Genomic DNA, 57671 nt, shown 5'->3' with positions numbered 1-57671 from the left:
GTTTTCCGGCTATCATCCCCCTACTGATCGTATTGATCAAGCTCTCCCGCAATGCCATAGAAGGCCTGGAAAGGGCGGCAAGTACAAAAGAAATAATTGTATTACTCGCAATTAATGTAATCACGATCACTATTTCTTTATTGTTATTTCCGTACCTTTGGCGAGATTAAATTTTAGAATTGAAAACACATTAAATTCAATTTACCATGAGAAAAAAATGGTGGAAAATATTAGCTGTCCTGATTATCTGCGCAGTCATTATCAATGGCCTTTTGGGCCCTGTTCCCCGCCTATTTATCCTTCACGAAAGTATCCGAAACGTCTATTTCCATGTCCCGATGTGGTCTGCGATGATCGTGATGTATCTGATTTCAGTCATTTATAGTATCAAATACCTCAATACAGGAAAACAAGAATATGACCTAATGGCTATTGAAGCTGTTAATACAGGTATTACTTTTTGTTTTTTTGGTTTGGCAACAGGAATGTTATGGGCAAATATTACCTGGGGTGAACCTTGGCCAAATGACCCCAAATTAAATGGTTCGGCAATAGCGACTTTAATGTACCTGGCCTACCTTGTACTCCGCAATGCGCTCGAAGAAGAGCAGAAAAGGGCGAAAATATCTGCAGTCTACAACATTTTTGCATTTCCGATTATTATTGTGCTGCTCTATATTCTGCCAAAAATGACAGATTCTCTTCACCCCGGAAGTGGTGGTAACGCTACTTTTGGCCAGCTACAAATGAGCAACGAGCTTCGTCCAACATTTTATGCCGCAATGATCGGATGGCCAATGATCGCTTTCTGGATCTGTTCACTCCGCTATAGAGTACGTTTATTGGAAAGAAAAGAACAGGAAAGCTAAACGTAATCATCAATAAGAATAAGAGGCAGGGTATTTTTCATGTCTTTGAAGAGATCCCCAGTCAACAACGAGCTTAGGCTCAATAAAAAAGGGTTAAAATAGCAATCGCCAAAACGTTCTTCAGCATAAATTTAATACTGGATTTCATGCGGCGACAACATCGATAAAAAATAGAAGTCTGATAAAACCAAAGCGTAAATAATATTTGCAAACAATACTTTTTTATTTACGCGGGTTCTAATCAGCCATTAAAAGACAAATAAATAGCATGAAAAAAATAACATTGTCAATTGCATTATTAATCTTATCAACTTTAAGCACATTTGCACAGGATGACGTTGATATGGCAACGGGCTTACGTAGTGAGGGCAAAATCTATGTGGTTGTTCTTGTGATGTTGGTCATTTTTCTAGGTCTAGCCTTCTTTCTTTTCTTGCTCGACCGTCGTATAACGAAGTTGGAGAAAAAGAATAAATAGTCAAATATTTATCGCGCACCATGATTATCAGTCAGTTCAGAAATTACACACCAATAAATATTCTATTTTTATCCCTTGTGGGTTTTGTACTATGCCTTGGCATATTCTTACATGTACCGGATAAACTTGATTCTGTGATTTTTGAACCTGCACTTGGAAATCTACTGGGAGAAAACAATTTAATCAACCTCTCGCCAGCGACCAACGTCTTCATCACACTGATCCTGACCATTTTTCAGGCAACGATACTGAATCGGATCACAAGCCATTTCAATTTACTGGGAAAACCTAGTTTTTTGGTTGCATTGATGTATATGACGCTGGCCAGTTTATTTTTACCCTTTCTGGTTCTGTCTCCCACTCTCATCTGTAACTTTATTTCGATCTGGATGTTGAGCAAATTGCTTTCCCTCTATCGTCAGACAGATGTAAAGGCAGAAATGTTCGATCTAGGGATGATTGTCGGGATAGGAAGTCTGATCTACTTTCCTTTTTTGAGCATGTTCTTCCTACTTTGGATCGCCCTACTTATTTTTAGGCCATTCAATTGGCGCGAATGGATCACACCACTATTGGGGTTGGCTACAATCTATTTTATATTGGGAGTAATCTATTTATGGGTAGGAAAAATGGAATTATTTTACACCATATGGTTGCCATTCACCTACAAATTCCCAACGGCTATCCGTATTCAATTATTTGATTACCTGGTATTGGTTCCTGTACTCTTTACACTGATCCTCTTCTTGTTGATCCTCAAAGATAATTTTTTCAAGAGCATTGTGCATATCCGAAAATCCTTTCAGTTGTTATTTTTCATGTTATGCTTGGCTGTAGCCTCCTTTTATTGGAATAAGAAATTAACTGAGGCACACTTTTTACTCTGTGCTCCCCCGATTGCGATTTATATGGCCTACTACTTCACCTACGCCAAAAAGAAATGGTTTTTCGAGGTCGTGTATGCAATCATCGCATTAACCATAATCTACTTTCAATTTTTCTAAACATTTGTACAACAGGTGTTTAACCTTTTTTAACAAAATCGGCTTAACAAGCTCACAAAAATTGAATAGTTTTGTATGCGAATAAAAGCAAAGAACATTTAATTACACGAGTCAAAAAACTCAAAGATTTCACAAAAACTAAATAAACATTAGTTTCTCAATTTTATAGATTGACCATGCAGAAACGCTTTATAAGCTCTCTAAGAAATAAATCACTCCAACTGTTGTTAGCAGGTGGAATTTTAGCTAGTTCTACTACCGCATTTGCCCAAAAAACGACATCCGCTTCACCTTATTCTCAATTGGGGATAGGTCAGATACGTGAAGATTTATTACCTCAGTATAGAGCTATGGGGGGGATTAATACAGGTATCCGTACATTCGACGGTGTATACAATACCAACCCAAGCAATCCTGCATCTTACTCTGCAGCGCGAGTGAGTATTTTTGATGCCGGTCTATATGGCAACTACACCCAACTAAAATCAACAACTAGATCTGCAAATACCGCTGATTTTGCATTTAGTCATATCACGATGACCTTTCCGATGAAAAAATTCGGCGGTATCAGTATGGGGATATTGCCATTCTCGGATGTGGGTTACCGAACAAGTTCACAGGAAAGTATCAATTCGCAGACCTTCAACAAGGTTTTTACTGGTGAGGGAGGCCTCACAAAAGCTTATGCAGGTTGGGGGGTACGTGTTTATAAAGGATTGAGTATCGGTGCGAATATGTCTTACCTATTTGGTACATTAAATGACTATAGCCGCGTTGAATTTCCTTTATCCTCTGGAGCTTTGAATCCGCAACGTCAAAATAAACGTGAAATCCAAGGTATTATTTTTGATTACGGTTTACAATACGAACAGCCTATAGGTAAAGAATATGCCTTGACCTTTGGTTATTCGGGATCGCTAAACAACGATATAAAAGAGCGAGCAACAATCATTGATACCAGAACTCAGCCATCATCAGATCCTGACAATCAAAATATTCCAATCGATACAACTTATATGTCTGATAGAATCAGCAGACATTTGACACTTCCTTTAAAGCATAATGTGGGTATTACCCTTGCGCGAAGTGGCCGATGGTTGGTTGGTGCAGATTTCAAATATGCGGATTGGTCAAGATTCCAGGTCAGAAATGGTGAAGGCGAGTTACGCAAAAATTATGGCGTAGCAGTTGGTGGACAATTGACTCCAGACAGATCATCTCTTAACTATTTAAAACAAGTGGATTATCGTCTTGGATTCAGATACAACAAAACACAGTATTTTCAAGCCGGCGAAAACGTTAATGATATGGCTGTGACTGTAGGTGTGGGCTTACCATTAGCTAGAACGCTATATTTAGGTGCATTTTCCAAAATCAATTTATCGGCAGAATTTGGTCAAATGGGTAAAGTAGCCAATGGCTTGTTACGTGAACGTTATATCAACTTCAATATTGGCTTTACGCTAAATGACCGTTGGTTTAGAACAAATCCACTTGACTAAGATAATGGCACGCAAAGTATCTGCAGCATCCATATTACAAAATATATCGCCCCTGGTAATTCAATTTTTGCTAGGGGCGCTCTTATTGACTTCCTGTGAGCCAGACCTAAAGGAAGTCGACCGGATCGCCAACTTAAAAAAAGAAGAAGCTGTGGACATATCACGCCATGTCGATGTTATCTATAGTGATTCAACCCGGGTTAAAGCGAACCTAACCGCACCTGAAATGCGGATCAAACACGATAGTACAGAAGTCTATGAGTTTCCAAAAAGCATAAAAATTATCTTCTATGATGAGAAGCTAAAGGAAACACAACGCATTACCTCTGACTATGCAATCAGGAAAGAAAAAGAGAAAATAACCGTCTTTACCAAAAACGTCGTTGTCACCATGGCCGATGGGTCTATTATGAAAACGGAAGAAATCGTTTATGATGAAGGAGCTAAGGACCCCAATAAAACTTTTTACAACAATGTTCCTGTCCAGGCATTCTTTAAAGATCAAAGGGGAAACCTACAGGGATCATCTTTTACATCCGACAAAGACCTGCAACATGCCAATATACAGAATGCAACTGGTGTTGTTATAATCAAGGATAACAGTCTATTTCCATCCATAGGTAGATAGAGCGATTATACTTTCATTGGCCTCCCTACGATCATGTTATTTACTAGCCTAAAGATATGTACCTGCAAGTAGATCCCGTAAGCAACTCTGTCACAGATTTCTTAAAGGATATTACCGTCACCTGATCAAGACCCTCTCCAATAAAAAATAGCGTAATACAAATACTTTTCAAATTTGTTTTATTACATTCAGGAAAATATTCCGTTTTTTTTTATAAAAATTGTATCTTGCACCGCATTTTGCTATGCTATGCATAAATTAACGAAATACAAGTATTTACACAATATAAACACAATAAGCAGACTATGGGATTAATGGGCTTTTTGCGTAACAAAGCTGGTGTCATCTTGACCGCAGCCATGGCTATCGCAATTTTAGCATTTTTACTAGGCGATGTCGTTCGAGGAGGGGCTCCTTTCTGGGCTAGACATCAAAATCGTGTAGGGGAAGTCAACGGAACTGAAATTGAATATCCTGCGTTCAACCAACAGGTAGAACAAGCAGAAGAAATGTTCAAACAACAAATGGGTGGCGCTGTTACTCCTCAAATGAGAACATACGCCGTACAACAGGTTTGGAATCAATTCTTATCCAGAGAAATCTTGAGAAAAGAGATTGAAAAAATCGGTTTGACAGTAGGTAGTAAGGAATTAAATGATCTAGTACAAGGGCCAAATCCTTCAGCTCAGATCGTTCAGGCATTTACGGATCCACAAACTGGACAGTTTAATCGTGGTCAGTTGTCGACTTTTATAAGCCAAATCAACACAGCTGGCAACCAAGCCATGGCTGATCAATGGGAAGCTTTACTTGGGGGTGTTAAAGATGAACGTCTAAGCAGCAAGTATGGCGAATTGCTTTCGAACAGTGTATACGTAACTTCATTGGAAGCAAACGAAGAATACCAAGAACGTAATAAATTGGCGAACTTCAAATACATTCTTTTAGACTACGCTTCTGTAAAAGATGCTGAGGCTAAAGTGACTGACGCCGATTTCCAAGAATACTATAATGAACATAAAAGCATGTTCAAAACACAAGAGGAAACACGTGCAATCCAATACGTTACGGTAGATGCAAAACCTCTTGCAAAGGATTCATTGGCTGTAAAAGAAGCGATTGACAAGTTAAAACAAGACCTTATTGTTGCAAAGGATGATTCATTATTTGCATCTATCAATTCGGACAACAAGTATCCTTTCACCTATGTGAAAAAAGGCCAATTGAGTCCTTCTTTGGATTCAGTAGTTTTCAATGTCGCTGCAGGCACTACAGTAGGTCCATTCCTAAGCAATGGTGCTTACGAAATTGCAAAAGTGGTTTCAACTGTGGTAGGTCCCGATTCTGTAAAGGCTTCGCATATCCTATTGGATGCTACTGCTGAAGGTGGTGTTGACAAAGCTTTGGCAAAAGCTGATTCAATCAAAGGGCTGATCCAAAAAGGAGATAACTTTGCAGCTTTGGCTATTCAGTTCAGTAGTGACCCTGGAAGTAAAGCAAATGGTGGTGAGCTTGGTACTTTCACAAGAGGCCGCATGGTACCTGAATTTGAAAAAGCAGTATTTGAAGGTAAAGCCGGAGACATTAAAGTTGTAAAATCTCAGTTTGGTGTGCACATTATCAAAATTGAGAAACAAATCGGTACAGCAAAATACGCTAAGGTCGCTATCATCGATAAAGTAATCAATAGTGGCAAAGAGACTTTAAATAATGCACACAGCAAGGCAACAGCTTTCTTATCTGCTGCAACTGCTCAAAACTTCGCACAAGAGGCTAAAAAACTTGGTTTAGAAGCCAAAACTGCATCACGTGTTACTGCAATGGACAATGTACTTGATGGTACTGAAGCACCTCGCGATTTGATAAAATGGGCTTTCGAAGCTAAAAAAGGTGATATCTCAGATAAGGTATTTGAAACTGAAACTTCTTATATCCTAGCGAGTTTAGTGAATGTACAACCAAAAGGGGTACTTTCGTTGGACGCTGTGAAAAAAGATATCGAGCCTGCAGTTAAAAACATGGTTAAAGCTAAAGTCCTAAAAGAAAAATTTGGCAAAGCTTTAGCTGGAGCTTCTTCAATTGACCAAGTGGCTCAAAAAGTAGGTAAATCGGCTATTCACGTAGAGAATGTGGTATTTGCCAATCCTGTTATTCCGGGTGTAGCCTTAGAGAACGCTGTAGTAGGTACAGTCTTTGGACTTCAACCAAACAAACCTTCTAAAGCAATTGAAGGAAACACAGGTGTATATGTCGTACAGGTAAATGGTTTCACAAATCCATCAGCGATCTCTGATATCAATGGACAAAAGAAACAAATGCTTGCAGCTAAAGCACAACGTGCTTGGGGATCTATTTTCCGTGCATTACAAGACAAAGCTGAAATCATTGACAATAGAGTGAAATTCTTTTAGAAGATTTTTAAGTAAATTTGTAGCCGGACGAATTATCGTCCGGCTTTTTTTTGATAGAATAGTTATGGAAATTCAAACAAATATTGTCAATAAAGTTGCACAAAGTGGATTAGTGACAGTTGATCTGGCAGATTATCATCCAAAGACCGACAACGTCCTATATGATATCAAGGATAATTTGTTCCATGGTCTAATGTTAAGGGAAAAAGATTTCCGCGAGTTCATCAAAACACACGATTGGTCACAATATACAAATAAGCATATCGCCATAACCTGTAGCGCAGATGCTATTGTCCCAACATGGGCTTATATGCTACTGGCAAATAAGTTAGAGCCATATGCTTCGACCATTGTCTTTGGCGATTTAGATGAACTGCTACGTATACAGTATGCCGCCGCTATTGATCAAATTGACATGGAACAGTTTCGGGATCAAAGGGTAGTTGTTAAGGGCTGTGGAGATACTTATATCCCTGAATCGACATTTGTCCAATTCACGGTGAAACTCAGCAAAGTAGCGAAAAGTATTATGTATGGAGAACCTTGTTCAACGGTTCCAGTTTTTAAAAGAAGTCCTCAAGCGCCAAAAGCAGCTGACAAACAAGTATAAGCAGCGGGCTCATGTGGGTTTCATCACCTTAAAGAGACAATTTATTCTGATGAAATTAACATCTCTTTTTCAAACAATTTTCGTAAACTTACGTACATGAAACTTATATCGACATTGCTCCTTTACTTATCAGTTTTTGTAAGTACAGTTTTCGCTCAGGATTTACCCCATTTAAAAGAATCTGCATTTAAAGGTGGAGAGAAATTAAAGTATAAACTCCGCTATGGAATTATTTCAGCTGCAACGGGAACGTTGACTGTTGGCGATACGAAAGACGGATTTGGGAATCCCTCCTTTCATCTGTATGCCGCGGGTAAAACAGCAGGAGCTTTTGCCATCTATACCGTAAGAAACGAATACAACTCGTATATAAATAGCAAGACGTTTTTGCCTTACTATTATACAGAAAACATTCGTGAGGGAGGTTACAGACGGAATGACAAAGTACGTTTCAATCAGGATACACGTACGGTGAACGGAAATAAAGGAACATTTACATCCAAGGTGGATCAGACCTTTGATTTACTATCGTCCTATTATTTCGCTCGCAATCTGGACTTAACTTCGGTCAAGCCGGGTGAATCCTTTAAACTGACTTACTTTCTGAATGATGAAATAGCCACCTTGGGCATACAGTATATTGGAATCGAAAAAATAAAAACAGAATTGGGCACATTGGAATGCCTAAAATTCAGTCCCGAAATTAAACCGGGACGTATCTTTAAAAAAAATAGCAAGCTTTATCTCTGGGTAACCAATGATGGTAACCGTATTCCAGTGAAGGCCAATGTTGATATTTTAATTGGCTCTGTTACCTTAGAACTTCTGGAAGCGAGTGGACTAAAATATAAATTGGGGCAAAAAGCAAGCTACTCAAAATAATTAGAATGATTGAAGTAGGAAATGTGTTGGTACATGAAGATCTGATTAACAATGATTTTGTGTGCAACCTATCAAAATGTAAAGGAATATGCTGTATCGAGGGGGACTCGGGAGCACCTTTGTTAGAAAGTGAAAAAGCAATTCTGGAGGAAATATACCCCAAGGTAAAGCCTTATATGACGGAGAAGGGCATTGAGGCCATCGAAGAACAAGGGAAATACGTCATTGACGTAGATGGTGATCTAACCACGACATGTGTTGATGGACACAAGGAATGTGCTTATGTAACCTGGGAAAACGGCATTACCAAATGTGCAATCGAAAAGGCTTATGAACTAGGTGAAATCCACTGGCGGAAACCTGTTTCCTGTCACCTCTATCCTATCCGTACAACACATTATCCGGAATTTGACGTCCTTCATTATGACCGTTGGCATATCTGCAAAGACGCTTGTAGTTTTGGCAAAGAACTACAGGTGCCCGTATATAAATTTCTAAAGGATCCCCTGATCCGTACTTATGGAGAAGAATGGTACAAAAATCTTGAGCAAGCAGTCGATGAGTTGTAACAAAATTACTATCTTTAAGCTTTAACTTTTTTGGTGTTTCATTCCAATTCATGTCAAAATTAACAGAGATCCAACGCCCTATTATCCACGAACTTGAAGCTTTTGAAAAGAAATTCAAAGCATCGATGAAAAGCTCCGTTCCTTTGTTGGATCGTATCACGCAATATCTGATCAAGCGTAAAGGCAAACAAATGCGACCGATGTTTGTATTTTTTTCGGCGGGCATCTGCAATGGGATTAATGAATCTACCTACCGCGGTGCTGCTTTGGTTGAATTACTGCATACAGCTTCGCTTGTTCACGATGATGTCGTGGATAACTCCTACGAACGTAGAGGCTTCTTTTCAATCAATGCACTCTGGAAAAATAAGATTGCAGTACTGGTTGGTGACTTTTTACTGTCAAGGGGTTTGCTACTCTCTGTCAAACATCAGGACTACCATCTATTAAAAATTGTTTCGGAAGCGGTTGACCAGATGAGTGAAGGGGAATTACTCCAGATCGAAAAAGCGCGTAAACTGGATATTGAAGAATCCATATACTTTGAGGTCATCCGGAAAAAAACAGCATCGTTAATTGCTTCCTGCTGCGCCTGTGGATCTGCGTCATCCAATGCGGATCAAGAGACGGTAGAGAAACTGCATCAATTTGGAGAGAAAATTGGTATTGCTTTTCAGATAAAGGATGACTTATTTGATTTTGGTTTGGATGACGTGGGTAAGCCCCTGGGGAATGATATCAAAGAGAAGAAAATGACATTGCCGCTGATCCATGCCTTAAATCAGACAAGCTCCAGCGAAAAGCGGCGAATCATTAATCTGGTTCGAAACCATAATGAAGACCCCAAAAAGGTTGCTGAAGTTATCGATTTTGTACGCAACAGTGGCGGATTAGCCTATGCAACAAACAAAATGCTGGAATATCAACAAGATGCATTTCGTATCCTAGAAGATTTTCCAGATAGCGAATACAAAGAAGGATTACTTCAATTAGTAAAATATACAACAGAAAGAAAAAAATAATGAGTCACGAATTAATGTTTTTTGGAGGTTTCCTGATCTTCATTGCACTGATGCTAGCCATTGACCTTGGACTATTTTCCAAGGGCGATAAACCCGTTAGCTTAAAGACTGCCGCAATCATGAGCGCTGTATGGGTATTATTCTCATTAGGCTTCTATTGGCTGCTCCGTCAGTATGGATTTGAATTACATAATATACAAGACCTAAACCATCTGCAGGAAGTCATTACAAAACATCACCACGATATTAAAATTATCCCTGGCGATCTTGCTGCAAGTTTAGCAGTCTATAATAACAACTTAGGTTTGGAATATTTAACGGGATATGTTGTTGAGTATGCTCTCTCTGTCGATAATATTTTTGTGATGGTACTGCTCTTCACATCATTTGGGATTCCCGAAAAATACTACCATAAAGTTTTGGTATGGGGGATTCTGGGCGCTATCGTCATGCGGTTTCTGTTTATATTCCTTGGCGCAACCTTAATCGCTCAATTTGGATGGATTCTATATGTCTTTGGTGCTTTCTTGGTGTTCACAGGTGTCAAGATGTTTATCAATCGGAACCAAGAAGAAGAGGTCGATCCTCAAAACCACCCTGTTGTCAAATTTGCGTCCAAATATTTCAAGGTAACCCCAAAATTAGATGGCGGTCACTTTTTCCATATCGAGAATGGTGTAAAATACATGACACCCCTATTTTTGGTTTTGTTAGTGATTGAATTTACCGATCTAATTTTCGCAGTGGATTCTATTCCCGCAATTTTCTCGGTTACCAAAGATCCTTATGTGGTATTCTTCTCTAATATTTTCGCCATCCTTGGATTGCGCTCCATGTTCTTCCTATTGGTCAATATTATCCATAAGTTCCAATATTTAAAAGTCGGGTTAGCTTTTCTATTGGTCTTCATTGGTCTGAAGATGTTATTGCATCACTGGTTGGCAGAGGTCGGCTTTACAACGACGCATTCGCTGATTGTGATCATCGGTATACTTGCCCTAAGTATTATCGCTTCGCTACTCTTTCCAAAGCATAAAGAGATTTCCCAATAAAAATAAAAGCAAAGGGTCGTAATTTTTACGACCCTTTGCTTTTCAATATTTTAGCCTAGTTTTTACTCCTCCTTTCCTGTGTCAAAAGGACCTAAATTATAGCCCATTTTTAAGAACAATTATTTTACAGAGGAATTTGCCTTACTAAATTTTATTTATTTAATTTAGCACCACTTTAAATTAACAAAATACTAACAAATGAATTGGAATAAATCGATTGTACTAGCTGCCTCTCTTTTTGCAGCTTCATTCCAAGTACAAGCACAGGACAATTTGATCAATGCCCTAAAAGCAAATCAAAATGACAATAGCAAATCTGGATTTACATTTACAGAAGTTATCAATTTAGGTAATACTTCGATCAAGAATCAAGGTTCTTCGGGTACATGTTGGTCTTATTCAGGAAACTCTTTTCTAGAATCTGAAATGATCCGTATGGGTAAAAAACCTGTTGAGATTTCTCAGATATATACAGCACGTAATACGTACTTAGATAAAGCACGTACCTATGTACGTCTTCACGGTGGATTATCATTGGGTGAAGGTGGTCAATTTCATGATGTATTGAATTCATTCCGCAAATATGGTACAATGCCACAGTCAGCCTATACAGGCCTTCACTATGGTACTACACTCAACAACTTTGGTGAAATGACATCAATGCTTGACGCGATGCTAGGCTCGATTGTAAAAGGGAAAGGTTTAACTCCAAACTGGGAAAAAGCCTATACCGCAGCAATGGACTCTTACTTAGGTGAAGTTCCTGAAAAATTTGATTACAATGGCAAATCCTATACACCACGTACCTTTGCTGATCAGGTAATTGGTATCAATCCAGATGATTATGTTGGTATTGCTTCAGTTACTGACCACCCTTATTATAGCCAATTCGTGCTATTAATCCCAGATAACTGGTCATTTGATCGTTTCTACAATGTTCAGATGAATGATTTAACAGATATCATTGACAACGCGCTGCAAAAAGGTTATACTGTCGCTTGGGCAACTGACGTTTCAGAAAAAGGATTCTCCTGGAAAAACGGTGTTGCGTATGTTCCAGAAAAACCATTCGAACAAATGAGCGATCAAGAAAAATCAAGCATGTTCGTTGGTCCTAAACCAGAAATGAAGATCACACCTGAAGAGAGACAAAAAGCTTTCGACAATTGGCAAACAACAGACGATCATGGTATGCACATCGTCGGTTTAGTAAAAGATCAAAATGGTAAAGAGTATTATATTGTTAAAAACTCTTGGGGAACATCCAACGACTACAAAGGTTACTTGTATGCATCCAAAGAATTTGTACGCTATAAAACAACTTCTTTGCTGTTACATAAAGATGGTCTGACAAAAGATTTAAAATCGAAGATAAATATCAAATAAGCGATTTATCCATCGTTTAAAACACCTCTGAAATTAATATTTCAGAGGTGTTTTTGTTTTCAGATTAATTTGATAACTTAAACATAATTATGAATCTAGTTGTTCAGTGAGTTATGAGAAGTATAATCGCATTATGCCTTGCAATTTTATTTGGGAATTTAGCACATTGCCAGACCAAAGGGGTGAAATTTGTAGAAGGATTAAGTTGGAAACAGGTCAAAGAAAGAGCGAAGGCAGAAAATAAGTTTATCTTCGTTGAACTTTTTGCGACATGGTGTGGCCCCTGCCAATTTATGAGTAATGAAGTGTTCCCCTTGGAACAGGTTGGTCAGCCCATTAATCAAAATTTCATTAGTATCAGAGTCCAAATGGACTCCACCGAAGCGGACAATGCTGCTGTCAAAAAGTGGTATGCTGATGCACGTGCTATTTCCAATGAGTACAATATCCAATCTTTTCCAACTTTTTTGATTTTCAATCCAAACGGAGAAGCTGTACACCGGATTGTTGGCGCAAACGATGCGCCTGAATTTGTCAACCATGTGTCGGACGGACTTTATCCCGAAACACAGTATTATACCTTGTTAAAAAAATTTGAGAAAAGACCGCAGGACATCTACACTGCCAAACAGATGTTAAAAGCGGCAAATATCGCTTATGACGAAAGCACCGCGCGTAAAGCTGAAAATACTTTAGCCAATTCTTTGGGCACTGATGAACTTTTTAAAAAGGAAAACGTACATATTCTTCTGGCGGCAGCCAAGTTTACAAATTCAAAAGCCTTTAACCTAATCCGCAACAATAAAGAAAAAATAGATATTTTGCTGGAATCACCGGGGATCGCCAATCGTACGCTCGCGAATGTGGTTGTTAATGAGCTTTTCTTGATTAAAATAGATGCTAAACATGAACCCAACTGGGATAGTTACCAGAGTGAGCTGTCAGCAAAATATCCGGACATAGATTTCGTTCCGATGTTTAAAAAGATCAAAGCACACTACTATCTTCAGGTCAAGAATTATGTGGCTATGAAAAACACCATCAATGATTACCTCTCATCAGAGGATTTCACAGCACATCAATTGAACACCTTTGCCTGGACAATTTTTAATAACAGCAGTGACCCCGAATGTATCGACGCAGCGATCAGCTGGAGCAAAAAATCGATCATAGAAGATCCCAGCTCCGCATTCTTAGATACATACGCCAACTTACTTTATAAAAAAGGTGAAAAAGATAAGGCGATCAAGTGGCAAAATAAAGCCATAGAGATGGCCAGTGACGACGATCGACCGATCTATCAGGAAACATTGGACAAAATGACCAAAGGGATAAAAACCTGGGAAAATTAGATATTGACGAGAAAGAGGTCTATTTATTTTCCGATGGCATTTCGAGTTGGAATAGATTTAAGTCACTAGATTCTTCAATTTTTTATAACATCAACTTCAGCGATCCCGTATCTGAACTTTGAAGTATATATTCATGCAGGAAATCGTCGTTCAGCAGTTGGGTGATAAAAGTCCATGAAGCCATCTGTTTTGTTGGTCGGGCTTTCATTCCATGGAATCACCACTTATTTTTTCAAGATAGTAAACTCCCTGATTAATTTTTTTTATAAAACTTTTCTTGATAGTGATTTTATTCAGTAAATTAACACCTAAATATCAACGGATTATGAGAAAATTAATTTTAATGCTATTCTTGGTTCCAACATTACTATTCGCTCAGAGTGAGGGTGTAAAATTTGAACATGGCCTCAATTGGAATCAAATCAAAGAAAAGGCAGCTAAGGAAAACAAATTTATTTTTGTTGATTGTTTCACCACTTGGTGCGGCCCCTGCAAGTACATGACAAGCACAATCTTCCCACAGGCGAAGGTCGGCGATTTCTTCAATGCCAAATTTGTCAATGCCAAAATCCAAATGGATAAGACTAAAGAAGACAATGAAGAAGTAAAATCCTGGTACACCGAAGCAGATCGTTTTGCCAAAGACTATAAGGTAGTAGCCTATCCTACTTTCTTGATCTTTGATTCAAAAGGCAATCTTGTTCACCGCATTGTAGGCGGTGGTGATGCGGATGGCTTTATTGCTAAAGCCCAAAAAGCACTGGATCCGAACAGCCAATATGAAACCCTATTGGCAAAATTCAATGCTGATCCACAAAATACAACAATTGCAAAAGCTATGGCTGCGGCTGCAAAAGATGCTTATGATAAAGAAACACAGGCAAAGGCTGAGGGCGTTGTATTATCTTCGTTATCAACAGACCAGATCTTTACAAAAGACAATGTGGAGTTATTGCTTTCTTCGGCGAGCATCAAGGATTCGAAAGCATTTAACTTAATAAAAGACAACCCAGCCAAGTTTGACGCCATCAGTGATAAGGTTAAAGCAAATGATTTCTTAGCTAAACTATTGATCGGTGAAGCTGTCAATACCAAAATACAGGCTAAAGAAGCTGTAGATTTTGCTGCTATCGAAAAAGAACTGGCGCAGAAATACCCGACGGTCAATACCGAAAAAGCGAGTCTGGAAATGCAACCGCGTTATTTCTCTTATACCAAAAACTATCCTGGACTGAGAGACAGTTTTAACAAGTATATTGCCAAATACGGTTCGACCATCACTGCAATGGAATTAAACCAGATGGCTTGGTCTATCTTTGAAAACTGTGATGACCCAGCTTGTTTAAAAGCGGCTTCAGAATGGAGCAAATTATCACTGGAGAAGGAAAAAGATACACCGATGTACCTCGATACCTTTGCCAACCTGCTTTATCGTCTAGGTAACAAGGATCAAGCAATCAAAACACAAGAGAAAGCGATCTCATTGTTGACTGCAAACGATAAAAAAGAGGATTATGTTGCAACGCTGCAAAAAATGAAAAAAGGCGAAAAAACTTGGGAATAAGTAATATTCAGAAATAAAAAAGTCCAGATCGACGACGTTGATCTGGACTTTTTTATTGTCTTTGGATAAAACTATCTACAACCGAAATATACCGTAGATAGTCTTTCCGATATCCTTATTTCAATTCCTTGACACCCATATTCCAGAGTGCAAAAGCGTATTTATCAACTGTACTATTGATTAACACCTCTGTAGATCGACCAGCACCATGTCCAGCTTTGGTTTCAATACGAATCAATACAGGGTTATCTCCAGCCTGCTTAGCCTGCAATTCCGATGCAAACTTATACGAGTGTGCAGGAACAACACGGTCGTCATGATCTCCGGTCAATACCATTGTCGCCGGATAACTGACTCCTGTTTTCACATTATGTACAGGCGAATAAGCTTTCAGGTAATCAAACATCTCTTTGCTATCAGCAACCGTACCGTAATCGTATGACCAGCCCGCACCTGCCGTAAAAGTATGGTAACGCAACATATCCAACACGCCAACCTCTGGTAGTGCCACCTTAGCTACTTTAGGGTCAATGGTCATTGTTGCTCCGACAAGTAAGCCACCATTGGAACCTCCCGACAATGCGGTGTATTCAGGTGAAGTATAACCATTTTCTTGTAAATAATGAGCAGCAGCGATAAAATCGTTAAACACATTCAGTTTATTGAACTGTCTACCTCCATCATGCCATTTTTGACCATATTCACCACCACCTCGTAAATTGGGAACAGCATACACACCACCATTTGCCAACCAAACCGCAACGGAAGTACTGAAAGCCGGAGTCAGACTGATATTAAATCCGCCATAACCGTATACAATCGTTGGATTTTTACCATTCAAGGCGATGCCTTTTTTATAGGTAATAATCATTGGAACCTTTGTTCCGTCCTTCGAAGTATAAAAAACTTGCTTCGATTCATATTGGTCGCTGTCAAATTTGACCTTCGGTTTGATATAAAGTGACGATTTTCCTGAATTGACATCAAATTTATAACTGGATGAAGGCGTAATGTAATTTGAGAAACCAAAGTAGATTTCCTTTTCCTTTTTCTTACCCGAAAAACCACTGGCGGTCCCTACACCAGGTAATTCAATCTGTCTGATTTTTTTACCTGTATAATCGTATTGGATAACAACAGAAACAGCATCTTTCAAATAGTTTGCAAATAGATAGCCACCACCGGTACTGATCGAAAGTACATTTTCAGTTTCAGGAATGACATCCTTCCAGTTTTCCTTTGCTGGATTTTTTAGATCTACTTTAACTAATCTATTGTTGGCAGCTTTATAGTTGGTCTCCAATAAGAAAGTATCTCCGATATTATCAACTACGCCTGTATTTGCATCAAAATGATCCTGTAGGCAGATGATCTTGCTATTCGGCTTGCTCAGATCCTGGTAATAAAGTTCATTTCCCGTCGTTGTATTTGCCGCAGAGATAATCAGATAGCGCTGGTCATCTGTTAATGAAGCACCGACATAACGTCTCGGGGTTGCCGAACCGCCAAAAATCAGCTGGTCCGTAGATTGTGCTGTTTTAAGTTTATGGTAATACAATTTATGTTGATCTGTTTTCTCTGAAAGTTCAGACCCTTTGGGTTTATCATAGCTTGAATAGTAAAACCCATCATTACCCTTCCAGGCGATACCTGAGAATTTGACATCAACAAGGGTCTCGCCCACCGGTGCTTTGTCCTTTGCATTCAATACGATCACTTTTCTCCAGTCCGAGCCGCCCTCAGAGATCGAATACGCCACTAGACTTCCGTCCTTTGAAAAAGAAACGTCGGCCAAGGAAGTCGATCCATCTTTCGAAAAAGTATTTGGATCAAGAAAAACTTCCTCCGCTCCATTCTCACCTTGTTTGCGGTAAAGCACAGAATGTTGTTGAAGCCCATTGTTTTTAAAGAAATAGGTATACGCTCCTTCTTTGAAAGGTGTTCCTATTTTTTCATAATTCCAGATTTCCGTTAATTGCTCTTTCAATTTCGACCGGAAAGGAATAGTATTTAGATAATCAAAAGTGACTTTATTTTCGGCCTGAACCCAACTTTTTGTTTCTGCTGAACGGTCGTCTTCCAACCAACGGTAGGGATCGGATACTTTCTCGCCCCAGAATTCGTCTACGACAGTGCCTTGGCTCGTCGTTGGATATTTCAACTGCTGTCCACAAACAGTACTTGCTGTACCTGCCATACCTATCATCATCAGGATAAGGCCAATTTTTTTGTTTATCATAAAAAATTTTATACTTGTTTCATCCAAAAATAACAAATATAATTTCAGAATTCATAGTGCTAATCTCAAGTAAATGTCATTCTCGTCCGTTCAGAAACAATAATTCACTCTTTTCAAAGAACTGACCGTGTATCATATCAATGGATTTTCCGAAATCGTTATTTTTACATCAGCCGAAATTTATTTAGCTTTATTTAAATCTTCTAAATAATTCAACAATGCGCAAAAGAATCGCTTTCCTATACTTGGCCATATCCCTTTCTGCTATCGGTATGAGTCAAGCGCAGCAACTTCCGATAGATCAGCAATATCGTTCCACTCCCACTCGGGTCAACAACCTCGTTCATACCAAACTCGATGTCCATTTTGATTATAAAAATCAATTTTTGAATGGTAAAGAATGGGTCACCCTACAGCCACATTTTTACCCCACAGATTCACTCCGTCTGGATGCCAAAGGCATGGATATCAAACAAATTGCACTGGTCAATGGGCAGCAACTAGTTCCCTTAAAATTCACCTATGACGATAATTCTCTTCTGATCAAATTGGATCGCAATTACCTGTCCAATGAGAAATATACCATCTACCTGGATTATACGGCCAAGCCCAATCTACTAAAAGCACAGGGCAGTGCAGCAATCAATGATGCGAAAGGGCTCTACTTTATTAATCCAGCTGAAAGCACCCCGAATAAACCAAGACAGATCTGGACTCAGGGCGAAACAGAGGCTTCCTCTGCCTGGTTCCCAACCATTGACCGCCCCAACCAAAAGACGACAGCCGAAATTTCAATGACAGTACTGGATAATTATGTCAGTCTGTCCAATGGAGCTCTGGTCAGCCAGCAGAAGAACAATGACGGCACACGTACCGATACCTGGAAAATGGATCTTCCTCATGCGCCCTATCTATTTATGATGGCCGTTGGAGATTTTAAGATCTATCAAGATAAATACAATAATATTCCTGTTGATTATTACCTGGAGCCGAAGTATGCCCCTTATGCGAAGGATATCTTTGGTAAAACACCAGCCATGATGGATTTTTATGGCAAAACCTTGGGAGTCCCTTATCCTTGGAACAAATATGCGCAAATCGTCTGCCGCGATTATGTCTCTGGTGCCATGGAAAACACCACAGCAACCTTACATGGTGAGCATGTGCAAAAGACCAAAAGGGAACTTTTGGATGAAAATGAAGAGGGCACTATTGCCCATGAGTTGTTCCATCAATGGTTTGGGGATCTGGTTACCGCCGAATCCTGGTCCAACTTAACGATGAACGAATCTTTCGCAACTTTTGGTGAAATCATTTGGCATGAGCATGATGGCGGCAAGGAAAAAGGTGATAAATCAAGATTTGAAAAATTACAATCCTATCTCAAATCAACCAAAAATGGCAATAGTCCAGCGCTCGCGCGCTACTATTATCACGATAAAGAAGATATGTTTGACAACATCAGCTACGCCAAGGGCTCATTGATCTTATACGCCTTAAAAGAACAGATGGGTGCTGCTGCCTTTTATCAATCACTCAAAAAATACCTGACCGAGAATTCTTTCAAAACAGGCGAGCCACAACAGCTGCGTCTCACCATGGAGGAAGTGACAGGTAAAGACTGGGCACCTTATTTCAACCAGTGGTACTACAAAGGAGGTCATCCTATCCTCAAAGTGACAACCAAAAATGAAAACAATATACTGAGCCTCAACATCGCTCAGGTGCAAGATTCCGCTGTTCAAACGTTTCAAATACCGCTTGCCATTGACATCTATACCAAAGAAGGCAAAATGAGAAAAACGGTACAGCTCAACAAACGGAATACTCAGCTGACAATTCCCCTAAAAAATACAGTTGAATTTATCGATATCGATCCCGAAAAAACACTTGTCGGTGAGATCCATATTGACAAAACCGAAGCAGATTATCGTTATCAGTATGAGCATGCACCTTCTTTCGCCAACCGTGTCGCTGCAATACTATTTGCCATGAAAAACTCGAAAACAACAGCGGGACGGGAGATACTGACACAGGCACTGGCTGATCCGGATGCAGACCTTGTGGCGACCGCTATTCAGGGGCTCGATCTAACGGATCCAGCTAGCCGGAAATCGACTACGAACATCATTGCTTCATTGGCAGAAAAATCATCCGCTTCCGTCATACGTGCTTCAGCGATCCGAAAGCTGGGACAGATCAAAGATAAAAAGTATAAAAACCTGCTACTTAACGGAGTTAAGGATCAGTCTTATATGGTTATCGCAAGTTCAATCATGGCGATTAAAGACGCCTATCCTGATCAGCTCCAACAGACTTTGAAGCAAATCGATCCCGAGGCTTCGGAATATTTGAAAACCCTCCTGACAGATTTGTCCAAATTGTAAAAAAGATATTGTGGAAGCGAATTTTGTATTCGCTTCCATTTTCTTTAGATTTGGGCACATGTCAACAAGAAAAAAAATCTATTTTGCCTCAGACTTCCATCTAGGATCCTATCCGTTGGAGCATTCGCGCGAAAGAGAGCGATCCATTATTCAATGGCTCGATGCGATCAAGGTCGATGCCGCAGAGCTCTATCTTGTTGGTGATATATTCGATTTTTGGTTTGAATATACGACTGTGGTTCCCAAGGGTTATATACGCTTTTTGGGCAAATTAGCGGAAATTGCCGACCTCGGTATACCGATCACGTTATTTAAAGGCAACCACGATATGTGGATGTTTGATTATCTCAAAAAGGAATTAAATGTTCAGATCGTTGACAATGAACTGGAACTTGTATTAGACAATAAACTTTTTTATATCCACCATGGGGATGGATTGGGTTCCGGTGATTATAAGTACAAATTGCTCAAAAAAGTATTTCGGAGCCGTTTCTGCCAATGGTTATTTGCACGATTGCACCCCAATCTGGGCATAGGAATCGCTACCCGATGGTCCAAACACAGCAGGCTCTCCAATAATGAAGATGAAAAATTCCTGGGCGAAGACAAGGAATGGCTGATCGGTTATGCGAAAGAACTCGAAAGCAAGCAACATCATGATTTTTACCTATTTGGCCACAGACACCTACCCTATGATGTCAAACTAAATCCAGAAAGCCGTGTTGTCAACTTGGGCGAATGGATCAATTATTATACCTACGCGGTATGGGACGGGGAAACTTTAAGTTTGGAAAAATGGGAGAAAAAATCGTAATTTCTTTAGCAGACTGCTTTCAGGGCTACCATTTTCTAAACTCAGACAGCATTGATCGGCTCGACCAGATCAGTCAAAAACTTGTATGTAAGCGGAATAGTGTATTGATCAGGCAAGATAAAATCCAGAAGGACATTTATTTTTTGGCATCTGGATTAGCGCGGGTCTATTATGAAACTGCAGACAGACAGATTACCTTGGATTTTGTATCTCCGGGGGGTACCTTGATCTCGATGAACAGCTATGTACATGACACACCAGGATACGAAAACATTGATCTTCTAGAAGATAGTATTGTCTACCAAATTGACCAAAAACAATTATTTGCGCTCTATGAGAGTGACATTGCCATTGCTAATTGGGGAAGGAAAATGGCTGAGCTAGAATTTATCAAAGCGGAGCAGCGTACGATGTCCAAACTTTTTAATACGGCCCAGGAACGGTATGCCGAGTTGCTCGAAAAATATCCCCAATATATACAGCGGATCAAGCTTGGTTACATCGCCTCATACTTAGGTGTTAGCCAAGTAACCCTCAGCCGTATTCGTGCGAATATCCTTTAAAATTTTTAACATTTGTTAAAATTATTCTGCGGAAAAACGTAGACCTTTGTCCCTGGAACAAAAAAACAGATATATGAACTGGGTATTTTTAATTCTTGGAGGAATATGTGAAATTGGTTTTACAACCTGTTTGGGAAAAGCCAAGGATGCAGAGGGCAGCGAACAATGGCTTTGGTATGGCGCCTTCGTTGTCTTCCTATTTGCGAGTATGGGCTTACTAATCAAAGCAACACAAACACTTCCCCTTGGAACGGCCTACGCTGTGTGGACGGGTATTGGTGCAGTCGGAACAGTTTTAATGGGTATTATCTTCTTTAAAGAACCCGCAGATTTCTGGCGCATATTCTTTATTTTCACGCTGATTGCTTCTATCGTTGGGCTAAAAGCAGTTTCCTCTCATTAATAGCTGGCTAGGTAGTTCAAAAGCAACAAAATTTCCTTACTTTTGTACTCTCAATAGTAATCTAGGTCATAAATTCCTAGAAGAAGCATTTTTGATATATGTTAGATAAATTACAAGCGATCAAAGAAAGATGGGAAGAAGTGGAAGCTGAATTAAGCAACCCTGACACCATGCAAGATATGAAACGTTTTGCCAAATTGAATAAAGAGTACAAAGATTTGGGCAAAATCGTGGATCAATACCATATTTATAGAAATATGGTCAGTAATATTGATACCAATAAGGACATCATCATGAACGAGAAGGATCAGGAACTTCGTGAGATGGCCAAAGAAGAGCTGGATGTTTTATTGGTTGAAAAAGAGGAAAAAGAAGAAGAAATCCGTTTGATGCTCATCCCTAAAGATCCTGAGGATGCCAAAAATGCCATTATCGAGATCCGTGGTGGAACAGGTGGTGATGAGGCGGCTTTATTTGCCGGTGACCTTTACCGTATGTACACGCGTTATTTTGAAACAAAAGGCTGGCGCAATGAGGTGATGGACGTTACTGAAGGAACTTCGGGCGGTTATAAAGAGGTTATCCTTAAAGTAATCGGTGAAGATGCTTATGGTCAATTGAAATATGAGTCTGGTGTACACCGTGTTCAACGTGTCCCTGATACAGAGACACAAGGACGTGTACATACATCAGCAGCTTCAGTTGCCGTATTGCCAGAAGCGGAAGATGTCGACGTAGAGATCAATCCGGGTGATATCGAATTACAGACATCCCGTTCAGGTGGTGCCGGAGGTCAGAACGTCAATAAAGTAGAAACAAAAGTACAATTGACACATAAACCAACAGGTATTGTTGTCGTTTGTCAGGTAGAACGTTCCCAATTGGCAAACCGTGAGTTAGCGATGGAGATGCTTCGTAACAAACTTTATGAGCTTGAACTGAACAAAAAGAACGGTGATATTGCTGCAAAAAGAAAAACTTTGGTCTCTACAGGTGACCGTTCAGCAAAAATCCGTACTTATAACTACCCACAAGGTCGCGTAACTGAACATCGTATTGGTATGACGATGTATAACCTACCGGCGATTATGGATGGTGATATTCAAGGAATTATCGATGCATTGCAGTTTGCGGAGAATGCAGAGAGGATGAAAGACGGTCAGGTAGACTAGTTTTTTTTCAAAAAATCTTTGCAGATACGTAAACAAACGCTATATTTGCACACCTTCTGAGGAGAAGGGTTGAGGTCTGGTAGTTCAGCTGGTTAGAATACATGCCTGTCACGCATGGGGTCGCGGGTTCGAGTCCCGTCCAGACCGCTTCAAAAAAGAGAGTAATCTCGGTAAGTTCTTTAACAGAATAAGTTTTTAAGATTTTTAGGTCTGGTAGTTCAGCTGGTTAGAATACATGCCTGTCACGCATGGGGTCGCGGGTTCGAGTCCCGTCCAGACCGCTAAAAATTATTAAAAACAATCTTTAAGATTTTAGGTCTGGTAGTTCAGCTGGTTAGAATACATGCCTGTCACGCATGGGGTCGCGGGTTCGAGTCCCGTCCAGACCGCTAAAATTTTAAAAAACACACATTGTTGGTCTGGTAGTTCAGCTGGTTAGAATACATGCCTGTCACGCATGGGGTCGCGGGTTCGAGTCCCGTCCAGACCGCCAACAAAAAAAAGCATCATTTGAATAAAATGATGCTTTTTTTTGTTACACGAATTTCCTCATCTATTTTTTTAGTTCATACTGCAACGCTCCCGAAGGACAACGCTTAATCTGATCAATCAGTTCCGCTGTGTTGGCATTTTGAGCCGTAATCCAAGGCCGATCTTTTGGATGATATACCTGTGGCAAACTTTTAACACAGACGGCGGCATGTTCACATCGCTCGGGAATCCAAAGTACAGTGATCTCCCCATTGGGATGATCATATCTAACAATCTTTTCTTCCATAATAAAAATCTCTCCTGAAATACTAATATCAATAACTACGATTTTGTTTTAGGAAATCGGACGTCTTCGTTTGATCATCCTGCTGACACGATAGATCATAAAAATACTCAGCACGGAGAGTAAAACAACAATAATACCCAAGGTTGGATAATGCTCCAATGGACTTTCTTTTGTCTGTTGAACAATGATCACACCGGCGAGTGATGCAGCTACTCCCCCAGCCAACTGTTGCAAGGACGAACTTATGCTCATAAATGCACCCCTATCCTTCATCTCAGGAACCGCACTGATTAAAGCCGAAGAAGGAGTCATGCGACTCAAGATGCCGGCCATCATCAGGATATTCAAAATGACAACAAGATAAAATGGTGTAACCCCCAGATTGGTATAAATCAAGACCACCACCATCAGCCATATTGAAGCTAGCGCAAAGATTTTAAACTTATCATAACGGTCACTCAATTTTCCAACGATAGGCATAATAATCAGTGAGGCAACACCGGATATCATAAATAATAGGGGCAATTGCTCATGACTAACATGTAAATTATTGACGGCAAAGGCACTTCCGAAAGGCATCATCATATAACCACCAATAGAGAGCAACGCTGTCGCGAGAAAACCAATGCGATATTCCTTTTGCGAGAATGTGGACCAAAGGTGCTTAAGTGCAGATTGATGCTTCTGCAAGCCGATATGTGCAGTTATAGGAATCAGTTTAACTGCAATAATAATGACAATGATCAAAGCCATGACAGCGATCCATAAGAAAGCACTATGCCAGCCCCAATTATTGGCTATATATAGACCTATTGGGATCCCCAGCACCTGACTCGCACCAAAGCCCATCTGTACAAAGCCCATGACACGCCCTCTTTGTTGAAGCGTGAATATATCCGTAATAATAGCCATGGAAATCGATCCAATGACACCACCAAACAAACCCGTCACTATACGGGCAGCAACCAAGGTCCAATAATCATTGGCGAAACCACAGAAAAAAGTTCCGACAATAAAACCTGAATAGAAAAACAGCAAGAGCTTCTTCCGATCAAAGCGATCGGCAAAACCAGCAGTCAATAGTCCAGATGCGCCGGCACTAAAAGCATAGGCTGAAACTGCAATGCCAAATTGAGATGGTTTTAGATCGATGGCCTTCATCAAGATATCGCCCATAGGTGACATCACCATAAAATCGAGCACGACGGTAAATTGTGTAATCGCCAGCAAAAACACCACGAGTTTTTGATACGCCGTAAACGGGGCATTCGCCTGTTGGTCTATTTCCATATGATAATGATGATCTTGGTTTAAACTGTGTTAAAAATACACAAGCGCTGGAACATTCTCAGCAATAAGTTTATAAAAATTATTCAACAGGCTTTTTACCCCCTTTAGATCCAGTTTTTTAACGAACCTACAGGATTCAACAGCGCTACTACCGACATTTTCTAACCCTATAGTGTTCTGTCTGCTCCCTGATAGCAGACACTTAACCGTCAGTATTACCATGCAATGAACAGATTCCTTTCATTTATTGAGATGTATTGAATCCGTAGAAACGGAAGCATTTACTGAAACCTGACATATAAAACAAAAAGCCAGCACCCCTGTTCCCAAGTGCTGGCTTTAATCGCATCTCGTTTATGCTCTATTCCGCGATAACAGCAAACTCTGCTCCTGAAGCGAAATCATCGCCACGTTGTGAATTTAATGCGGTAAAGCGAATATAACGTCCCTTGACAGGTTTCTCAAAACGAACGGTTTTGAGTTTTTTATTTCGCTCGAATGTACCCGACATCACATCTTCCCAGTTTTTACCATCTTTACTTACCTGAATTTTATAATCCTTGATATCGCCATTGGCGCCATCTGGCCTCGGCAAAAATGTAAAACCTTTGATAGTCTTCACACTCGCAGCATCGAAATCAACCCAATGCGGATATTGAGCTACGGTGACCGAGTACATTGTATGCCAGATCGACGTAGGATCTCCATCCAATAAGTTCTTGGCATCACCTTCACCCGTCTCCTGACTGGACGCAAAGACCACTTCCATCGGAACTGTTTCGATCTTACTGTATTGTTGTGTTACTTTTAGTTTTTCATTTCCCTGATACCACGCTGTTATTGTTCCGCCCTGACGCAGATCAAAAGAGTTCTTATAGGTATTTGCTTTTCCATTATTCAATGTATACAGTACAGTCTCCGCTTTATTTCCCGAAAGAACAGATACCTCGCCTGTTGAACTTCTAGCGAAAGAAATAGGGGCATCTCCAGCTGTAGCAACATGAGCTTTGGCTAGGTAATCATTTTGCTGGATCGGACGGATAATAAAACCGATTGAAGTAGGAACCGCTTTCACACGGTCTTTTTCCAATGGCGGCCCTTGTCCGCAGCTATTACCCCCGAGACCTGTGACCGCAGCGTCCAAATGCAAATGCACACCGGAGCTCTTTGGTAATTGATAAGGGTGCGGTGCAAATGTCAATTCTAGTTCACTATATTCCAATGCGGACGTAGCGAGATGTTCCTTTGCAATGAAGATCGCTCCTTGTCCATCCTTATTGGTCAAAGATGTCCAACGCACATCCTCATTGTTACTCATATTTTGCGGGTTGGGCCAAGGTACAAATTGATCTTTTACGGTGCTTTTATGTAATTCAATAAATTGCGCCGTCTTACGATCCGCATAGTTATTGATCGGACCACGTCCATAATAGCTGTAGTTACCAAACTCACCTGGCAATTGCAAGGAGTACCCCAATCTTGCCAATACAACACTTGCATTGTTGGAAGTGATACTAGATGATAATTCAATCGAACCATCCTTATATATTGTCCAGATCTGATTGCTTGTAAATTTGAAATCATCATTACCAAATGGCTTATCTGTATGCTCTTTGAGCGTATACGTCCCAGATGTTCCACCTAATAAAGAAGCACCATAGGGAGCTTGTGACTCGATTGTAAATGCCAAAACGACTGTACCATCTTTCTTCGTATAGCTGTTTGAAGACAACACTTTGTGCTTTAAATTATGTAAGCCCTTTTCAAACCATTGCTGATAAGCCCAGTTATCATTATCGACAGGTGCACGCAAAGCATCTAGTTTAGGGCCTTCACCATCCCGTATAATTTGCTTGTTAGCATACGCTAAGCTATAGATTGACCCAGTCTTATTGTCAAATTTTGCAACAAACTGATCCCCTTTTACCACCTGCAACTCACCTTCTTTGGAAAGCACAGGATTTTTTCCATTGGCCACAGACGAAATCAACGGTTTGTTTTCCGCCGCTTTAACAAACAGCTGTTCCTCCATCTGAATAAAGCCTTTATTTGCCCATAGTTTGTCAGCATTAAGCAAAAACTGAACTTTCACAAAATATTCAGATCCGGCATCCAATTTACCATATTCGATCGGTAGGGCAATCTGTTTCTTCTGACGAGCTTTAGGCAAATCAGCAGCTGCTATTGTACCGGTGCTTCCAGCAACAGCAACACCATCTTTGAACAAAGACCATTCGACTTGATAATCACTAAGATCTTTGAAATAGTTTTTATTAAATACCTCAATTTTTCCCTGTTGAATATCGATAGCTTTAACTCCTACATTTTGATAAACCTTTTTGACTTCAAAGTATTGTGGTTTGGGCTTCATATCAGCGAAGATCAATCCATTGTTGACGAATGTACCGTCATTAGGTTTGTCCCCAAAATCACCACCATAAGCTAAAAACCGCTCTCCGGTCTTTTTATCGTAATAATACATGGCCTGATCAATCCAGTCCCAGATTGCCCCACCCATGAAAAAGTTTGTCGACTCAATAGCTTCCCAGTAATCGATCAGGTTACCGACAGCATTTCCCATGGAGTGCGAGTACTCGGAAATATGGAATGGGTACTTCAATTTGTATGTTCCTTTGACAGCCCCTCTGACCCAGTCAATAGATGGGTACTGATTTGAACCCATATCTACTATTGTGTTGTTACGTTCGTATTGGACAGGTCTTGAGGTATCGATTTTCTTGATCGCATCATAGGCGGCTACAAAATTATCTCCAGGACCAGCTTCGTTTCCGAGCGACCAAATCACAATAGATGGATGATTAATGGTCGCATGCACCATTTCGATATTACGTGCCACATGCGCATTTTTCCATTCTGGTACATGAGAAATGGACTCTTTTCCATAATAATATTGATGGCTTTCGATATTGGCCTCATCCTCAAGATAGATACCATATTTGTCACAGAGGTAATACCAATATGGAGGCTCTGGATAATGTGAATTACGCACATGATTGATATTGGCGCTTTTCATCAACTTCACTTCAGCTTCCATTTGCTCCCGGGTAACGACTTTTCCATGTTCAGGATTTGTCTCATGGCGATTGACACCTTTCAGTTTAACCGTTTTGCCGTTGATGTAGTAATAACGTCCAGCAAGGCCAAATTCGTCGTCAGACGCTTTGGTATCTTTAATTTCAACCTTCCGAAATCCGACATAGGTAGAAACAGTCTCAATCGTTTTATTTTTTTTGTCCTTCAATTCGGCTACCAATGTATACCGATAGGGAAGTTCAGCGGACCATTTATCTGGATTTTTTACCGCTAATGTCGCTTCAATACTGTTCGAAGCCTTCGCATCCAATTGCGGAACAACAGCTGATGCTTCAGCCTGGTCTACAAGTGTATTCTCATCACTATAAAGTTTATTCTTATATAAGGAATAGACAAGCTTATAACCCTCGGCTTTCTTATCGCTCAAATTACGGACGGTACCCGTAATTTTTAACGTACCATTTTCGTAGCGATCATCCAATGTTGGAATTGCTGCCAGATCACGGACTTGGATTTTGGGTGTTGAAGTCAATGAGACATCGCGAAATATTCCCGGTAGTCGAAACATATCCTGGTCTTCCAGGAATGAAGCGTCCGAACTCCGATATACCTCTACAGCCAATACGTTCTCTCCACCTTTTTTTAAGAAAGCAGAGATATTAAAGGAAGCAAGATTTCTTGAATTTTTCGAAAACCCTACATATTTACCATTTATCCAGAGATAGAAAAAAGAGTCTACTCCATCAAAATTGAGAAATACCTCACGACCATCCCAATCCTTTGGGACCGTAAAATTACGGCGGTATGACCCCACTTCATTGCGGTATATATAAGTCGTCCAATCTTGTGGCGGTGTACGCATTACCCCTCCACGCCAATCATCCACCTTTACCTGATGTTGAAAAATCACCCGTTGGTTGGTATAGATAGGCACACCGTATTTTAAGCTGCCATCCTTTTGAATACCGTAGATATTCCAGCTCATTGGAACAGGTACAGATTCCCAAGCATTGACATCATATTTGGGATCGTAAAATTCTTTTGGACGTTCCTCGGGCGTCTTTACCCAATGAAACTTCCAGGAACCATTGAGTGAGCGCCAAAAGTTACTATGCTCAGGAAGTACTTTTCGCGCATTTTCTACGTTTGAAAAGGAAAAGAACGAAGCATGTGGCAGTTCTTTGTTGAGCGATAATAACTGTGGTGATTCCCATTCATTACCTTTTGGAGATAAGATATCTTCATACTGGAAACCTTCGATATGTGGTGTAAAAGACTGTCCCACTGTCAAGGTCGAATGAAGAGCCAGCAATGAGGTCAGTAACGTGGAAAAAATAACTGATTTTCTTAACATAATGTATTTAAGCATTTTAGTTCAGGAAACCAAATGTAACTTCATTTTATAGGAATAACAAGCAGATTATTAAAGCACTCGATTGCGAAACTTTTTCGATACATAAATAAACAACGGATGATTCAAGGATCATCTGAAAATCGAAGCAAAAACAAATGCTTTCGGTTTCAGGGAATAAGCAGTATTTTTGGGCATAGATTTCGCATTAAACAAATAAAAGTTTACGTTTGAAAATATTTTGAAGATTTTCATTTTTCAAAGGGTTACAATTTAGGCATTAAGGTATTAATAGGTGAGTAAATTCAGTAAATCAGTCCTGCTAGAAAATGATGAGCAGATCATTGAAGGCCTCAAGGAAGGCAATAGCTTGGCGATAGATAGTATCTATAAACGATATTATCCATCCATAAGCCATATGATACTGCAAAACAATGGAAGTGAGGATGAAGCAAAAGATATCTTTCAGGAGGCTGTAATTGTGCTCTACGATAAAGTTGCCAAAGGTGACTTTGAGCTCAGCAGCAAACTCAAAACATATCTTTACTCGATTTGCCGAAGGCTTTGGCTTAAGCAACTCAATCGTGCGGGTTTTGGCAATAGTGACATTAGCGGTTATGAAGACTCCTTATTTGAGGAAGAAGATTTACAACAGCACCAGGAACTTGAAAAAAAGTTCGATCAAATGGAACTTGCGCTAGAGAAAATGGGTGAACCCTGTAAGACGATCTTACATGATTTCTATATCTTAAACCACTCGATGCAGGACATCTGTGAAAAATTTGGTTATACCAATACAGATAATGCCAAGACTCAAAAATATAAATGCCTTCAACGGCTGAAAAAAATATTTTTTTCAACAGATTAAAATTTGAGTAACACCATGGGAACAATGAATCAAAAAGAATTTTTCGAATTGGCTGACCAATATCTCCGCGGGGAATTACCTGCAGCGGAAAAAGTGGCATTCGAATCTTTTTGTGCTGAAAACCCTTCGTATGCTGCCCAATTACAACAACACCGTGACTTTGTTACCAATATGAAGGAAACTAGCCAGAGGCTTGATTTCAAAAATGTATTGGCCAACTCAGCCAAGGAATATCATAAATCCCAAGGTACAACCACGAAAGTGGTTCCGATGAAACAGTCTACTGTTATTTCTCTTTGGGAGCGGATCAAAGCAAGCTCTTTAGTAGCTGCAGTTGTGGCAGTATTTGCGGTATTTGGCACCTTATGGCTAAGTGGCTATTATAGCAACTTGGAAAAAGCCTCTTCAGATTACAGCGCATTACGTCGTGACATGAATAATGTCAAAAAGAACGTCAATGCACATAACGCTGCGATCAAAGATATCAATGATAAAAAGTCGGTTAAAAGTAGCGAAAGCCAATTTGGAGCGACAGGTTTTATGTTGACAACAGATGGTTATGTGGTAACCAACTATCACGTTATCAGTGGCGCAGACTCCATTTATCTGCAAAATGGTAAAGGTGAATCTTACAAAGCACAAGTTGTTCACACCGATGCCAGCAAAGATTTAGCAATCTTATATATCGCCGACAAAAACTTCAAAAAGGCTAAAAGCTTACCTTATACCTTCAAAACGTCTACTTCAGATTTAGGCGAGGATATCTATACAATCGGCTTCCCTCGTGATGAAGCAGTATATGGACAAGGATACTTAAGCTCTTCAACAGGTTATGCGGGTGACACCATTGCTTATCAAATATCCGTCCCTGTCAATCCAGGAAACAGCGGTGGTCCGGTCCTAGATAGTAAAGGGAATGTGATCGGTATTATTTCAGGTAAACAAAGAGGAATAGATGGTGCTGCTTTTGCCATCAAAACCAAGTCAATCATGAATGCCCTTGCTGATATCCCTAGCGACTCATTAACCGCAGGCGTAAAAATCAATAGGAAAAATGCATTGGCAGGTCTACCAAGAACCGAACAGATCAAAAAATTACAAGACTATATCTATATGGTTAAGGTCTATTAAGACTGTAATCTTATCATATTTATAAAAAGGCGGTACATAAGTACCGCCTTTTCTTTTGACCTTCGGTCACTTTCCCTTTTTAGTATGCTGCCTATATCTTTCTGCTGTATCGTTTACAGGTACAAATCCAAGTTTCAACAGCTATTCATGAAGCAATTTTAATGTTGGAACATGAGCGATCAGAATTCCAGATCGTAAGGAATATATCCTGCATGAAAGATATGCTTTCAGTAGATTGACAGGTCCGAATAAGTTGAACAAACTTGCGTATAGAATAGGCTCTAAAATGAAAAACGTCAGATCTTTTTGGATCTGACGTTTTGTATACCTCTAAATTTAACCTAATTGCTTATAGATTAGGCTGCGGGGTTGTTCTTAAATAAGGCTTGATTTCCTTAAATCCTTTTGGGAATTTTGCTGGAATATCTTCCGTCTTAATGGCAGGTACCACAATCACGTCTTCACCATGCTTCCAATCCGCCGGTGTAGCCACCTGATAATCTGCTGTCAACTGTAATGAATCTATTACCCGTAAGATTTCATCAAAATTACGTCCAGTAGATGCAGGGTATGTCAAGGTCAATTTTATTTTTTTATCTGGGCCAATAATGAAAACCGAACGTACAGTAGCTGTCAAAGAAGCATTCGGATGAATCATATCATACAGCTCAGAAATATGCCGATCCTCATCTGCAATAACAGGAAAATTCACCTCCGTTTGTTGCGTTTCATTGATATCCTTGATCCAGTTCAAATGATCGTTTACATTATCTACACTTAACGCAATCGCTTTAACGCCTCTTTTGTCAAATTCAGACTTCAATTTCGCTGTACGCCCCAACTCAGTTGTACATACAGGGGTATAATCAGAAGGATGTGAAAAAAACACCACCCAGCTATCTTTAATATAATCGTGAAAATCGATTTCACCAATAGTCGTTTGCGCTTTAAAATTTGGCGCTTCGTCTCCTAATCTTAAACTCATAATCTTATCTTTTAAATATGTTCAAAACCACATACTCTACAAATATAGTAGATTAAATTTAGCAAACAAATAATTCCCTACTTTTTTAAATTGAGATGAAAAAACGCCAATTAAATACTATGCAAGCATAATATATATTTTGTATATTTGGTTATAAGCTAGCAGTTTCCCTAACAAAGGACTGAAATTAGCGCCAACGCCGCGATACCAAAACATTTTTTGCTTCGCGACGATTAAGTAAAGAGTTACAGTTGTGATAAGTTATAGACCATAAAATTGAGATATCATGAACTTTGAATTAAGCGAAGAACATAAAATGATCCGTGATGCAGCACGGGAGTTTGCCCAAGAACTAAAAGCGGGTGTAATACAACGGGATGAAGAAGCCAAATTTCCGACAGATTTTGTCAAACAGATGGCCGACCTTGGATTTATGGGTATCATGACACCGGAAGCCTATGGTGGTGCTGGTATGGACACCCTGGCTTACGTACTTGTATTAGAGGAAATCGCCAAAATTGATGCATCCGCAGCCGTTATTGTTTCCGCTCACAATTCTTTGGTACTCTATGGACTGAATGCTTTTGGAACAGAAGAGCAAAAACAAAAATACCTTGTTCCATTGGCTAAAGGCGCAAAACTGGGCGCATTTGCACTCTCAGAGCCTGAAGCTGGATCGGACGCCTCCTCACAACATACAACAGCCGAAGACAAAGGTGACCACTACCTACTGAATGGTACGAAGAACTGGATTACCAATGGCGGTCACGCCGATATTTACCTCGTCATTGCACAGACTCATCCAGAAAAAGGCCATAAAGGAATCAATGTATTGATCGTTGAAAAAGGATTACCTGGATTCACAATTGGACCAAAAGAAAATAAATTGGGAATCCGAAGTTCTGATACCCATTCGTTGCTATTTTCGGATGTTAAAGTACCCAAGGAAAATCGTATCGGTGAGGATGGTTTTGGGTTCAAATTTGCCATGAAAACACTCGATGGAGGACGTATAGGTATCGCAGCACAAGCATTGGGTATTGCAGCAGGAGCATATAATCTAGCGCTTGCCTATTCCAAAGAACGTAAAACATTTGGCAAGCCAATTTCAGAACATCAGGCGATCCAATTTAAACTGGCCGATATGGAAGTAGATATCGAAACGGCGAGGCTATTAACCTATAAAGCGGCATGGACCAAAGATCAAGGTCTACCTTATGGAAAAGAAGCTGCGATGGCCAAGCTACACGCTTCTGAAGTAGCCATGAAACATACTGTCGAAGCTGTCCAGGTCCATGGCGGTTATGGTTATGTGAAAGAATATCATGTAGAAAGATTAATGCGTGATGCCAAGATCACACAGATCTATGAGGGTACTTCTGAGATACAACGACTGGTTATTGCACGGGAAATCTTACGTTAAGCATGTCCATCGTATAACTTAAAATAAAAAATCCTGTCCCTTTCTTTGAGAAGGGACAGGATTTTTTATTGATTATTCAATTTACCATCGATCATCGACAGGTATTGATAATCCTGAAAAGAGAAACTCGCCGTCTCAGCCATAGCCAAGTTTAAGATGAGCTTTGCTTTTCGCAATAAATTCTGTTGTTCTTCACCCTTAGCATTCAAGCCATCAAATAGTAAGGTCAATGCCAGTGGGTGTAACTGCTGTGCCTGAAGTTCCGCTTTTGAATAGGTCGTCAGTTCGCTTTCGGAAAGTCCCAAAAAATATCCCCTACTCTTTTCAAAGAACTTTTCATAAGCACCTTCAAAAACTGTCGGATCCGTCGGTTCCGTAAAAGCATCATGCCCTTCCGTCCAAATACGCAGAAATTTACCAATTTCCTCGATCCAGTTCATCAATACATCTTTCTTAAAACTTAATCCCATAGTCTTTTCTTATCGAATCTGCCCATTGCCACGGACAATCCATTTTTCTGTTACCAACTTCTCCAATGCAAAAGGGCCACGTGCGTGCAGTTTTTGTGTTGAAATGCCGATTTCTGCTCCCAATCCAAACTCACCACCATCGGTAAAACGAGTTGAAGCATTCGCATATACCGCCGCTGCGTCCACTGCATTCAAAAATCGTTCGATAGTCAATTCATGCGAAGACACAATACACTCCGAATGTTTTGATGAATATTTTTCGATATGTTCCAAAGCTTCATCCAATCCATTGACTGTTTTTATCGAACACTTCAAATCTAGAAATTCTCTTCCAAAATCTGCTTCTTCGGCCGCCACTAAATTTGAAAATTTTTGATGCGCCAATAATTTATAGGCAATGGGGTCTGCAAACACTTCCACCGAAGCATTTTCAAAGTAAGGTGCTAGTTTAACTAAAAATTCTGGTGCCACCTCCTTATCCACTAAAACCGTATCCAAAGAATTACAGACCGATGGTCTGGAGATCTTTGCATTGGCTACTATTTTTGCGGCCATCTCGAGATCAGCAGTTTTATCCACATAAGTATGACATACACCAGCACCAGTTTCTATAACAGGGACTTTCGCATTTTCCCGAACAAAATCTATCAGGGACTGTGAACCGCGTGGAATAATAATATCGACATATTTAGTAGCCTCCAGCAATTCCGATACATGTTTACGCGCTACAGGCAGCAATTGCACAATGTCTGTGGGAATACCTTTTGCTTCTAATACACGATGGATAACGCGCAGCAAGGCCTCGTTTGTATATTGCGCATCAGAACCACCTCTCAACAAACAAACATTACCAGACTGGATACAAAGCGCCGCTACATCTATTGTAACATTCGGGCGGGACTCATAGATCACACCAACAACACCAAGCGGGACAGTTATTTTCTCTATTTCCAATCCATTGGGTAAAATTTTCTTGAGCAACAGCTGATCGGTCGGATCTGCTAAATCAGCAATCTGTTTTACGCTAGCTGATAGTGCCTGTAAGCGATCACTATTCAGCAGAAGACGATCTTTCTTTGGATCTCCATCATCCATACGATCCAGGTCAATTTTATTCGCATGCAGGATTAGAGCCTCTTCTTCAACAAGTGCCGCAGCGATAGCCTCCAAAGTGGCCTTTTTAGCATCTGGAGCAAATTGTTGCAAGAATTGTTTCGCTCTAGCTGCCGCCTTCAATTGTTCAATTATTGATTCACTCATAACAATACGATATCATTTGCATGCGCAATTTCTAAATTCTTTTTACTGGACTGAGATAACAACGATGAATCCATTTTTGCCCGGGCCACAGCCACTGTCAGACCATCGAGGTTCACAATGTTCAGCACCTCTCCTTTCTCAAAATGCTCAACAATACGCGTTACACCAACGGCAAGTAAGCTTTTATGCTTCAACAAAGCCTCCTCAGCACCTCGGTCCACCATCAGCTCACCCTTAATTAGACTTCCACTCGCCAACCATTTTTTTCGTGAGGAGATCTTTTTACTCTCCGGCAAGCACAAGGTACCTGTCTCATGTTTGATCGCTTTCGTGATCGCATCTTCAGTCTGCATACTAAAAATAACTACTTCAATTCCCATCTGATTAGCTAGGCGTGCAAAATTCAATTTTGAGGTCATCCCCCCTAATCCTACCGCAGATTTATCCTTCCTAGCCAATCCCAGAACATCCCGGTCAATGGTTTCGATCTTTTCTATGATTTTATTATTTGCATCCAATACACCTGGAACAGAAGTACTAAACAGTAATTTTTCAGCACCAAATCCAACAGCAATCAACGTAGCCAGTTCATCATTATCCGAGAACTTCAACTCTTTATTGCTCACCACATCATTTTCGTTTGCTATCGGGATAACATTGTTGCGCCACAGTTCCTCATAGGTATTCTTTAATTGGAGGAACTGGTCCCGATTGGAAAAATGATGTCTTTCACATAGGCTTTGCGCCAATGAAATCTTAAAAGGCCTGAAGTAGGTGGAATACGTATTAATCAATATCGGATTTCCGATGGCGGCAGCGGCCTTCCGCTCCGACAATGTGCCCGTATAACTGGGGAGAAAACGCTTGCCGGCAGCAACAGCACCTGAAGATACCAGGACAATATTGTACTTCTTCTGCAGAGAAGCAATCTGCCGGGCAACCTCCAAAACAATACGTTCATCAACTTCTCCCTCTTTCGTGGTAATAGAAGCCGATCCAAATTTGACAACGAGAATAGGCTTTTTCATTGTAAGTATGCTTTAGTTTAGATTAAAGCCCTAATTTACTGAGAAGAATTTGATTTTTGCAAAATATGTTAATAATTGAACAATATTGCGCAATAAAATGCCACCTATTTTTAAGCAGGTAAGCCACCTTCGCACGAAAAATAGATCGTAAGGAAAGGCTATCCAAAGAAGTAAAAGTCCCCTCCTGAGCATTGAATATTCAGTAAGAAACCATAGGTGGGTGCGCACAACATGAAAGGGAAATACAGCCTTATTAAAAAGTAAGTATATCTCATTTACGATGAAAAACGCTCATCGTAGAGCTTTTCCAAAGAGAACATTTCATCACGGTATTTGGCGGCTTCCAAGAAGTCCATTTCTTTCGCAGCTTTATCCATCTTCTTGCGAACAGCATCAATCGCTTTTTTCAGATCTTTTTCGCTGAGGTACTGCATGACAGGATCCGCTGCAATAGCCTGCGTAGGATCTGGCTCAACATAAAACTTTTGCTCAACGCCTGAGAAATCGGCGACAGAGGTCTGCTCCAGAATTTCTTCCCTGGTCTTTCCAACCGTTCGTGGCGTAATACCATGTTCTATATTATAGTTCATTTGCTTTTCCCTACGTCGATTGGTCTCATCAATTGTTACGCGCATACTATCTGTCATTTTATCCGCATACATGATCACCCGTCCTTTATCATTCCGAGCAGCACGTCCGATCGTTTGGATCAGTGAGCGCTCCGAACGTAAAAAGCCCTCTTTATCGGCATCGAGAATAGCCACCAGTGTAACTTCGGGTAAATCCAATCCCTCCCGAAGTAAATTCACGCCAACTAAAATATCAAACTCACCTAAGCGCAATCCCCGTAAAATCTCTACACGTTCCAAAGTCTTAATTTCGGAGTGTATATAACGAACTTTCAGATTCAACTTGGTCATATATTTGGATAACTCCTCAGCCATCCGTTTGGTCAGAGTCGTCGCCAAGATACGGCCTCCTTCCTTGATCGTTTTGTCTACCTCTTCCAAGAAATCATCCACCTGATTTATAGCCGGACGAACCTCAATAATGGGATCCAATAAGCCTGTCGGACGGATGACCTGTTCAACAACGACACCTTCCGTCTGTTGCAATTCATAATCTCCGGGAGTCGCCGAAACATAAATCGTCTGATTGGTCAACGATTCAAACTCCGGAAAGTTGAGCGGTCTATTGTCCATGGCCGCAGGTAAGCGGAAACCATGTTCCACCAAAGAGACCTTACGTGAGCGGTCACCACCATACATGGCCCGTAACTGCGGCAAGGTAACATGGCTTTCATCAATGACAAGCAGATAGTCCTCCGGGAAATAATCCAGCAAACAGAAAGGACGCATCCCCGGCTGTCTTCCATCAAAGAATCGAGAATAGTTTTCTATTCCAGAACAATAACCAAGTTCGCGCATCATTTCCAGATCGTAATTCACACGTTCTTCCAGACGTTTAGCTTCCAACATAAGCCCTTCCTCCTCCAACTGTGTTTTACGCTGCATCAATTCATCCTGAATGGCCCAGATAGATTCCTTAAATTTCTCCTTCGGAGTAACGAAAAGGTTCGCTGGGAAAAGGGCTAAATCCTCCATTTTATTCAAGGTCTTACCAGATACCGGATCGATCTCACTCAATTCGTCAATCTCGTCACCAAAAAAGGAGATACGGATCGCAAAATCTAAATAAGCGGGGTATACATCGACGGTATCTCCCTTGACACGAAAGGTACCACGTTTAAATTCAGTTGTTGTTCTAGAATAGAGGATTTCGACCAATTTATGCAAAAAGGCGTTCCGGGTTATTGTCATTCCAACCCCAAAACGAAAAATTGATCGCGAGAAATCTTCGGGATTTCCCATACCATAAATACAGGAGACGGAAGAAACCACAACAATGTCCCGTCGTCCGGACATCAATGATGAAGTCGTTGCCAATCGTAGCTTCTCTATTTCCTCATTGATCGCCAGATCTTTTTCAATGTACGTATTCGTGGAAGCTATAAATGCCTCCGGCTGATAATAATCATAGTAAGAAACAAAATAATTAACCGAATTATTCGGAAAGAACTGTTTGAATTCACCATACAGCTGAGCAGCCAATGTTTTATTGTGGCTTAATATCAGGGTTGGTTTCTGGGTTTCTTGAATTACATTGGCTACAGTAAATGTTTTACCAGATCCGGTAACACCCAAGAGCGTCTGATATTGTTCACCTTGGTCCACACCTGCTACCAATTCTTTGATTGCCTCTGGTTGATCACCCGTCGGTCTATACTCTGATGTCAATTCAAATTTCATACAATTCCTATTTCTTAAAGAAAACTATTTCGACCTTTTGCTAAGCATCAGCAGCGAAGCATCGCTAAATCCCAGCTTAGAAAAATCCGTCACATGCACACAATGATAATCTATAAATGTTACGATTTTGTAACATACGGTCTAGGGCCATATTTCAAATGGTCTTCACACAAATTTACTAATTTTTTTACCATTTTATATCAAACTATAATTATGCCGCAGATGTTATTACTTTCAGTTGATTATTTACTATCTTTAGCTTTAACAGAACTAGCACGCAGGTCATGGTCACTATTCTATCTACCCAAAATAGCATTGCAAATCATTTTATTGCAGAATTGAGAGATGTCACTATTCAGCGGGATCGCATGCGTTTCCGTCGGAATCTGGAACGACTCGGAGAAGTATTTGCTTATGAGATCAGCAAAACCATGGCCTTTAAACCCGTCGAGGTTGAAACACCTTTGGGCGTTGCCAAGACACAACTATTGATGGAACAGCCGGTATTAGCCACTATCCTAAGGGCAGGACTTCCCTTTCATCAAGGTTTATTAAATATCTTTGACCAAGCCGACAATACTTTTATCGCGGCTTATCGGCATACCAAAAAGAGTGGCGAATTTGAAGTTCACAAAGAATACGTCAATACACCGAATTTAGATAATAGAACAGTTATCATCGTCGACCCGATGCTGGCTACCGGAAAGAGCCTGGTCTTATGTTGCAAAGATCTTTTGGCCGAATATGAGATTAAGGAATTACATATTGTTGCAGCAATTGCATCGGAAGAAGGATTAAACCATGTCAAGGCTTTCGTTCCGACTGCGCATATCTGGGTGGGTGATGTTGACCACGAATTGACAACAAAAGCCTATATCGTTCCCGGTCTTGGCGACGCCGGAGATCTGGCCTATGGTGAAAAACTTCATTAATGTGGAGAATTATTTAAAATTAAATTAACACTTAGATCATTGAAATTCAGTAAATTTATGTCAATGATGAAGTTTAATTTATATATATCTAATTTATACCACTATGAGATGGCAAAAATACAATGGCGAATCCATTCGCTCCACGATTTTCGATGCTGTTGAGGAAGTCATTAAACGAGAAGACGCCCTAGGAAACAAGCTCAAGGTTTATATCGGCACTGATTCCCAAGTAAAGAGAGGAATCATCGACTTCGCCACCGTCATCGTCTTTCTCAGGGAACATAAAGGTGGATTTATGTTTATCCAACGGGACAAAAGGCATCACCGAATGAGTATTAAAGAACGGATGCTACTCGAAGTCCAAAAATCCATCGACATCGCCTACCAACTCTGCCCCCTCCTCGAAAAACACAAAGTAGACCTAGAAGTCCACGCCGACATCAACACCAATCCAAATTTTCAGTCAAATGTAGCCCTCAAAGAAGCGATGGGATATATTATGGGTATGGGGTTCGTATTTAAGGCCAAACCTGAGTCTTTTGCGAGCACCAATTGCGCCAATAAACAGGTGCAATAGCTAACTTTTGGGTAGACTTTGTATCTTTAAGGTGTAATTTTTAATACACCAGATGCAGGATTTTTTTCAGCAGATTGCCAGTCAATTTGCCCAAACCACTTGGCTCGAATGGTTAGGTACGCTAACTGGCTTCCTTTGTGTCTATTTGGCCGCAAAGCAAAATATATGGAACTGGCCGATTAGCATTATCAGTGTGGTTTCCTATGCCATTCTTTTCTATGATGCAAAACTCTACGGTGATACCGTATTACAATTTTACTTTCTATCCACAGCCGTGTATGGCTGGTATTATTGGCATAAGCGAAAGGAAGAAAAAAAGAAACCGATTGTTAAGGCCAATAGAAATCAACTCATCTTGAGCATACTTGTCATTATTTGTCTGACAGCAGCAATAGGCTACCTTTTGGACAGTAAGACAAATTCTGATGTTCCCTATATCGACGCCTTCTGTACTTCAGTTAGCTTTGTGGCTCAATTTCTAATGACGAGGAAATTACTTCAGAACTGGCTTCTCTGGGTTTTCGTCGATATCTGTTATATTCCATTGTATATACACAAAGAGCTTATGCTAACAGCTGTACTGTATCTCGTATTCGCCGTTATTGCATGGAATGGTTACCGTGACTGGCAAAAAACCTATAGAAATTTTGCGTAATATTGCCTATCAAAAAGATAGATGTGGGAAAAGAGTTAATAAAAATTGCCGTCGTAGGCCCCGAGTCTACAGGGAAGTCAACCATGGCACGGTATCTCGCTGAAAAATTTCAAACGGTCTGTGTACCGGAGTATTCGCGCTATTACTGTCAGAGTCTCAATAATAAATATACCTTACAGGATGAGGTCAACATGTTTTATGGACAGGTCGCGTTGGAAGAAGCACTCCTTCCATTAGCAAAGGAAAACATCCTGATCTGTGATACCACCTTTATGACCGTCAAAATCTGGTCTGACCATCTATTCGATCATACTCCAAAAGAAGTTACCGATAAGATCCAGCAACACCCCTATGACCTATACCTGCTGATGGATATAGATCTACCTTGGCAAGACGATCCATTACGAGATTTTCCGGAGCAACGGGAACACTTTATGGAGGTATGGAAAAAAGAATTAAAAGCTATCAGTGGTCAATATCGCATTATCTCAGGGGAGGGACAGCAGCGATTGGAAAATGGCTTAACAGCTGTTAACGATTTTCTGACATTGATTTGAGACAAGCACCTTGACGAGAAAGCCTTTTACATCTATATTTGTAAAAGTAAAGTATAGCGCTTTGGCAAAAGATCATTTAATGTGAAACAGAAAATCGCGCTCTACCGAATTAAATTAGAATATTAACATTTTTACTTAAGAAATAATGTATCCAGAATATTTAGTAGCTCCAATGCGTCAAGAGTTAGTTGATGCGGGATTCGAAGAATTAAAAACTCCAGAAGCAGTTGATACTGCAATCGCTTCAGAAGGAACTGTGTTTGTCGTTGTTAACTCCGTTTGTGGTTGTGCGGCTGCAAATGCACGTCCTGCAGCAAAAGCGGCTGTAAAAAACGAAAAACATCCTGCAAAACTAGTTACTGTTTTCGCAGGTATGGAAACTGATGCTGTTAACACAGCACGTAACTACATGTTGCCTTACCCTCCATCTTCTCCAGCAATGGCGTTGTTCAAAGATGGTAAATTGGTACACATGATTGAAAGACATATGATTGAAGGTCGCCCGGCACAAATGATTGCTGACAATTTAGTTGCTGCATTTGACGAGTACTGCTAATCACATATTTTGATTTTTGAATTAAAACGGCTATCTGAGTTATTTGGATAGCCGTTTTTGTTATCCGCTCTCGACGCTAATCCATAATATACCAAACGATATTTCAGCAAATTCATACGATACTACAATCAAATCATATTTTAAAGAAATAACCCTCGCTTTATAAACACTTTTTTCTATTTTTAGGATATGAGAAACTTTCCAGTTATTCTTTTCCTTTTTTCCATGATCTTCCTTGCCTGTTCCCCCCAAGAAAAGGTAGACCTGATTGTGTACAATGCCCAAGTGTATACCGTTGATTCCACCTTCAGCACAGCACAGGCATTTGCTGTCAGGGATGGTAAATTTATTGCAATAGGCTCAGACGACGAGATCCAACGAAAGTATAAAGCCAAAGAGAAAATAGACGCAGACGGGAAAGCGATCTATCCTGGATTCTACGATGCGCACGCTCATCTATTTGATGAAGCCGAACTGATGGATCAGGTCGACCTGAATGGCGCAGATTCTTTCGAAGAAGTGATTCAACGGGTCAAAAGTTATCAGCAAAAGAACCCCAATAAAACCTGGCTCATCGGCGGTGGCTGGGACCAAAATCGCTGGAAAGACAAATCCTTCCCTACAAAGGAACTACTGGATAAAGCTTTCCCAGATATACCAGTGTACCTGATAAGGGTAGATTATCACGCCGCAGTGGCAAACTCCAAAGCCCTGGAATGGGCCAAATTGACAAATATTCCAATTATTCATGGTGGCGTTGTCGGTGGAAGCAACAATACCCCGAATGGTCTTTTGATCGACAATGCAATGGATCTGGTCAACAAAACAATCCCGGTACCCAGTGAAAAAGAGTACCTGAGAATGTTAAAGCGAACCCAGGACTCATTGCTTTCTGTGGGCCTTACTTCTATTGTGGATGCAGGTTTATCAAAAGAAAGACTCAACTTATTAAAAAAATACTATCAGGATGGGGAATTGAAATTTAGAGATTATGCGATGATCCTTGGCAATCCGCAAAATATCTCCTCATTTATAGCACAGGGATTTTACGAAACGGATCGTTTAGAAATCAAATCATTCAAATTACTCGCAGATGGCGCATTAGGCTCAAGGGGAGCTTGTCTGCTCGCTCACTATCATGATGCACCTACACATGGCTTTCTTTTGCATAGCCCAGAGGAATATGAAAATATGATCAAAGCGATTGCCGCCAGTAATTTTCAGGCCAACACCCATGCGATCGGTGATTCAGCTAACCGAATTATCTTGGATATCTATGGCAAATACCTCCAGCCACATACAGATCGCAGATGGCGTATCGAACACGCACAGATTATATCGCCTGTCGACTTCGATAAATTCCGAAAATTCCAGATTATCCCCTCTGTGCAACCTACCCACGCCACATCTGATATGTATTGGGCAAAAGACCGACTAGGAGAAGAGCGAATGAAAGGCGCCTATGCGTACAAGCATCTCTTGAAAGAATATGGCAAACTCGCTCTGGGAAGTGACTTCCCGGTTGAACATTTCAATCCGATGTATGGCTTTCATGCAGCTGTGGCTCGTGTTGATAAAAAAGGTTACCCAGATCAGGGCTTCCAAATTCAGGATGCTATCAGTCGGGAAGATGCATTGCGCGGAATGACAATCTGGGCGGCATACTCCTGCTTTCAGGAGAAAAAACGGGGAAGCATAGAAGCCGGCAAAGACGCCGATTTTGTTATCCTTGAACAAGACATCCTCAAAACACCAAACGAACAATTGCGGAACGTAAAAACAATACGAACGGTAATTGCTGGAGAAACTGTTTTCAATAGACAACAACAATAGTTTCACACCTAACAGAACTGCGTCTCATCCTTCCAGAAAAGCACCATTCACGGGATAGTAGTGAAAAGTTACAATAATTTTCATTATTACGAATATTTCGTATATTTACGATATAGACATAATATTATGAAATATTCATTATCCTTTTTATTATCTGTAGCTATACAGATTCTATTTGCTCAGGAAAACTTGCCAGCAATAGCTAAAGTACATTACGAATTCAAACACATTAATGACACTACGCAGCGTGATCAATTTATTCGCGACGAAACGGTCGCCTATCTTAATCAACAGGCCAGTTTCTATACCTCATACTCCACGGATCGTATGCAGGATGAGGTCAAAAAACAGATGGATGCCCCCTCCTTTGATGGGAATATAACTATCCAGACACGAACGACACCTTTAGGGACATCCTATTTACTCGATTTCAACAACAACAAAATGACAGAATTGATATCCGTTGCTGGGGACAAGTTTGCTATACCACAGACTTACCCAGCTCAGGAATGGGAAGTATTAGGTGATCATAAGGAGATTGGAGGATACAGTTGTCAAAATGCAAAAACAACTTTCAAAGGTCGTACCTATGAAGTCTGGTTTACGACAGAGCTGCCATTTCCATATGGTCCTTGGAAACTTCATGGACTACCGGGGCTCATTTTGGATGCAAGGGACACAAAAAACGAGGTCGTTTTTGCCTATGCTGGATTTGATAAACTCGAAGACAGTAAAGTACAGGTGGCCCTACCACAAGGCGTGATTACAACCTCACTGGAAGAAGTTCAAAAAATCCAAGCTGCATTTAAAGCAAATCCACAAGCCTATATGAACGCTCAATCGGCAAAGAGTCGAAGTATCAGTTTAGGTTCCGGCAATGCCATTACTGTTAAAAGTGGTTCAAGCACTGGCGCGAAAACTGGAGATGGTGGTATGGATGTGTCTCGGATCAAAAGTTTTAATATACGGAAAGATGAACTATATAAACCTTCTAAAGTCACCAATAATCCGATTGAGTTAATACCTTAATGAAAGTATCTATGTGTTTATTTTTAATCATTTGGTTTGGGCAAATTTGTTTTGCCCAACAAATGATTAGTGGGAAGGTACAAGAAGCAAATACACAGAAGTCCATACCCTTTGCAAGTATAAATATCCTGTCTGAAAATAAAATCATTGCTTTTAAAACGACTGATAAGGAAGGACGGTTTATGATAAAACTTGCTAAAGAATATACCACCATATACCTGCAGATCAACCATCTTACTTACGAAAAATTCGAACAGCAAATTGGTGACAAGTCGACCGATCTCCAGATTATCTTAACCCCCAAAACAAATCTATTAAAAGATGTCATTGTAAAGAGTAAACCCAAAGTAAATCGTTCCAACGACACCATTTCCTATGATGTAGGTTCTTTTGCTAAGGAGGAGGATCGAAATATCGGAGACGTCATCAAACGCCTACCCGGTATGGAGGTGACAGAATCTGGCTTAATAAAATATCAGGACAAAACTGTTTCCAAACTTTACATTGACGGTGATGATCTGCTAGAAGATCGTTACGGAATAGGCACACGAACAATTCCGCACAAAATGGTCAAAGACATTCAGGTACTCGATAACCATGAGCACTATAAAGTACTTAAAAACAAAAGATTTACAGACGATGTAGCCATTAACCTTGTCATCAAAGAAGATGCTAAGTTAAAGTTAACTGGACAGGCTAAAATAGCGGCTGGTACTCCCAATAACTATGACCCCGAGCTAAACACAATCCTTTTTAACAAAAAAGTTAAAATGCTGAATGTACTCAGTGCAAATAACATCGGTAGGGATCTTTCTGCTGATGTCGTAGGCAATAACCAGTCATCTTTACTCGCAAAGTTTGGCGCTTCCTCTATTAACAATCTCCTTGCAACAAGTACAACTGGAGCTCCCAATATCCCAAAAAACAACTATTACTTTAACAATACAGGCTCCCTCAACACCAATAATCTATATAATTTCAAAAACAAATGGCAATTGAAATCAAATATTCAGTTACTATTTGATAAGGAAAGGCAGAATAACGCGGCTAGTACACGATATTTACTCGATGGAGGTGATGTATCCTTTGAAGAACAAAACGCTATCAGAGCAGAGAAATGGCTAGGGGCGGCAAAACTCTCGGCATCCGTGAATACAGAAAAAAAATACATCAGCGAAATACTCTCCTTTGAATATGAAAAAAAAGATATAAAAGCCCTATTAACAAACTCGACCAGTAAAATTGACCAATTTCAAAAACACCATATCAAAGGAATCAGCAATCAGTTCAGTTATATACCGCAATTAAAAAACAACGATATTATAGTCGTTAATTGGACATTAAACTATGGGAATAAACCACAATCTCTACAGATTTATCCAGGTGTTTTTCCTGAAATATTAAATGACAGCATTCCATACAAAAGTACCATTCAGCAAATTGAGGTTCCCTCATTTTTCACTGAGGTTTCGACAGGTTACCACTTCAATAAAAGTAAGATCAAGCAGCAATATCAGATCGGTTTCAATACCGATCGCCAACATTTTACTTCATTATTATATCTTCAAGATAATGAACAGATGGATACAAGACCAGGTCAAAATACGAGCAACGATCTACACTGGAGCAGATCTCAAGTATTCATTACACCACAGTATGACTGGAAAAACGATCGCTTCGAGGCTCACCTCGATATCCCAATCACCTACCTGATCACCCATTATAACGATAATACACAGGCTTTGGACATTTCAAAAAATTCATGGTTGATCAACCCCGGGCTAAAAGCACGCTGGCGAGCCTCCCAAGAAGATTATCTCCAATTTGCCTATCAATATAGCCAGGACATCGGGAATATTGAAGACGTATTCCGTGGAGCAGTACTACGCAATTATAGGATGCTTAGCCAAAACAATGCTGCGCTGAATGAATCTCAAAAACATACCTTTAATCTCAATTACAATCTGGCACGTACATTGAAAATATTATTTGCTAATGCAGGAATCAGCTATTCAAGGCTTTCATCCAATACGATGTTATCCTCAATTATAAAAGACGATATCACAGAGAATATATTGGTTAATATGGACAATCTGCAAGAACGCTGGTCCTCACAGATTGGATTTGATAAATATATATTTCCTTTGGCAAGTACACTCAAGTTAAAAGGTAGTATTGCATATTCCCGATTCAATCAATTGCTAAACAGTAGTGTTGTTCCCATAAAAAGCATCAATTACAGCCTCCAACCTAGTTTTGAAACAAAAATATTCAAACCCTATAATGTATCCTATACAGGTACACTCAATTGGAATAGAAGCCAACAACAGGGGAAAGACCATCTGATTCGGAATAAAACAACCATGATGATACATAACTTAGGTTTCCCTATAAGCCCTTTCAAAAGCGGCTATGTACGCGTAAACCTACGTAACCTCTCCACTTTCCAGACGAATATGAAGAATGCGAGTTATACCTTTATAGATGTTTTTACGCGTTATCGATTGAACAACTGGAAAACTGACTTTGAATTGGATATGAGCAATTTAACCAATATAAAAAATTACCGGACCTACATGACAACAGCCAATATGATTTCCCAAAATGAATTTGAACTACGTGGAAGAACGATTTTACTACGCGCTGTCTTTAATCTTTAGATCTTAAACTTATGATAACCAGCTCTTTTAAATGAAATCAGATCTTTAAATGAAAGACCACTCCTCCCTGTGCCCGACTAAAGGAAAGAAGGTCCCATAAAAATGCCCAGGTGAATTATTCCACCTGGGCATTTTATATGTTAACATGGAAACAACTTTTGTTTTTCCAAGAAGTATAATCGTTTAGCACGCTATTATTGCATATCGAACAAATGCTTTTCAGCATGGTAAGATGAACGAACCAAAGGCCCAGATTCAACATATTTGAATCCCATTTCCAAACCAATTTTTTTATATTTTTCAAATTGAGCTGGTGTGATAAATTCGATAACGGGATGATGTGCTTTCGTTGGCTGTAAGTATTGTCCAAGAGTCAAAATATGAACACCAACATTATATAAGTCCTGCATTGCCTCAATCACATCTTCTTCCGTTTCACCAAGACCCAACATGATACCTGACTTCGTACGAAGACCTGCTTCTGAAATCCGACGCAAACATTCCAAAGAACGGTCATATTTCGCCTGAACACGTACTTCTCTAGTCAATCGACGTACAGTTTCCAGATTATGTGAAACGACCTCTGGGCGAACCGCAATGACACGATCCAAATTGTCCCATTGACCTTTAAAATCTGGCAATAATGTTTCCAAAGTTGTTTCTGGACTTTCTTTACGGATTGCATTAATCGTTTCTGCCCAAATTGTAGAACCGCCATCTTTTAGATCATCACGGTCTACAGAAGTGATAACACAATGTTTTACCTGCATCAACTTCACAGAATTGGCTACCCTATTTGGTTCATCCAAGTCTACTGGCAAAGGACGACCTGTTGCTACAGCGCAAAACGAACATGAACGTGTACAGATATTTCCTAATATCATGAAGGTTGCTGTTCCTGCCCCCCAACACTCACCCATATTTGGGCAATTTCCACTCTCACAAATTGTATGTAATTTGTGCTCATCTACAAGACTTCTGACATGTCTATACTCTTTACCAACAGGCAATTTGACACGCAACCAATCTGGCTTGCGTTGTGCAGGAGTTGCCGGAATAACTGGAAGTTCAATCATACAACAAAGTTAAGGATTAAAAATGTAATTTCTATTGGGCAATTTGTTGGTTTTATATCATAAATACTTATCGAATGACGGCAATAATAGAATAATGAAACAAAAATTAGGATATTTGTGTTGATTATCTATTGATCTAAATACTTTACTATGCGATTGAGCAAATCTTTATCCCTGTTATTGCTTGGGGGAGCTTGCATTTTTAGTGCGCAGGCCCAAAGTAATTTTGACATTATTCCCAAGCCTTCCAAGGTGACCGTAGCGACTGGAATATATACCATCCCAACACAACTCACAGTTATTGTTTCTGATGATTTCCAACCAGCGGTGCAATTGCTTACTGAACATCCTGCGATCAAGAGTTTAACCCTTGAAGTGCTGAAGAAAAACAAAAAAGCACCAAAAGAAGGCTTTCGTATTGTAAAGGCGGTTGATGCAGACAACCTCGGCAAAAATGCCTATTCGATTCAAATTGATGAAAAAGGTCTCCTGCTCAAAGCCTGGGATACTCCGCAGGTCATCAATGGGATTTATACCTTGGTTCAATTAGGCTATCTACAAGCTGATCCCAGCAAAATAGCATTTGCGACTATCGTTGATGAACCTCGTTTTTCATACCGAGGATTACATTTAGACGTTTCCCGTCATTTTATGCCACTTTCTTTCGTAAAGAAATATATCGATGTCATGGCCATTTATAAGTTCAATAACTTTCATTGGCATTTGACAGATGGAGCGGGATGGCGACTGGAGATTAAAAAATATCCAGAATTAACACAAAAAGCAGCTTGGCGTACACATACCCATTGGAAAGATTGGTGGAACAATGGACGTCAATATGTGGAAAAAGGAAATCCAAATGCCAGTGGTGGCTTTTACACACAGGAAGAAGCGCGCGAATTGGTCGACTATGCCGCCCGAAAAGGCATCAATGTCATTCCGGAAATAGAAATGCCCGGACACTCAGAAGAAGTAATGGCCGTGTATCCCGAACTTTCCTGTTCAGGGAAGCCCTACAGCCAAGGCGAGTTTTGCATTGGCAATGAAAAGACTTTTGAGTTTCTAAAAAATGTACTGGATGAAGTACTGACCATATTCCCCTCTCAATATATTCATATTGGAGGTGATGAAGCGGAAAAGAAACATTGGGAAACCTGTCCAAAAGATCAAGCTCTTATGCAGAAGGAAGGTTTAAAGTCCGTTGACGAATTACAAAGTTATGCCATCAAACAAATGGATCTGTACCTGCAATCAAAGGGTAGAAAGCTTATTGGTTGGGATGAGATCTTACAAGGTGGACTCACCGAAGGAGCAACAGTCATGAGTTGGCGTGGAGAAGAGGGCGGAATAAAAGCTGCAAATGCGGGCCACGATGTCATTATGACTCCCGGCTCACATCTTTATTTCGATTCCTATCAGACAGACCCAAGAACACAACCCGAAGCTATTGGAGGCTATCTAACACTTGATAAAGTCTACTCCTACGACCCTATTCCAGCTGCGATACAAGGTGATAAAGCCAAACATATCCTGGGTGCGCAGGCGAATATATGGACAGAATATGTGCCGACGACGGAGCATGTTGAATATATGGTATTTCCACGTGCATTAGCATTATCCGAAGTCAATTGGACCACAAAAGATGCAAAAAGCTGGGCTGACTTTCAACGAAGATTACAATCACACTACAAGCTATTGCAAGAACTGAATCTGAACTACTATCGTCCCTCGTTCAATGTTGCCTATATAGCATCGTATAATGCGATTAAAAACAACAACAAAATTACACTTACAACAGAGCAATTGAACACGGATCAGATCCGATATACAATTGATGGAAGTGAACCTACGATTCAGTCTACACCATATACCGGTCCATTTGAACTTAGTTCAACAGGACATATCAATGCAGCATATTTTCAGGACTCCATTAAAATAGGTCCTACATTGTCATTTGATATTGATATTCATCGCGCTATCGGAAAAAAAGTAACTTACAACACACAATGGTCTGGATATCCAGCCCAAAAAGATTCGACTTTAACCAATGGTCTAATGGGGGGACTCTCTTACCACGATGGTCAATGGCAAGGTTTTACGAGTCCGATTGATGTCGTAGTCGATTTAGAGCGAAGAGAAGAAATTCATCAGGTTGCCATGAATTTTATGCAAATGATAGGTCCGGGAGTTTACATGCCTGGTGAAATGGAAGTCTTTCTTTCGGATAATGGACGTAGCTTTAGAAAAGTAGGTACGGTGATAAATGATATATCCGATAAAGAATCCAAATTAACTTTTAAACGATTCGAACTTAAACTTGATAAAGCACAACAGGCACGCTACATAAAAATCAAAGCCAGTAACCCGAAAAAAGGATATTTATTTACAGATGAAATTATTGTTTATTAGCCGAATAATAAACGACTCACGATAATAGTTGGAGAACCCACTCCTTACGTTTTCCAACTATTATTACTGCTTTCAAGACTACTTTTCCAATAAAGGTCATTTTATTTTGAAATATTATTAAAATAAATACTTCATTTTCAAAATTTAAAATGTAACTTTGCACTCCGACAAAGCAGTCGGAATGACCCTTCCCCATGAGCTATTTTTGATTGTCTTTGCTCAGATTTACAATAGGAAATTTAATTTTTTGAACTAGATATAATGCCAAGAAACACTTCCATTAAGTCGGTTTTAATCATCGGATCAGGTCCCATCGTTATCGGTCAAGCTTGTGAATTTGATTATTCTGGATCTCAAGCATCCCTTTCATTGAAAGAAGAAGGTATTGAAGTATCCATCATCAACTCAAATCCTGCAACAATCATGACGGACAAAGTTGTTGCAGACAATGTCTACTTACTTCCATTAACTTGCGAAAGTATTGAAGAAATATTGCAAAAACACAATATTGACGCTGTACTTCCTACCATGGGTGGTCAGACAGCTTTGAACTTATGTATCGAAGCTTCCAACCTAGGTCTTTGGGAAAAATACAATGTAAAAGTTATCGGTGTTGATGTTGCTGCCATTGAAAAAACTGAAAACCGTGAAGAATTCCGTCAATTAATGGTTGATATTGGTGTGGGCGTTGCAACATCAAAGATCGCAAACTCATTCTTGGAAGGTAAAGAAGCTGCACAAGAAATTGGTTATCCCCTTGTTATACGTCCTTCCTATACCTTAGCAGGTACAGGAGGTGGATTTGTACACAGAAAAGAAGATTTTGATGCAGCCTTAAATAGAGGTTTACACGCATCACCAACACACGAGGTTTTAGTCGAACAAGCTGTATTGGGTTGGAAAGAATTCGAGTTAGAATTGCTTCGCGATACCAACGACAATGTCATTATCATCTGTACAATTGAAAACTTTGATCCAATGGGTATCCACACTGGAGACTCGATCACAGTAGCTCCAGGTATGACATTATCGGACAAATGCTACCAAGATATGCGTAATCAGGCTATCCTGATGATGCGCTCGATCGGTACATTTGCAGGTGGATGTAACGTTCAATTCTCGGTAAATCCAGAAAATGAAGAAATCATTGCAATCGAGATCAACCCACGTGTATCTCGTTCATCAGCTTTAGCATCGAAAGCAACTGGTTACCCAATTGCAAAAATTGCAGCTAAATTAGCGATCGGATACAACTTGGATGAGTTGCAAAATCAGATTACTAAGACTACTTCAGCATATTTCGAACCAACATTAGATTACGTCATCGTTAAGATCCCGCGTTTCAACTTTGACAAGTTCAAAGGTGCAAACAAAGAATTAGGTCTTCAGATGAAAGCTGTAGGTGAGGTAATGGCAATCGGCCGTACATTTATCGAAGCTTTACAGAAAGCATGTCAGTCACTTGAAACTGGCCGCGCTGGTCTAGGTGCCGATGGTCGTCAATGGAGAAATCTGGACGAGATCATGGATAGCTTAGAACATCCAAGCGGTGACCGTTTGTTCCATATCAAAGATGCATTCGAATTAGGTGTTCCATTGGAATCAATTCGTAAAGCAACACGTATCGACAAATGGTTCTTGGTACAGATCCAGGAGTTAGTACATCTTGAGCAAGAGTTACGTCGTTACCAACTAAATAATATCCCACGCGATTTCTTCATGACCTTAAAACAAAAAGGTTATTCAGATGTACAGATTGCTTGGTTGCTAGGTAATGTAACAGAAGATCAGGTATATGATCGTCGTAAGGAGCTTGGCATCAACCGGGTTTACAAAATGGTTGATACTTGTGCCGCGGAATTCCCAGCACAAACTCCATATTACTATTCAACATTTGAAGAAGAAAACGAATCCATCTCTTCAGACAAGAAGAAAATCATTGTATTAGGTTCAGGTCCTAACCGTATCGGTCAAGGTATCGAGTTCGATTACTCTTGTGTACACGGGTTATTGGCAGCCAAAGAATGTGGTTACGAGGCAATCATGGTTAATTGTAACCCTGAGACAGTATCGACAGACTTTAATATGGCCGACAAGTTATATTTTGAGCCTGTATTCTGGGAGCATGTTCGTGAGATCATTGAATTAGAAAAACCTGAAGGTGTAATCGTTCAATTGGGTGGACAAACAGCACTTAAAATGGCTGAACGCTTGGAGCAGCTTGGTGTAAAAATCATTGGTACTTCTTTCGAAAATATGGACTTGGCAGAAGATCGTGGTCGTTTCTCTGATCTTTTGAAAGAATTAAATATTCCATATCCAAAATATGGTGTGGCTACTTCGGCAGAAGAAGCATTACAAGTTGCTAACGAAGTTGGCTATCCAGTTTTGGTTCGCCCTTCGTATGTATTGGGTGGACAAGGTATGAGTATTGTCATCAATGACGAAGACTTGGAAAAAGCAGTTGTTAACTTATTGAAAAACCTTCCTGGTAATCATATCCTGATCGACCACTTCTTGGATCGTGCTGAAGAAGCGGAGTCAGATTCTATCTGTGATGGTGAAGATGTACATATCATCGGTATGATGGAACACATCGAACCTGCTGGTATTCACTCCGGAGACTCTTCGGCAGTATTGCCTCCATTCGGACTATCCCAAGCTGTTCAGGATAAAATGGAAGAATACTCGATCAAGTTAGCGAAAGCACTAAATGTACGTGGTCTATTAAACATTCAGTTTGCTGTCAAAGGTGAGAATGTTTATGTCATCGAGGCTAACCCACGTGCATCACGTACAGTTCCTTTCATCGCGAAGGCTTACGATGTTCCTTACATCAACATCGCGACAAAAGTGATGTTAGGTGTTAATAAACTGAGTGACTTCACGATCGAACGTAAATTGAAAGGATACGCTATTAAAGAACCTGTATTCTCCTTCAATAAATTCCCTGAGGTAGACAAACAATTAGGCCCTGAAATGAAATCAACTGGTGAAGCAATCCGCTTTATCAAAGATCTTCAAGATCCATATTTCAGAGAATTGTACAATCAAAAATCAATGTTTTTGAATGCACAATAAGGTATCTCTATAAAATAGAAAAGGCTTGCAAATGCAAGCCTTTTCTATTTTATATCTTTTACACATCGGAAACCGACATTATTTGTTGGGCTATTTACCTCACCTTTCCCCCTGCTTCCTGCTTTATAACGTTCACAATACTGATCATTACAGAGAAACGATCCGCCTCGTTGGACACGTTTCTCGAGATTAGGTTCCTGTGGATCATACGAACTCTCCGGTCCCGTGGGATTTGACGCCACGCTATTCTTGTAATAATCTGGTCTATAGTAGTCCGAACACCATTCCCAGACATTCCCTTCCATATCGTAGAGTCCTAAAGCGTTCGCCTGAAAAGATTTCACTGGCGCCGCACCTTCATAACCATCCTCTTTTGAATCTTCAACAGGGAATTTCCCCTGATAAATATTGGCCGTCCATTTACCATTTGGTTTCAGCTCTTTCCCCCAATAATACAGGTCACCATTGGTATCCTTACGCGAACGGGCGGCGTACTCCCATTCAGCTTCAGTAGGCAATCTTTTTCCAGCCCACTTTGCATAGGCAGCCGCATCCTCATAGGCAACCTGGACAACTGGGTAATTCATTTTATCTTTTATGGAACTATTAGGCCCTTCAGGATGTTGCCAATTTGCCCCCGGAACATACTCCCACCACATCAGATAATTATTTAAAGAGTTGAGTTCTTTGGGTTTTGAAAATACAGCAGATCCGGGAACCAACATATTCGGATCCACACCGGGAAAATCTTTTGGGTCAAGTTTTCGCTCAGCTACCGTCACATAGCCCGTTTCCTTTACAAATTGGGCAAATTGCGCATTTGTAACTTCATGCTCATCCATATAAAATGAATGGAGTTCTACAGCATGTACAGGTTTACTATCTTCGAAATTCGAACTTCCCATCAGAAATTTACCACCTTCAATTAAAACCATCTTTCCAGTGGTATTATTGCTTTGTTTGGATAACTGAGATTTGATCATCCCGGCCCGTGTAGGTATATTTTCACCAACACAACATGAAAGGGTATCATTTGCGGAAAATATAGATAGACAGGTAACTAGCGTCAGATTGATTAACATACCTAAAGATAAACATAAAAGGGGAACAATAAAATGCTCCCCTTTTAATTATTGACCTAGATGCAGATTTTATACATCCAATTGTACATTTTCTTTTTTTGCATTTTTTGAGCGAATAGGTGTATTACCACCACCTTTTAAGGTGATATCCACTGGGTTATTATTTTTCCATGCACCTTTTGTAAAATCCGGAACTGCTACCGTTTTACAGTTCTTTTCAACGGACTCAAAACTTAATGGTACAATACAACTCCATGAAGCAGCGTCATAGACATCTTGATCCAACGGCAACCCGTTACGTAAACAGTCGATTAGGCGCCAGTCCATCATAAAGTCCATACCTCCGTGACCACCAACTTCTTTGGCTTTATCACCGATGTATTTCACTAATTCTGGCGTATATTTATCATATAATTCTTTGAGTTTTTCCTCTTTAATAAATTCATGACCAAAAGCAATATTCTCAGTTGGGTATTTTTGGGCAAAACCTTTTGTACCGCTTAACGTATGAAGTCTTGAATATGGTCTAGGCGAGGTCACATCATGTTGTAGCATAATTGTTTTACCCTTCGCGGTGCGAATTAGCGTCGTATTCATGTTGCCACGGTATTTCTTTCCGACGAATTCTTGAAAGAACGAATCCTTTCCAGCGAGTTCCTTAGCCTTCTCACCCATCATAAAATCATTGGACGACATCGCGACAAGATGATCCATCTTGTCTCCTCTATTTATATTTAGACACTGTGCGACAGGTCCAAGTCCGTGAGTTGGATAGAGGTTTCCATTGTATTTAATATTTTCCCTTAGACGCCACATATTATCATAACCATTCTTTGAGAAATTCAAATCCAATAAGTCATGGATATAAGCACCTTCACCATGGATCAATTCACCAAATAAACCCTGGCGGGCCATATTCAATGTCAACATCTCGAAAAAGTCATAGCAACAATTCTCCAACATCATACAATGTTTTTTTGTTGCTTCAGATGTTTTGACTACCTCCCAACAATCTTTTATTGTTAATGCAATTGGCACTTCACAAGCCACATGGTTACCCGCTTTCATAGCTGCAACACTCATGAGTGCATGGTAGTCCCAAGGTGTACAGATATAGACCAGATCCAGTTTTTCTTCCTTCAATAATGACTTCCAGCCATCTTCTCCAGAATAAGACTTTGCAGCCTTCAAACCTTTTGAGGTAAGAATCTTCTGTGCTTTCTCAACTCTTTCTGGATGTTTATCACAAAGTGCAACGATTTCACAACCTTCGATAAAAGATAGTCGTTCGACTGCACCAGGACCACGCATACCCAATCCAATTACAGCAACTCTCACTTTATCAATTTTGGGTGCAGCATAACCGCACATATTAAATGCTTCTGCAGTTGCATTTGCATTAACCAACGTAGGAAGTGAAACAGCCAGCGATGATAAAATTCCGGCTTTTTTTAAAAAATCTCTTCTAGAATCCATAATTTAAAGTTCATGTAAATTTAAAGGGACCAAAATGGTCCCTCTAAAAAATCACCTATTTTAAAACAAACTAAACAGTCAATAAGAAAAATCCATTTGGATTTGGATTTATACTTGGTTCTAACTAAAGAACTTAATCTCTATAACAATAATATAACACTTTTCTCGAAATAAAAAATCAAACTTTAAAGCAATCGTTTGTTTAATCTACACAAACGATTGCTTAATTTATTATAATCATTATTTTTTTACCGAAAGTGTGACCGTTAGATAAATTCATGATTTCAATTTCATAGCAAAAACTTAAAGAGCATATACTCAAGATGATAAGTTTATTATTCCTTTATACTCGAGATCTCCGTTGCCAAGTATTCTTTTACCGGCGCTACCACGAGTCGAATCGGGAATCACTTGCAGAATATCTAACCATCCAGTAATTTGGTTACCGAATCCAATCATCAAGCCGCTTTCATAAGTGAGTGGATAGATTGAGCACTGGCGGCTTCTATTCAGGAAAAAATCAGGTAATCGCAGATCCTATCGGTAAAGATCATTGCAGTAAGGCGGCCAACAAAAACGTGGATTAGGATAGGTGCTTAGGCAGTAGGTAGGCTGTCCGGCTCAATTTAGCTTATAAATGCCTTATGTTGTTAGCTGCTATCGCACCTAAAGCGGGCAGGAGTCTACACTGGGTCTGTAGCACGTGGTGTTATTACCGTGCCTTTCGATGCAGCAAGCCCAATGCATGTACATTGAAAGTAGCGTATACAATTTAAGCACGCCGCCATGGTTCTTTGGAACCTTTTGGGAAGTATGTAAACGAAAGAAGCCCTTGACTGTTTCCAGCAAGGGCTTCCGTGTAAAAAAAGGCACCGACCTACTCTCCCACCTGTT

The 57671-nt window shown here is 40.1% G+C and carries 46 protein-coding genes and 4 tRNA genes (1 of these 50 running past the window's edge); 37 read left to right on the top strand and 13 right to left on the bottom strand.

Annotated elements, in window-relative coordinates; genetic code table 11:
• The 15 genes from DFQ12_RS23045 to DFQ12_RS22975 all read left to right on the top strand — a co-directional run.
• Nucleotides 1-170, top strand: the 3' end of a protein-coding gene (locus DFQ12_RS23045) for a heme exporter protein CcmB (protein ID WP_120261412.1). The gene continues 490 nt to the left of window position 1, outside the view; the window shows 170 of its 660 coding nt (coding positions 491-660); its start codon lies beyond the left edge, outside the window; the stop codon is at nucleotides 168-170.
• A gap of 36 nt (nucleotides 171-206) precedes the next feature.
• Entirely contained in the window at nucleotides 207-869 is a 663-nt protein-coding gene (ccsA, locus tag DFQ12_RS23040; protein ID WP_120261411.1) for a cytochrome c biogenesis protein, read from the top strand.
• Between the two features lie 268 nt (nucleotides 870-1137).
• A complete protein-coding gene (locus DFQ12_RS23035) occupies nucleotides 1138-1347 on the top strand; it encodes a CcmD family protein (RefSeq protein WP_077437990.1) in 210 nt (69 codons plus the stop codon).
• Between the two features lie 134 nt (nucleotides 1348-1481).
• A complete protein-coding gene (locus DFQ12_RS23030; protein ID WP_244211829.1) occupies nucleotides 1482-2351 on the top strand; it encodes a DUF6427 family protein in 870 nt (289 codons plus the stop codon).
• A 176-nt stretch (nucleotides 2352-2527) separates the two neighbouring features.
• On the top strand, nucleotides 2528-3853 hold the full coding sequence (gene bamG, locus DFQ12_RS23025; RefSeq protein WP_120261409.1) for a BamG family beta-barrel-assembly machinery protein: 1326 nt from the start codon (nucleotides 2528-2530) through the stop codon (nucleotides 3851-3853).
• A 4-nt stretch (nucleotides 3854-3857) separates the two neighbouring features.
• On the top strand, nucleotides 3858-4481 hold the full coding sequence (gene lptC / locus DFQ12_RS23020; protein ID WP_120261408.1) for an LPS export ABC transporter periplasmic protein LptC: 624 nt from the start codon (nucleotides 3858-3860) through the stop codon (nucleotides 4479-4481).
• A gap of 305 nt (nucleotides 4482-4786) precedes the next feature.
• On the top strand, nucleotides 4787-6892 hold the full coding sequence (locus tag DFQ12_RS23015; RefSeq protein ID WP_120261407.1) for a peptidylprolyl isomerase: 2106 nt from the start codon (nucleotides 4787-4789) through the stop codon (nucleotides 6890-6892).
• Nucleotides 6893-6956: 64 nt separating this feature from the next.
• On the top strand, nucleotides 6957-7502 hold the full coding sequence (locus DFQ12_RS23010) for a DUF2480 family protein (RefSeq protein WP_167457340.1): 546 nt from the start codon (nucleotides 6957-6959) through the stop codon (nucleotides 7500-7502).
• A 96-nt stretch (nucleotides 7503-7598) separates the two neighbouring features.
• A complete protein-coding gene (locus DFQ12_RS23005) occupies nucleotides 7599-8384 on the top strand; it encodes a DUF3108 domain-containing protein (protein ID WP_120261405.1) in 786 nt (261 codons plus the stop codon).
• 5 nt (nucleotides 8385-8389) lie between these two features.
• The gene (locus tag DFQ12_RS23000; protein ID WP_120261404.1) at nucleotides 8390-8953 is read left to right on the top strand and encodes a DUF3109 family protein; all 564 of its coding nucleotides are present in this window, start codon (nucleotides 8390-8392) and stop codon (nucleotides 8951-8953) included.
• 50 nt (nucleotides 8954-9003) lie between these two features.
• The gene (locus tag DFQ12_RS22995; protein ID WP_120261403.1) at nucleotides 9004-9975 is read left to right on the top strand and encodes a polyprenyl synthetase family protein; all 972 of its coding nucleotides are present in this window, start codon (nucleotides 9004-9006) and stop codon (nucleotides 9973-9975) included.
• Nucleotides 9975-11027, top strand: coding sequence for a TerC family protein (locus DFQ12_RS22990; protein ID WP_120261402.1), 1053 nt, complete (start codon nucleotides 9975-9977; stop codon nucleotides 11025-11027). The genes DFQ12_RS22995 and DFQ12_RS22990 overlap by 1 nt, the downstream gene beginning before the upstream one ends.
• A gap of 198 nt (nucleotides 11028-11225) precedes the next feature.
• Entirely contained in the window at nucleotides 11226-12413 is a 1188-nt protein-coding gene (locus DFQ12_RS22985; protein WP_120261401.1) for a C1 family peptidase, read from the top strand.
• A gap of 113 nt (nucleotides 12414-12526) precedes the next feature.
• Nucleotides 12527-13765, top strand: coding sequence for a thioredoxin family protein (locus DFQ12_RS22980; protein WP_120261400.1), 1239 nt, complete (start codon nucleotides 12527-12529; stop codon nucleotides 13763-13765).
• 325 nt (nucleotides 13766-14090) lie between these two features.
• On the top strand, nucleotides 14091-15329 hold the full coding sequence (locus DFQ12_RS22975) for a thioredoxin family protein (protein WP_120261399.1): 1239 nt from the start codon (nucleotides 14091-14093) through the stop codon (nucleotides 15327-15329).
• Nucleotides 15330-15444: 115 nt separating this feature from the next.
• Here the strand turns inward: DFQ12_RS22975 and DFQ12_RS22970 are convergent, their stop codons facing one another.
• Nucleotides 15445-17568, bottom strand: coding sequence for a prolyl oligopeptidase family serine peptidase (locus tag DFQ12_RS22970; protein ID WP_120261398.1), 2124 nt, complete (start codon nucleotides 17566-17568; stop codon nucleotides 15445-15447).
• A 218-nt stretch (nucleotides 17569-17786) separates the two neighbouring features.
• On the opposite strand from DFQ12_RS22970, the gene DFQ12_RS22965 reads away from it, so the two are divergent.
• The 9 genes from DFQ12_RS22965 (at nucleotide 17787) to DFQ12_RS22925 (ending at nucleotide 23400) form a co-directional block, all read left to right on the top strand.
• Complete coding sequence (locus tag DFQ12_RS22965; RefSeq protein ID WP_120261397.1) at nucleotides 17787-19955, top strand: M1 family metallopeptidase; 2169 nt, start codon at nucleotides 17787-17789, stop codon at nucleotides 19953-19955.
• Between the two features lie 58 nt (nucleotides 19956-20013).
• On the top strand, nucleotides 20014-20769 hold the full coding sequence (locus tag DFQ12_RS22960) for a UDP-2,3-diacylglucosamine diphosphatase (RefSeq protein ID WP_120261396.1): 756 nt from the start codon (nucleotides 20014-20016) through the stop codon (nucleotides 20767-20769).
• On the top strand, nucleotides 20751-21332 hold the full coding sequence (locus tag DFQ12_RS22955; RefSeq protein ID WP_167457339.1) for a Crp/Fnr family transcriptional regulator: 582 nt from the start codon (nucleotides 20751-20753) through the stop codon (nucleotides 21330-21332). The genes DFQ12_RS22960 and DFQ12_RS22955 overlap by 19 nt, the downstream gene beginning before the upstream one ends.
• A gap of 73 nt (nucleotides 21333-21405) precedes the next feature.
• The gene (locus DFQ12_RS22950; RefSeq protein ID WP_108636081.1) at nucleotides 21406-21735 is read left to right on the top strand and encodes a DMT family transporter; all 330 of its coding nucleotides are present in this window, start codon (nucleotides 21406-21408) and stop codon (nucleotides 21733-21735) included.
• Nucleotides 21736-21833: 98 nt separating this feature from the next.
• A complete protein-coding gene (prfA, locus tag DFQ12_RS22945; RefSeq protein WP_120261394.1) occupies nucleotides 21834-22907 on the top strand; it encodes a peptide chain release factor 1 in 1074 nt (357 codons plus the stop codon).
• Nucleotides 22908-22980: 73 nt separating this feature from the next.
• A tRNA-Asp gene (locus tag DFQ12_RS22940) sits at nucleotides 22981-23054 on the top strand.
• Between the two features lie 60 nt (nucleotides 23055-23114).
• A tRNA-Asp gene (locus DFQ12_RS22935) sits at nucleotides 23115-23188 on the top strand.
• Nucleotides 23189-23222: 34 nt separating this feature from the next.
• A tRNA-Asp gene (locus DFQ12_RS22930) sits at nucleotides 23223-23296 on the top strand.
• Between the two features lie 27 nt (nucleotides 23297-23323).
• Nucleotides 23324-23400: transfer RNA gene (locus tag DFQ12_RS22925), tRNA-Asp, on the top strand.
• Nucleotides 23401-23460: 60 nt separating this feature from the next.
• Here DFQ12_RS22925 and DFQ12_RS22920 read toward each other — a convergent pair.
• The 3 genes from DFQ12_RS22920 to DFQ12_RS22910 all read right to left on the bottom strand — a co-directional run bounded on the left by DFQ12_RS22920 (nucleotide 23461) and on the right by DFQ12_RS22910 (nucleotide 29383).
• Nucleotides 23461-23685, bottom strand: a complete 225-nt coding sequence (locus DFQ12_RS22920) for a (4Fe-4S)-binding protein (RefSeq protein ID WP_120261393.1) — start codon at nucleotides 23683-23685, stop codon at nucleotides 23461-23463.
• 48 nt (nucleotides 23686-23733) lie between these two features.
• Entirely contained in the window at nucleotides 23734-24975 is a 1242-nt protein-coding gene (locus DFQ12_RS22915; RefSeq protein WP_120261392.1) for an MFS transporter, read from the bottom strand.
• 361 nt (nucleotides 24976-25336) lie between these two features.
• Nucleotides 25337-29383: a glycoside hydrolase family 2 TIM barrel-domain containing protein gene (locus DFQ12_RS22910; protein WP_120261391.1), complete on the bottom strand. Its 4047-nt coding sequence runs from the start codon at nucleotides 29381-29383 to the stop codon at nucleotides 25337-25339.
• A 292-nt stretch (nucleotides 29384-29675) separates the two neighbouring features.
• On the opposite strand from DFQ12_RS22910, the gene DFQ12_RS22905 reads away from it, so the two are divergent.
• On the top strand, nucleotides 29676-30248 hold the full coding sequence (locus tag DFQ12_RS22905) for an RNA polymerase sigma factor (protein WP_120261390.1): 573 nt from the start codon (nucleotides 29676-29678) through the stop codon (nucleotides 30246-30248).
• Between the two features lie 24 nt (nucleotides 30249-30272).
• Entirely contained in the window at nucleotides 30273-31379 is a 1107-nt protein-coding gene (locus DFQ12_RS22900; RefSeq protein WP_244211828.1) for a S1 family peptidase, read from the top strand.
• A 349-nt stretch (nucleotides 31380-31728) separates the two neighbouring features.
• On the opposite strand, the gene DFQ12_RS22895 is transcribed toward DFQ12_RS22900, so the two are convergent.
• Nucleotides 31729-32364: a peroxiredoxin gene (locus DFQ12_RS22895; RefSeq protein ID WP_077438013.1), complete on the bottom strand. Its 636-nt coding sequence runs from the start codon at nucleotides 32362-32364 to the stop codon at nucleotides 31729-31731.
• A gap of 286 nt (nucleotides 32365-32650) precedes the next feature.
• Here DFQ12_RS22895 and DFQ12_RS22890 point away from each other — a divergent pair, with 286 nt between their 5' ends.
• A complete protein-coding gene (locus DFQ12_RS22890; RefSeq protein WP_120261388.1) occupies nucleotides 32651-33787 on the top strand; it encodes an acyl-CoA dehydrogenase in 1137 nt (378 codons plus the stop codon).
• Between the two features lie 65 nt (nucleotides 33788-33852).
• Here DFQ12_RS22890 and DFQ12_RS22885 read toward each other — a convergent pair whose 3' ends face one another.
• The 4 genes from DFQ12_RS22885 to uvrB all read right to left on the bottom strand — a co-directional run bounded on the left by DFQ12_RS22885 (nucleotide 33853) and on the right by uvrB (nucleotide 38854).
• Nucleotides 33853-34257 (bottom strand): hypothetical protein, encoded by a 405-nt coding sequence (locus DFQ12_RS22885; protein ID WP_120261387.1) that lies wholly within the window; start codon nucleotides 34255-34257, stop codon nucleotides 33853-33855.
• A gap of 9 nt (nucleotides 34258-34266) precedes the next feature.
• The gene (locus DFQ12_RS22880) at nucleotides 34267-35517 is read right to left on the bottom strand and encodes a glutamate-5-semialdehyde dehydrogenase (RefSeq protein ID WP_120261386.1); all 1251 of its coding nucleotides are present in this window, start codon (nucleotides 35515-35517) and stop codon (nucleotides 34267-34269) included.
• Nucleotides 35514-36545 carry a glutamate 5-kinase gene (gene proB, locus DFQ12_RS22875; RefSeq protein WP_120261385.1) on the bottom strand — a complete coding sequence of 344 codons (1032 nt, stop codon included), beginning with the start codon at nucleotides 36543-36545 and terminating at the stop codon, nucleotides 35514-35516. The genes DFQ12_RS22880 and proB overlap by 4 nt, the downstream gene beginning before the upstream one ends.
• A gap of 275 nt (nucleotides 36546-36820) precedes the next feature.
• Nucleotides 36821-38854, bottom strand: coding sequence for an excinuclease ABC subunit UvrB (gene uvrB, locus DFQ12_RS22870; protein WP_120261384.1), 2034 nt, complete (start codon nucleotides 38852-38854; stop codon nucleotides 36821-36823).
• A 284-nt stretch (nucleotides 38855-39138) separates the two neighbouring features.
• On the opposite strand from uvrB, the gene upp reads away from it, so the two are divergent.
• The 8 genes from upp to DFQ12_RS22830 all read left to right on the top strand — a co-directional run bounded on the left by upp (nucleotide 39139) and on the right by DFQ12_RS22830 (nucleotide 47653).
• Nucleotides 39139-39786 carry a uracil phosphoribosyltransferase gene (upp, locus tag DFQ12_RS22865; protein WP_120261383.1) on the top strand — a complete coding sequence of 216 codons (648 nt, stop codon included), beginning with the start codon at nucleotides 39139-39141 and terminating at the stop codon, nucleotides 39784-39786.
• A 103-nt stretch (nucleotides 39787-39889) separates the two neighbouring features.
• Complete coding sequence (locus DFQ12_RS22860; protein ID WP_046672303.1) at nucleotides 39890-40363, top strand: ribonuclease H-like YkuK family protein; 474 nt, start codon at nucleotides 39890-39892, stop codon at nucleotides 40361-40363.
• A gap of 52 nt (nucleotides 40364-40415) precedes the next feature.
• Nucleotides 40416-41018 carry a nicotinamide riboside transporter PnuC gene (gene pnuC, locus DFQ12_RS22855; RefSeq protein WP_120261382.1) on the top strand — a complete coding sequence of 201 codons (603 nt, stop codon included), beginning with the start codon at nucleotides 40416-40418 and terminating at the stop codon, nucleotides 41016-41018.
• A 23-nt stretch (nucleotides 41019-41041) separates the two neighbouring features.
• Nucleotides 41042-41575 carry an AAA family ATPase gene (locus tag DFQ12_RS22850; protein ID WP_120261640.1) on the top strand — a complete coding sequence of 178 codons (534 nt, stop codon included), beginning with the start codon at nucleotides 41042-41044 and terminating at the stop codon, nucleotides 41573-41575.
• Nucleotides 41576-41720: 145 nt separating this feature from the next.
• A complete protein-coding gene (locus DFQ12_RS22845; protein WP_104385107.1) occupies nucleotides 41721-42131 on the top strand; it encodes a BrxA/BrxB family bacilliredoxin in 411 nt (136 codons plus the stop codon).
• 189 nt (nucleotides 42132-42320) lie between these two features.
• Nucleotides 42321-43964 (top strand): amidohydrolase, encoded by a 1644-nt coding sequence (locus DFQ12_RS22840; protein ID WP_120261381.1) that lies wholly within the window; start codon nucleotides 42321-42323, stop codon nucleotides 43962-43964.
• A gap of 126 nt (nucleotides 43965-44090) precedes the next feature.
• Nucleotides 44091-44993, top strand: a complete 903-nt coding sequence (locus tag DFQ12_RS22835) for a GLPGLI family protein (protein WP_120261380.1) — start codon at nucleotides 44091-44093, stop codon at nucleotides 44991-44993.
• A 62-nt stretch (nucleotides 44994-45055) separates the two neighbouring features.
• Nucleotides 45056-47653: a carboxypeptidase-like regulatory domain-containing protein gene (locus DFQ12_RS22830; RefSeq protein WP_244211827.1), complete on the top strand. Its 2598-nt coding sequence runs from the start codon at nucleotides 45056-45058 to the stop codon at nucleotides 47651-47653.
• 194 nt (nucleotides 47654-47847) lie between these two features.
• On the opposite strand, the gene lipA is transcribed toward DFQ12_RS22830, so the two are convergent.
• A complete protein-coding gene (gene lipA, locus DFQ12_RS22825) occupies nucleotides 47848-48729 on the bottom strand; it encodes a lipoyl synthase (RefSeq protein ID WP_120261378.1) in 882 nt (293 codons plus the stop codon).
• Nucleotides 48730-48879: 150 nt separating this feature from the next.
• Between lipA and DFQ12_RS22820 the strand changes: the two genes are divergently transcribed.
• Together DFQ12_RS22820 and carB are read left to right on the top strand one after the other, a co-directional pair.
• A complete protein-coding gene (locus DFQ12_RS22820; RefSeq protein ID WP_120261377.1) occupies nucleotides 48880-51138 on the top strand; it encodes a beta-N-acetylhexosaminidase in 2259 nt (752 codons plus the stop codon).
• Between the two features lie 261 nt (nucleotides 51139-51399).
• Entirely contained in the window at nucleotides 51400-54219 is a 2820-nt protein-coding gene (gene carB / locus DFQ12_RS22810) for a carbamoyl-phosphate synthase large subunit (protein ID WP_108636098.1), read from the top strand.
• 44 nt (nucleotides 54220-54263) lie between these two features.
• On the opposite strand, the gene DFQ12_RS22805 is transcribed toward carB, so the two are convergent.
• From DFQ12_RS22805 to DFQ12_RS28310, 3 genes are all read right to left on the bottom strand, one after another.
• Entirely contained in the window at nucleotides 54264-55301 is a 1038-nt protein-coding gene (locus tag DFQ12_RS22805) for a formylglycine-generating enzyme family protein (RefSeq protein ID WP_120261375.1), read from the bottom strand.
• 69 nt (nucleotides 55302-55370) lie between these two features.
• Nucleotides 55371-56777, bottom strand: a complete 1407-nt coding sequence (locus tag DFQ12_RS22800; RefSeq protein ID WP_208642613.1) for a Gfo/Idh/MocA family protein — start codon at nucleotides 56775-56777, stop codon at nucleotides 55371-55373.
• Between the two features lie 666 nt (nucleotides 56778-57443).
• On the bottom strand, nucleotides 57444-57671 hold a 228-nt coding region (locus tag DFQ12_RS28310; protein ID WP_208642612.1), incomplete at its 5' end, for a hypothetical protein.

Source organism: Sphingobacterium detergens, assembly GCF_003610355.1.
Taxonomy (GTDB): Bacteria; Bacteroidota; Bacteroidia; order Sphingobacteriales; family Sphingobacteriaceae; genus Sphingobacterium; species Sphingobacterium detergens.
Note: the sequence above shows the minus strand (reverse complement) of the source record. Positions and strands in the feature narration are given on the sequence as shown.

Bases quoted from the DNA above. Each gene is read 5' to 3' on its own strand.
- ccsA (WP_120261411.1), top strand. From the start codon at position 207: ATGAGAAAAAAATGGTGGAAAATATTAGCTGTCCTGATTATCTGCGCA.
- DFQ12_RS23035 (WP_077437990.1), top strand. From the start codon at position 1,138: ATGAAAAAAATAACATTGTCAATTGCATTATTAATCTTATCAACTTTA.
- bamG (WP_120261409.1), top strand. From the start codon at position 2,528: ATGCAGAAACGCTTTATAAGCTCTCTAAGAAATAAATCACTCCAACTG.
- lptC (WP_120261408.1), top strand. From the start codon at position 3,858: ATGGCACGCAAAGTATCTGCAGCATCCATATTACAAAATATATCGCCC.
- DFQ12_RS23015 (WP_120261407.1), top strand. From the start codon at position 4,787: ATGGGATTAATGGGCTTTTTGCGTAACAAAGCTGGTGTCATCTTGACC.
- DFQ12_RS23010 (WP_167457340.1), top strand. From the start codon at position 6,957: ATGGAAATTCAAACAAATATTGTCAATAAAGTTGCACAAAGTGGATTA.
- DFQ12_RS23005 (WP_120261405.1), top strand. From the start codon at position 7,599: ATGAAACTTATATCGACATTGCTCCTTTACTTATCAGTTTTTGTAAGT.
- DFQ12_RS23000 (WP_120261404.1), top strand. From the start codon at position 8,390: ATGATTGAAGTAGGAAATGTGTTGGTACATGAAGATCTGATTAACAAT.
- DFQ12_RS22995 (WP_120261403.1), top strand. From the start codon at position 9,004: ATGTCAAAATTAACAGAGATCCAACGCCCTATTATCCACGAACTTGAA.
- DFQ12_RS22990 (WP_120261402.1), top strand. From the start codon at position 9,975: ATGAGTCACGAATTAATGTTTTTTGGAGGTTTCCTGATCTTCATTGCA.
- DFQ12_RS22985 (WP_120261401.1), top strand. From the start codon at position 11,226: ATGAATTGGAATAAATCGATTGTACTAGCTGCCTCTCTTTTTGCAGCT.
- DFQ12_RS22980 (WP_120261400.1), top strand. From the start codon at position 12,527: ATGAGAAGTATAATCGCATTATGCCTTGCAATTTTATTTGGGAATTTA.
- DFQ12_RS22975 (WP_120261399.1), top strand. From the start codon at position 14,091: ATGAGAAAATTAATTTTAATGCTATTCTTGGTTCCAACATTACTATTC.
- DFQ12_RS22970 (WP_120261398.1), bottom strand. From the start codon at position 17,568: ATGATAAACAAAAAAATTGGCCTTATCCTGATGATGATAGGTATGGCA.
- DFQ12_RS22965 (WP_120261397.1), top strand. From the start codon at position 17,787: ATGCGCAAAAGAATCGCTTTCCTATACTTGGCCATATCCCTTTCTGCT.
- DFQ12_RS22960 (WP_120261396.1), top strand. From the start codon at position 20,014: ATGTCAACAAGAAAAAAAATCTATTTTGCCTCAGACTTCCATCTAGGA.
- DFQ12_RS22955 (WP_167457339.1), top strand. From the start codon at position 20,751: ATGGGAGAAAAAATCGTAATTTCTTTAGCAGACTGCTTTCAGGGCTAC.
- DFQ12_RS22950 (WP_108636081.1), top strand. From the start codon at position 21,406: ATGAACTGGGTATTTTTAATTCTTGGAGGAATATGTGAAATTGGTTTT.
- prfA (WP_120261394.1), top strand. From the start codon at position 21,834: ATGTTAGATAAATTACAAGCGATCAAAGAAAGATGGGAAGAAGTGGAA.
- DFQ12_RS22920 (WP_120261393.1), bottom strand. From the start codon at position 23,685: ATGGAAGAAAAGATTGTTAGATATGATCATCCCAATGGGGAGATCACT.
- DFQ12_RS22915 (WP_120261392.1), bottom strand. From the start codon at position 24,975: ATGGAAATAGACCAACAGGCGAATGCCCCGTTTACGGCGTATCAAAAA.
- DFQ12_RS22910 (WP_120261391.1), bottom strand. From the start codon at position 29,383: ATGTTAAGAAAATCAGTTATTTTTTCCACGTTACTGACCTCATTGCTG.
- DFQ12_RS22900 (WP_244211828.1), top strand. From the start codon at position 30,273: ATGAATCAAAAAGAATTTTTCGAATTGGCTGACCAATATCTCCGCGGG.
- DFQ12_RS22895 (WP_077438013.1), bottom strand. From the start codon at position 32,364: ATGAGTTTAAGATTAGGAGACGAAGCGCCAAATTTTAAAGCGCAAACG.
- DFQ12_RS22890 (WP_120261388.1), top strand. From the start codon at position 32,651: ATGAACTTTGAATTAAGCGAAGAACATAAAATGATCCGTGATGCAGCA.
- DFQ12_RS22885 (WP_120261387.1), bottom strand. From the start codon at position 34,257: ATGGGATTAAGTTTTAAGAAAGATGTATTGATGAACTGGATCGAGGAA.
- DFQ12_RS22880 (WP_120261386.1), bottom strand. From the start codon at position 35,517: ATGAGTGAATCAATAATTGAACAATTGAAGGCGGCAGCTAGAGCGAAA.
- proB (WP_120261385.1), bottom strand. From the start codon at position 36,545: ATGAAAAAGCCTATTCTCGTTGTCAAATTTGGATCGGCTTCTATTACC.
- uvrB (WP_120261384.1), bottom strand. From the start codon at position 38,854: ATGAAATTTGAATTGACATCAGAGTATAGACCGACGGGTGATCAACCA.
- upp (WP_120261383.1), top strand. From the start codon at position 39,139: ATGGTCACTATTCTATCTACCCAAAATAGCATTGCAAATCATTTTATT.
- DFQ12_RS22860 (WP_046672303.1), top strand. From the start codon at position 39,890: ATGAGATGGCAAAAATACAATGGCGAATCCATTCGCTCCACGATTTTC.
- pnuC (WP_120261382.1), top strand. From the start codon at position 40,416: ATGCAGGATTTTTTTCAGCAGATTGCCAGTCAATTTGCCCAAACCACT.
- DFQ12_RS22845 (WP_104385107.1), top strand. From the start codon at position 41,721: ATGTATCCAGAATATTTAGTAGCTCCAATGCGTCAAGAGTTAGTTGAT.
- DFQ12_RS22840 (WP_120261381.1), top strand. From the start codon at position 42,321: ATGAGAAACTTTCCAGTTATTCTTTTCCTTTTTTCCATGATCTTCCTT.
- DFQ12_RS22835 (WP_120261380.1), top strand. From the start codon at position 44,091: ATGAAATATTCATTATCCTTTTTATTATCTGTAGCTATACAGATTCTA.
- DFQ12_RS22830 (WP_244211827.1), top strand. From the start codon at position 45,056: ATGATTAGTGGGAAGGTACAAGAAGCAAATACACAGAAGTCCATACCC.
- lipA (WP_120261378.1), bottom strand. From the start codon at position 48,729: ATGATTGAACTTCCAGTTATTCCGGCAACTCCTGCACAACGCAAGCCA.
- DFQ12_RS22820 (WP_120261377.1), top strand. From the start codon at position 48,880: ATGCGATTGAGCAAATCTTTATCCCTGTTATTGCTTGGGGGAGCTTGC.
- carB (WP_108636098.1), top strand. From the start codon at position 51,400: ATGCCAAGAAACACTTCCATTAAGTCGGTTTTAATCATCGGATCAGGT.
- DFQ12_RS22805 (WP_120261375.1), bottom strand. From the start codon at position 55,301: ATGTTAATCAATCTGACGCTAGTTACCTGTCTATCTATATTTTCCGCA.
- DFQ12_RS22800 (WP_208642613.1), bottom strand. From the start codon at position 56,777: ATGGATTCTAGAAGAGATTTTTTAAAAAAAGCCGGAATTTTATCATCG.